Origin of the sequence: Leucobacter sp. UCMA 4100, assembly GCF_027853335.1 — a bacterium.
Lineage (GTDB): Bacteria > Actinomycetota > Actinomycetes > Actinomycetales > Microbacteriaceae > Leucobacter_A.
In genome coordinates this window covers 571,957-628,904 of sequence record NZ_JAFEUS010000002.1, presented here as the reverse complement: position 1 = coordinate 628,904, position 56,948 = coordinate 571,957, and the positions used below count along the sequence as shown (strand labels likewise).

Annotated in this window: 51 protein-coding genes and 3 tRNA genes (2 of these 54 only partly in view); 22 read left to right on the top strand and 32 right to left on the bottom strand. The window is 62.2% G+C overall.

The annotated features are described in order from the left end of the window. The 3 genes from JSO19_RS03185 to ypfJ form a co-directional block, all read left to right on the top strand. A protein-coding gene (locus JSO19_RS03185; RefSeq protein WP_270909684.1) for a DEAD/DEAH box helicase crosses the window boundary here: on the top strand, positions 1-1,846 show its 3' portion. It extends 533 nt beyond the left edge of the window; 1,846 of the gene's 2,379 nt are visible here — the last part of the coding sequence; its start codon lies off the left edge, out of view; the stop codon is at positions 1,844-1,846. A gap of 204 nt (positions 1,847-2,050) precedes the next feature. After that, positions 2,051-4,072 (top strand): acyl-CoA dehydrogenase family protein, encoded by a 2,022-nt coding sequence (locus JSO19_RS03180; RefSeq protein WP_270909682.1) that lies wholly within the window; start codon positions 2,051-2,053, stop codon positions 4,070-4,072. A gap of 100 nt (positions 4,073-4,172) precedes the next feature. Then, a complete protein-coding gene (gene ypfJ, locus JSO19_RS03175) occupies positions 4,173-5,054 on the top strand; it encodes a KPN_02809 family neutral zinc metallopeptidase (RefSeq protein ID WP_270909680.1) in 882 nt (293 codons plus the stop codon). 22 nt (positions 5,055-5,076) lie between these two features. Here ypfJ and JSO19_RS03170 read toward each other — a convergent pair whose 3' ends face one another. Genes JSO19_RS03170 through JSO19_RS03160 form a run of 3 tightly spaced genes read right to left on the bottom strand, consistent with a single transcriptional unit; the run spans position 5,077 to position 6,839 of the window. After that, on the bottom strand, positions 5,077-5,727 hold the full coding sequence (locus JSO19_RS03170) for a LysR substrate-binding domain-containing protein (protein WP_270909679.1): 651 nt from the start codon (positions 5,725-5,727) through the stop codon (positions 5,077-5,079). Beyond that, positions 5,724-6,095 carry an MGMT family protein gene (locus tag JSO19_RS03165; protein WP_270909677.1) on the bottom strand — a complete coding sequence of 124 codons (372 nt, stop codon included), beginning with the start codon at positions 6,093-6,095 and terminating at the stop codon, positions 5,724-5,726. Before JSO19_RS03165 ends, JSO19_RS03170 begins: the two co-directional genes overlap by 4 nt. 18 nt (positions 6,096-6,113) lie before the next feature. Beyond that, on the bottom strand, positions 6,114-6,839 hold the full coding sequence (locus JSO19_RS03160) for a VIT1/CCC1 transporter family protein (protein ID WP_270909675.1): 726 nt from the start codon (positions 6,837-6,839) through the stop codon (positions 6,114-6,116). A gap of 189 nt (positions 6,840-7,028) precedes the next feature. Between JSO19_RS03160 and JSO19_RS03155 the strand changes: the two genes are divergently transcribed. Then, complete coding sequence (locus tag JSO19_RS03155; protein WP_270909673.1) at positions 7,029-9,680, top strand: purple acid phosphatase family protein; 2,652 nt, start codon at positions 7,029-7,031, stop codon at positions 9,678-9,680. A 196-nt stretch (positions 9,681-9,876) separates the two neighbouring features. Here the strand turns inward: JSO19_RS03155 and JSO19_RS03150 are convergent, their stop codons facing one another. The 15 genes from JSO19_RS03150 to JSO19_RS03080 all read right to left on the bottom strand — a co-directional run bounded on the left by JSO19_RS03150 (position 9,877) and on the right by JSO19_RS03080 (position 22,479). Continuing rightward, positions 9,877-10,266, bottom strand: a complete 390-nt coding sequence (locus JSO19_RS03150) for an ArsR/SmtB family transcription factor (protein ID WP_217136615.1) — start codon at positions 10,264-10,266, stop codon at positions 9,877-9,879. 101 nt (positions 10,267-10,367) lie between these two features. Continuing rightward, the gene (locus tag JSO19_RS03145; RefSeq protein ID WP_270909672.1) at positions 10,368-11,339 is read right to left on the bottom strand and encodes a cation diffusion facilitator family transporter; all 972 of its coding nucleotides are present in this window, start codon (positions 11,337-11,339) and stop codon (positions 10,368-10,370) included. Positions 11,340-11,722: 383 nt separating this feature from the next. Beyond that, positions 11,723-13,408, bottom strand: a complete 1,686-nt coding sequence (locus JSO19_RS03140; protein ID WP_333734910.1) for an ABC-F family ATP-binding cassette domain-containing protein — start codon at positions 13,406-13,408, stop codon at positions 11,723-11,725. A 506-nt stretch (positions 13,409-13,914) separates the two neighbouring features. Further along, a complete protein-coding gene (locus JSO19_RS03135) occupies positions 13,915-14,487 on the bottom strand; it encodes a dihydrofolate reductase family protein (protein ID WP_270909671.1) in 573 nt (190 codons plus the stop codon). 76 nt (positions 14,488-14,563) lie between these two features. Continuing rightward, the gene (locus JSO19_RS03130) at positions 14,564-15,361 is read right to left on the bottom strand and encodes a FadR/GntR family transcriptional regulator (RefSeq protein WP_270909670.1); all 798 of its coding nucleotides are present in this window, start codon (positions 15,359-15,361) and stop codon (positions 14,564-14,566) included. Positions 15,362-15,429: 68 nt separating this feature from the next. Continuing rightward, complete coding sequence (locus JSO19_RS03125) at positions 15,430-16,677, bottom strand: APC family permease (RefSeq protein ID WP_270909668.1); 1,248 nt, start codon at positions 16,675-16,677, stop codon at positions 15,430-15,432. Beyond that, entirely contained in the window at positions 16,640-16,891 is a 252-nt protein-coding gene (locus JSO19_RS03120; protein WP_270909666.1) for a hypothetical protein, read from the bottom strand. Before JSO19_RS03120 ends, JSO19_RS03125 begins: the two co-directional genes overlap by 38 nt. 83 nt (positions 16,892-16,974) lie before the next feature. Continuing rightward, positions 16,975-17,769 (bottom strand): carbon-nitrogen hydrolase family protein, encoded by a 795-nt coding sequence (locus JSO19_RS03115; protein ID WP_270909665.1) that lies wholly within the window; start codon positions 17,767-17,769, stop codon positions 16,975-16,977. Positions 17,770-17,937: 168 nt separating this feature from the next. Beyond that, a complete protein-coding gene (locus JSO19_RS03110) occupies positions 17,938-18,798 on the bottom strand; it encodes an alpha/beta fold hydrolase (protein WP_270909663.1) in 861 nt (286 codons plus the stop codon). Positions 18,799-18,883: 85 nt separating this feature from the next. After that, on the bottom strand, positions 18,884-19,183 hold the full coding sequence (locus JSO19_RS03105; RefSeq protein ID WP_270909662.1) for a putative quinol monooxygenase: 300 nt from the start codon (positions 19,181-19,183) through the stop codon (positions 18,884-18,886). A gap of 17 nt (positions 19,184-19,200) precedes the next feature. After that, positions 19,201-19,566, bottom strand: coding sequence for a hypothetical protein (locus JSO19_RS03100; protein WP_270909661.1), 366 nt, complete (start codon positions 19,564-19,566; stop codon positions 19,201-19,203). Positions 19,567-19,875: 309 nt separating this feature from the next. Further along, complete coding sequence (locus JSO19_RS03095) at positions 19,876-20,466, bottom strand: GNAT family N-acetyltransferase (RefSeq protein ID WP_270909659.1); 591 nt, start codon at positions 20,464-20,466, stop codon at positions 19,876-19,878. Between the two features lie 72 nt (positions 20,467-20,538). After that, complete coding sequence (locus JSO19_RS03090; RefSeq protein ID WP_270909658.1) at positions 20,539-20,946, bottom strand: SdpI family protein; 408 nt, start codon at positions 20,944-20,946, stop codon at positions 20,539-20,541. Between the two features lie 164 nt (positions 20,947-21,110). After that, the gene (locus tag JSO19_RS03085; RefSeq protein ID WP_270909655.1) at positions 21,111-21,281 is read right to left on the bottom strand and encodes a hypothetical protein; all 171 of its coding nucleotides are present in this window, start codon (positions 21,279-21,281) and stop codon (positions 21,111-21,113) included. 145 nt (positions 21,282-21,426) lie between these two features. Further along, positions 21,427-22,479: an LLM class flavin-dependent oxidoreductase gene (locus tag JSO19_RS03080; RefSeq protein ID WP_270909653.1), complete on the bottom strand. Its 1,053-nt coding sequence runs from the start codon at positions 22,477-22,479 to the stop codon at positions 21,427-21,429. A gap of 204 nt (positions 22,480-22,683) precedes the next feature. On the opposite strand from JSO19_RS03080, the gene JSO19_RS03075 reads away from it, so the two are divergent. The 9 genes from JSO19_RS03075 (at position 22,684) to JSO19_RS03035 (ending at position 30,069) form a co-directional block, all read left to right on the top strand. Continuing rightward, positions 22,684-23,481, top strand: a complete 798-nt coding sequence (locus JSO19_RS03075) for an ABC transporter ATP-binding protein (RefSeq protein WP_270909652.1) — start codon at positions 22,684-22,686, stop codon at positions 23,479-23,481. Then, positions 23,478-24,857 carry an ABC transporter permease gene (locus tag JSO19_RS03070; protein ID WP_270909650.1) on the top strand — a complete coding sequence of 460 codons (1,380 nt, stop codon included), beginning with the start codon at positions 23,478-23,480 and terminating at the stop codon, positions 24,855-24,857. The genes JSO19_RS03075 and JSO19_RS03070 overlap by 4 nt, the downstream gene beginning before the upstream one ends. Positions 24,858-24,920: 63 nt before the next feature. After that, complete coding sequence (locus JSO19_RS03065) at positions 24,921-26,405, top strand: leucyl aminopeptidase (protein ID WP_270909649.1); 1,485 nt, start codon at positions 24,921-24,923, stop codon at positions 26,403-26,405. Between the two features lie 176 nt (positions 26,406-26,581). Then, positions 26,582-27,865 carry a M18 family aminopeptidase gene (locus JSO19_RS03060; protein ID WP_441358083.1) on the top strand — a complete coding sequence of 428 codons (1,284 nt, stop codon included), beginning with the start codon at positions 26,582-26,584 and terminating at the stop codon, positions 27,863-27,865. A 9-nt stretch (positions 27,866-27,874) separates the two neighbouring features. Beyond that, the gene (locus JSO19_RS03055; protein WP_270909646.1) at positions 27,875-28,156 is read left to right on the top strand and encodes a hypothetical protein; all 282 of its coding nucleotides are present in this window, start codon (positions 27,875-27,877) and stop codon (positions 28,154-28,156) included. 169 nt (positions 28,157-28,325) lie between these two features. Continuing rightward, a tRNA-Glu gene (locus JSO19_RS03050) sits at positions 28,326-28,398 on the top strand. Positions 28,399-28,427: 29 nt separating this feature from the next. Further along, positions 28,428-28,504 (top strand) — tRNA-Asp (locus JSO19_RS03045). A gap of 59 nt (positions 28,505-28,563) precedes the next feature. Beyond that, positions 28,564-28,636, top strand: a tRNA-Phe gene (locus tag JSO19_RS03040). A gap of 281 nt (positions 28,637-28,917) precedes the next feature. Then, complete coding sequence (locus JSO19_RS03035) at positions 28,918-30,069, top strand: IS30 family transposase (RefSeq protein WP_442915703.1); 1,152 nt, start codon at positions 28,918-28,920, stop codon at positions 30,067-30,069. 455 nt (positions 30,070-30,524) lie between these two features. Here the strand turns inward: JSO19_RS03035 and JSO19_RS03030 are convergent, their stop codons facing one another. From JSO19_RS03030 to JSO19_RS03015, 4 genes are all read right to left on the bottom strand, one after another. After that, positions 30,525-31,070, bottom strand: coding sequence for a hypothetical protein (locus JSO19_RS03030; protein ID WP_270909644.1), 546 nt, complete (start codon positions 31,068-31,070; stop codon positions 30,525-30,527). 41 nt (positions 31,071-31,111) lie between these two features. After that, a complete protein-coding gene (locus JSO19_RS03025) occupies positions 31,112-32,203 on the bottom strand; it encodes a hypothetical protein (protein WP_270909642.1) in 1,092 nt (363 codons plus the stop codon). Positions 32,204-32,282: 79 nt separating this feature from the next. Continuing rightward, positions 32,283-32,825 (bottom strand): methylated-DNA--[protein]-cysteine S-methyltransferase, encoded by a 543-nt coding sequence (locus JSO19_RS03020; RefSeq protein WP_270909640.1) that lies wholly within the window; start codon positions 32,823-32,825, stop codon positions 32,283-32,285. Next, complete coding sequence (locus JSO19_RS03015; protein ID WP_270909639.1) at positions 32,822-34,315, bottom strand: AlkA N-terminal domain-containing protein; 1,494 nt, start codon at positions 34,313-34,315, stop codon at positions 32,822-32,824. Before JSO19_RS03015 ends, JSO19_RS03020 begins: the two co-directional genes overlap by 4 nt. Positions 34,316-34,548: 233 nt before the next feature. Between JSO19_RS03015 and JSO19_RS03010 the strand changes: the two genes are divergently transcribed. Further along, complete coding sequence (locus JSO19_RS03010) at positions 34,549-36,525, top strand: putative Ig domain-containing protein (RefSeq protein ID WP_270909638.1); 1,977 nt, start codon at positions 34,549-34,551, stop codon at positions 36,523-36,525. A gap of 107 nt (positions 36,526-36,632) precedes the next feature. Continuing rightward, positions 36,633-37,379 (top strand): GTP pyrophosphokinase, encoded by a 747-nt coding sequence (locus JSO19_RS03005; RefSeq protein WP_270909637.1) that lies wholly within the window; start codon positions 36,633-36,635, stop codon positions 37,377-37,379. Between the two features lie 76 nt (positions 37,380-37,455). On the opposite strand, the gene JSO19_RS03000 is transcribed toward JSO19_RS03005, so the two are convergent. From JSO19_RS03000 to JSO19_RS02975, 6 genes are all read right to left on the bottom strand, one after another. Beyond that, positions 37,456-39,156 (bottom strand): ABC transporter family substrate-binding protein, encoded by a 1,701-nt coding sequence (locus JSO19_RS03000; RefSeq protein ID WP_270909636.1) that lies wholly within the window; start codon positions 39,154-39,156, stop codon positions 37,456-37,458. 74 nt (positions 39,157-39,230) lie between these two features. Continuing rightward, a complete protein-coding gene (locus tag JSO19_RS02995) occupies positions 39,231-41,141 on the bottom strand; it encodes an ABC transporter ATP-binding protein (protein WP_270909634.1) in 1,911 nt (636 codons plus the stop codon). Then, positions 41,138-42,034, bottom strand: a complete 897-nt coding sequence (locus JSO19_RS02990; RefSeq protein ID WP_270909633.1) for an ABC transporter permease — start codon at positions 42,032-42,034, stop codon at positions 41,138-41,140. Before JSO19_RS02990 ends, JSO19_RS02995 begins: the two co-directional genes overlap by 4 nt. A gap of 14 nt (positions 42,035-42,048) precedes the next feature. Then, complete coding sequence (locus tag JSO19_RS02985) at positions 42,049-42,606, bottom strand: ABC transporter permease (RefSeq protein ID WP_270909632.1); 558 nt, start codon at positions 42,604-42,606, stop codon at positions 42,049-42,051. Next, the gene (locus JSO19_RS02980; RefSeq protein WP_270909631.1) at positions 42,603-42,980 is read right to left on the bottom strand and encodes a hypothetical protein; all 378 of its coding nucleotides are present in this window, start codon (positions 42,978-42,980) and stop codon (positions 42,603-42,605) included. The genes JSO19_RS02985 and JSO19_RS02980 overlap by 4 nt, the downstream gene beginning before the upstream one ends. A 398-nt stretch (positions 42,981-43,378) precedes the next feature. Then, positions 43,379-44,002, bottom strand: coding sequence for a trimeric intracellular cation channel family protein (locus tag JSO19_RS02975; protein WP_270909630.1), 624 nt, complete (start codon positions 44,000-44,002; stop codon positions 43,379-43,381). A 306-nt stretch (positions 44,003-44,308) separates the two neighbouring features. On the opposite strand from JSO19_RS02975, the gene JSO19_RS02970 reads away from it, so the two are divergent. Next, entirely contained in the window at positions 44,309-44,818 is a 510-nt protein-coding gene (locus JSO19_RS02970) for an FBP domain-containing protein (RefSeq protein ID WP_270909629.1), read from the top strand. A 65-nt stretch (positions 44,819-44,883) separates the two neighbouring features. On the opposite strand, the gene JSO19_RS02965 is transcribed toward JSO19_RS02970, so the two are convergent. The 3 genes from JSO19_RS02965 to JSO19_RS02955 form a co-directional block, all read right to left on the bottom strand. Further along, positions 44,884-45,855 carry an LPXTG cell wall anchor domain-containing protein gene (locus JSO19_RS02965; RefSeq protein ID WP_270909628.1) on the bottom strand — a complete coding sequence of 324 codons (972 nt, stop codon included), beginning with the start codon at positions 45,853-45,855 and terminating at the stop codon, positions 44,884-44,886. Between the two features lie 71 nt (positions 45,856-45,926). Next, positions 45,927-46,997, bottom strand: a complete 1,071-nt coding sequence (locus JSO19_RS02960) for a permease prefix domain 1-containing protein (protein WP_270909627.1) — start codon at positions 46,995-46,997, stop codon at positions 45,927-45,929. After that, positions 46,994-47,326: a PadR family transcriptional regulator gene (locus JSO19_RS02955; RefSeq protein WP_270909626.1), complete on the bottom strand. Its 333-nt coding sequence runs from the start codon at positions 47,324-47,326 to the stop codon at positions 46,994-46,996. The genes JSO19_RS02960 and JSO19_RS02955 overlap by 4 nt, the downstream gene beginning before the upstream one ends. A 152-nt stretch (positions 47,327-47,478) precedes the next feature. Here JSO19_RS02955 and hisD point away from each other — a divergent pair, with 152 nt between their 5' ends. The 6 genes from hisD (at position 47,479) to JSO19_RS02925 (ending at position 55,621) form a co-directional block, all read left to right on the top strand. Next, positions 47,479-48,795: a histidinol dehydrogenase gene (hisD, locus tag JSO19_RS02950; protein ID WP_270909625.1), complete on the top strand. Its 1,317-nt coding sequence runs from the start codon at positions 47,479-47,481 to the stop codon at positions 48,793-48,795. Further along, positions 48,792-49,898, top strand: coding sequence for a histidinol-phosphate transaminase (locus JSO19_RS02945; protein WP_270909623.1), 1,107 nt, complete (start codon positions 48,792-48,794; stop codon positions 49,896-49,898). The genes hisD and JSO19_RS02945 overlap by 4 nt, the downstream gene beginning before the upstream one ends. Further along, entirely contained in the window at positions 49,895-50,686 is a 792-nt protein-coding gene (locus JSO19_RS02940) for a GntR family transcriptional regulator (RefSeq protein ID WP_270909622.1), read from the top strand. Before JSO19_RS02945 ends, JSO19_RS02940 begins: the two co-directional genes overlap by 4 nt. A 157-nt stretch (positions 50,687-50,843) precedes the next feature. Continuing rightward, entirely contained in the window at positions 50,844-52,601 is a 1,758-nt protein-coding gene (locus JSO19_RS02935) for a sigma-70 family RNA polymerase sigma factor (RefSeq protein WP_333734904.1), read from the top strand. 324 nt (positions 52,602-52,925) lie between these two features. Beyond that, entirely contained in the window at positions 52,926-54,467 is a 1,542-nt protein-coding gene (locus tag JSO19_RS02930) for a SpaH/EbpB family LPXTG-anchored major pilin (RefSeq protein ID WP_270909620.1), read from the top strand. Between the two features lie 140 nt (positions 54,468-54,607). Next, positions 54,608-55,621 carry a class C sortase gene (locus JSO19_RS02925; RefSeq protein WP_270909618.1) on the top strand — a complete coding sequence of 338 codons (1,014 nt, stop codon included), beginning with the start codon at positions 54,608-54,610 and terminating at the stop codon, positions 55,619-55,621. A gap of 9 nt (positions 55,622-55,630) precedes the next feature. Here the strand turns inward: JSO19_RS02925 and JSO19_RS02920 are convergent, their stop codons facing one another. Then, on the bottom strand, positions 55,631-56,948 hold the 3' portion of the coding sequence (locus tag JSO19_RS02920; protein ID WP_270909617.1) for a PucR family transcriptional regulator. Its footprint extends 128 nt past the window's final position; the window shows 1,318 of its 1,446 coding nt (coding positions 129-1,446); the start codon falls outside the window, past its right edge — the gene reads right to left on this strand; it ends in the stop codon at positions 55,631-55,633.

The following is a 56,948-nucleotide window of genomic DNA, read 5'->3' as shown; positions in this document are numbered from 1 at the left end:
TGGTCAGCGGGGCGACCAGGGTGGCTTCCGCGATGATCGTGGCCAGCGGAACGATCGTGGTTTCCGTGATGACCGCGGGTTCAAACAAGATCGTGACTTTGGCGGCAAGCGTGACTTTGGCGGCAAGCGCGATTACGCCGATAAGCGCGGCTTCTCAGACGAACGTGGTCAGCGGAGCGATCGTGGTTTCCGCGATGACCGCGGGTTCAAGCAGGATCGTGACTTCGGCGCCAAGCGCGATTTCCGTGAGAAGCGCGATTTCCGTGAGGATCGCGGTGGGTTCCGGGACGACCGTCGCCAGCGTGGCGACCGCGACTTCCGCGGGGAACGCAGCGAACGCGGCGACCGCGGGTTCCGAGAGGAGCGCGGTGGGTTCCGCGGCGAACGCGGCGGCTTCCGTGATGAGCGCGGGGGACAGGGAAGACGCGATGACCGCGACTTCCGTGGCAAGCGTGACGATCGTGGGTTCGGCAGCAAGCGCGACGACCGCGGCTTTGGTGGCAACAAGCGCGATGACCGTGGCTTCCGCGACGACCAGAAGCGTTTTGCGCCCGAAGAGGATGTTGTGCTCGAGCGCATCGAAGCGATGCAGACGAGCGCTGAAGACGTCGCCGAGATGACCTTTGAGGGGCTCGGCCTCGGTGGCAACATCGTCGAGACGCTCGCCAAGCTCGGCGCCGAAAAGCCCTTCCCGATTCAGGGCGCGACGATTCCTGACGTGCTCGCGGGCCACAACGTGCTCGGGCGCGGTCGCACCGGCTCTGGCAAGACCATTGCCTTCGGGGCACCCCTCGTCGAGCGCTTGCTCCAGATGAAGGCCGAGGGGCGCTTTGCTGGCGATCCGCCAAAGGTCGACCCGAACAACAAGCGTTCGAAGCGTGAGCGTTCGCGGGGCCGTAAGCCCAAGGCGCTCATTCTCGCGCCAACTCGTGAGCTCGCGCTGCAGATCGACCGCACGGTGCAGCCCATTGCCCGTTCGGTTGGCCTCTACACGACGCAGGTGTACGGCGGCGTGCCGCAGGCGAAGCAGGTGACTGCGCTCACCATGGGCGTTGACATCGTGATCGGTACCCCCGGTCGCATGGAAGATCTTATTGAGCAGGGCCACCTTGACCTCAGCGAGGTCACCATTGCCGTGCTCGACGAGGCCGATCACATGTGCGATCTCGGCTTCCTCGAGCCGGTGCAGCGCCTGCTGAGGCAGACCGCTCACGACTCGCAGAAGCTGCTCTTCTCGGCAACGCTTGATTCGGGCGTCGCATCGCTCGTGAAGGAGTTCTTGCCGGTTCACGTCGCTCACGAGGTCGCCGGTGAAGACCAGGCCTCTGGCACGATCGATCACCGCGTGTTCGTGGTGCTGCGCGAAGAGAAGCTCGAGATTCTGACGCAGCTCGTGCAGAGCCCCGGCAAGATTCTCGTGTTCACGCGCACCCGCGCCTACGCCGAACAGCTCAGTGAGCTCTTCGAAGACGCGGGCGTGCCAGCGGTCGCCCTGCACGGTGACCTCAACCAGGCCAAGCGCACGCGCAACCTCAAGCAGCTCACCTCGGGCCGTGTGAACGTGCTCGTGGCGACCGATGTTGCCGCGCGCGGAATTCACGTCGATGACGTCGATCTGGTGATCCAGGCCGACGCGCCTGACGACTACAAGACCTACATGCACCGCGCAGGCCGCACGGGGCGTGCGGGCAAGCACGGCACTGTCGTCACGATTATTCCGCGCAACCGCCAGCGTCGCACGACCGAGCTGTTGCAGCGCGCCGAGATTAACGCAACCTTCTTCGGTGACTTCTTCGCCGACGACGAGTTTGTCCTCGCGGCGGGCGACGCGGTCGAGAGTGACTAACCGCTGCCGACCGCACGCGGATCTTTGCTGTAAGAGATAAATAAAACCCTCGTTTATTGTAATTACCCCACAAGAAGGCTCGGGGCACCCCGGGCCTTCTTGTGGGGTGTTCATTGCGAAGTCGTGAAGCCAGGCTCCGGCCTGTACTCTTGGGTCAGTTTTGGGCCAGAGGCCTCCGAAGCAACTTTGAGGAGCTTTCGCGATATGGGTACGCAGAAACCACAACCACGTTTGAACATTGATCTCGTCTCTGACGCCTTACTGGGGCGTTGGAAGCAAGAACGGCTTGAGGGGCGTGAGATCGCAGCCGATCCACGTTTTCACACGCCTCAGGGAACACCGATGAGCGAGCACCGCGAACGGGTGTTTGAGCAGCTCTCGGGTCTCGTTGAGAAGGGCGCCATTCAGCGCGCCTTCCCGGTCGCGCTCGGCGGCGGCCACAACCACGGCGGCAACATTGCTGCCTTTCACGAGCTCGTCTACGCCGACCCGTCACTGCAGATTAAGAGTGGCGTGCAATGGGGGCTCTTCGGCGGTGCGATCTTGCACCTCGGCACGAGCTACCACCATGAGAAGTACTTGCCCGATGTGATCTCGCTGAAGATGCCCGGCGCATTCGCGATGACCGAGATCGGGCACGGCTCTGACGTCGACAAGGTCGCGACCACCGCGACCTACGACGAAGCAACCGAAGAGTTCGTGATTCACACCCCGCACCGCAGTGCGTGGAAGGAATTTCTCGGCAACGCGGCCCTGCACGGTCAGGCCGCGGTAGTGTTCGCGCAGCTCATCACGAAGAACGTGAATCACGGCGTGCACGCCTTCTACGTTCCCATTCGCACCCCCGAGGGCGAACTGCTGCCCGGCGTTGGTAGCGAAGATGACGGCGTCAAGGGGGGCCTCAACGGCATCGACAACGGTCGCCTGCACTTCACCAACGTGCGTATTCCGCGCACGAACCTCCTGAACCGTTACGGTGACGTTGCGGCCGACGGAACGTACTCGTCGCCCATCGAAAGCCCGGGCCGTCGCTTCTTCACGATGATCGGCACCCTCGTGCAGGGCCGCGTCTCGCTTGACGGCTCGGCCGTGAACGCGATGAAGGCAGCGCTCGCCATCGCGATTCCTTATGGCTTCGAGCGCCGCCAGTTCAGCGGGCCCAACGGTGAAGAGACGAAGCTCATGGACTACGGGCTGCACCGTCGCAGGCTCATCCCTCGTCTCGCTGAGACGTATGCGATGGCCTTTGCGAGCGAGCAGCTGCTCACGCTCTTTGACACCGTATTCTCGGGCAAGGGTGACACCCCTGAGACCCGTGAAGACCTCGAGACGCTCGCCGCAGCGCTCAAGCCGCTCTCAACCTGGGCGGCACTCGACACCCTGCAGGAGGCTCGCGAGGCTACCGGCGGGGCAGGGTTTATCGCCAAAAACCGCCTCACGGGCTGGCGTGCCGACCTCGACATTTACGCGACCTTCGAGGGCGACAACAACATTCTGTTGCAGCTCGTCGGCAAGCGCCTGCTCAAGGACTACGCGGCGCAGTTTAAGAACGCCGACGCGGCGACGCTCGCAAAGGCCGCTGTTGGCCAGGTGGGCGAGCGCATGCGTCGCGTCGGCCTGCGTCAGGTCGGGCAGAGCATCGCAGACCTCGGCCAGGTTTCGCGCTCGGTCGACAGCCTGAAAGACGACCAGCACGCCTTGCTTGCGGATCGGGTCGAGACGATGGTCGCCGAGGTCGCGCAGGCCTTGAACGGCGTGCGTAAGGAAAGCCCGACCGTGCAGAACGCCGAGTTCAACCGCCAGCAGGTGCGGCTCATCGAGGCCGCCCGCGCACACGCAGAACTCTTGCAGTGGGAGGCCTTCACCGAGGCTCTCGACCAGATCACCGATCCTGATACGAAGCAGGTGCTCACGTGGGTTCGTGACCTCTTCGGGCTCGGCCTCATCGAGAAGCACCTCGACTGGTACCTCATCACGGGCCGCTTGTCGGGCAAGCGCGCGCAGGCTGTGACCGCCTACGTTGACCGCCTCATCGACCGCGTCACCGATCACTCGCTCGACCTTATCGCGGCGTTCGGGCTCGACAACACGCTGTTGCGCGCCGACATTGCCTCGGGCATTGAGTCGGAGCGTCAGGAAGAAACTCGCGCCTACATCGCCGAGCAGAAGGCCGCGGGCACCTGGCCGGTTCACGAGAAAGAGCTGCGCAAGCGCAGCGGCAAGTAGTCTCACCGAACGAATCGTCTGACGTCACGGCGTGCGCAGGGTCTCACCAAAGCGCACGCCGTGACGTATCGTTGAGGTATCTGGCAAACGAAGGATTGCGATGACCTTTAACGACAACGCGCGCATCAACACGCAGCGCACGCAGAAGCGCTCAGGCGGCAAGACCGCGGCCGTTGGCGGCGGCAGCCTGGTCGTCGTGCTTGGCCTTTGGGCGCTCTCAGCGCTCACCGGGGTGAATCTTATGCCGCTCGCAGGGGTCGCGACCGATGCCACGAGCCAGCTGGGAGGCGGATCGAGCGCGGCCGTCGAGCTCGAAAACTGTGATCTGGGCAGCCAGGCGAATGAGCGGGACGAGTGCCGAATGGCGGCGACCGCCGATGCTGTCGACCAGTTCTGGGCTGGGCAGGTCAGTAACTACCGCCCTGCCACGCTCATCCTGTTCGAGGGAGCGACCTCGTCGCAGTGTGGCACCGCGAGCGCTCAGACGGGGCCGTTCTACTGCCCGCCCGAAGAGAAGATTTACCTCGACGTCGGCTTCTTTCGCACCCTGAGTAGCCAGTATGGCGCTTCGACCGGCTCGCTCGCACAGATGTACGTGCTTGCGCACGAATGGGGCCACCACATCTCGAAGCTCATCGGCACGATTAACGTCGACCGGGCGAGCGGGCAGGCTTCTGGCTCGGTTCGCCTTGAGCTTCAGGCCGATTGCTTCGCAGGGGCATGGATGCAGAACGCCACGAGCGCGAAAGATCAAGATGGCAACACGTTGCTCGCGCCCATCACCGAGGGCCAGCTCAACGATGCGATGAGCGCTGCCGCGGCGGTTGGCGACGACCACATCATGCAGAGCTCCGGCATGCGTGTTGACCCCGAACGCTTCACCCACGGCACTTCAGAGCAGCGGCAGCGCTGGCTCATGACCGGGTTCACCGAGGGGCCTACCTCGTGCAGCACCTTCGAGGTTCCAGCAGAGCAGCTCTAGGCCCCGCGTGCCAAGCGCCGAGCTAGCGTGAGCTTCGCGCCGTGCGGCCGCGCAGGACGCCCATGAGCTCTTGCATTTCGTCGTCGTCCCGCGAGATGTTCCAGGTCGCAAAGACCCGCGTGCCATCGATTTCGCCCGTGACTTCAATGATGCTGTGCTGTTTCTTGGCGATCATGTGGCGTGCGAGGGGGAGTGGCATGAGTATCGCGCCGACGCCCGTTGCAACGAGCTCGAGTGCCGCGCGGTGGTCTGTGGGGCGCCACGCGGGATCGTCCCAGGGCTGAGGGGTCGGCCAATCGGCAGAATGTCCCTCGTAATCGAGCAGGTGCACGAGGTCGAGATCGCCCACGTCGATCGAAGCTTCGCCCGCGAGCTCGTGGTCGGTATCAACGACGAGCGCGACGGCCTCTTCGTACAGTTGCACCGCGTGCCTGGTGCGGGGCTCGGTGCGCGCCCCGGCGGGAAACGCTCCGGGCTGGCACCGCACGAGCGTCATGTCGGTTTCGCCGCTCGTCACATCGCCGACCTGCTCGAGCGGCACGAGGTCGAGGCGCCTGCGAGAGCGCACCTCGTTCCACCGAGTCTGCCACCGTGAGGGAGCGATGCCGCGCACGAAGCCTAGCGTGACGGTGTTCCGTGGCTCTGCCTCGGTGGGCACTGTGCTTTCGGTCATTCGGGGTTCCTCTCGTCGGCGGCGAGGTGTTTGCCGAGGGCCCCCGCGTAGATCTCGTGGTCAAAGGGAAGTCTTGCAAGCGCAAGCTTCAGACGGTACCCGTCGGGTGGCCCGGCCTCGACGAGCGGGATGTTTTCGCGCTCGTAGTGTTCGCGGGCCCGGGCCGCGTGGCCGTGCGGCGGTTTGCCCGAGACCGGCACCACTCGCCACCAGGGCACCGCGTGCCCGTGGTGCGCGAGCACCTGGCCGACCATGCGGGCGGCACGTGAGCCCAGCGCAAAGGCCACGTCACCGTATGTCATGACGTGGCCAGCCGGTATGCGCTCGACGACGTCGAGAACCGAGTCGGTAAAAGCTTCGCGATCCACCTCTTAAGCGTAGCGTGCCTAACCTATCGCAGAGACCCCGAGGAACATGCCGATCGTGTAGGTCGCGGCAACGGCCAAGCCGCCGAAGAGCAGCTGACGCAGTGCGCCTGCAACCCAGTTCTTGCGAGTGAAGATTGCGGCGGTTCCGCCGGCAGCGAGCAGGCCAACGCCACCGAAGAGCAGGCCCATCGGCAGCGATCCGAAGCCAAAGATGAACGGCAGAATGGGCACGATCGCGCCGAGCGAGAAGAACACGAATGACGAGATCGCGGCGACCCACGGCGACGGCCGATCTTCAATGCTGAGGCCGAGCTCGTGCGTGAGGTGTACGCGCAGGGCCCGCTCAGCGTCGGCGTGAATCTCGTTCGCCGCCCTCTCAGCGGTGTCTTCAGACATGCCGAGCTCTTCAAACAGTACTGAAAGCTCGGCCTCTTCACCGCTGGGGTTGCGGTTGAGGGCCTGGCGCTCGGTCTCGACCTCTGAGTCGAGCTGCTCGTTTTGCGTGCGAACCGAGGCGTACTCGCCGAGCGCCATCGAGATCGCTCCGGCGATGAGGCCCGAGATGCCCGTGATCATGACGATCTCGTTCTTGGCACCAGCGGCTGCGATACCGGCGATGAGGCCGATGTTTGATACGAGGCCGTCCATGGCGCCGAACACCGAGGCGCGCAGCCAACCAGAGCCCACCGACTGGTGGGTGTGATCGTAGTCGTGTGGGCTCACGTAGGCATTGTTGTGCGTCATGAATGACAGTTAACCCCATTCGGTGCGCCGAAATACTGGGTCGTTCGGGACCGAAGCGCGACACGACGCACCCGCGGCACCGGGTGTTCACCGACACGACACCGCCGGGTAAACCCCTCGTCACCCTCGCCTGTTTGGGTGGTCAACGGTCGCGCCTTTGCCGACCAACGCTTTTGGAAGGAAACATTCATGCCCTCTCATGATCGTGTAGCGAAACGGCGGAGCCGCGTGCTCGCCGGGGCGGTACTGACGGCACTCGCAGGCGGGTTCTTCACCGTTCCCGCGGTGATGCCCGCTGCCGCTGCTGAGCCCGAGGTGCCAGGCGATCCCGTGATCTCGTCAGATACGGTGTGGCGCTACCTCGACGACGGGGTTGACCCGATCGCCGCTGGTGAGCCCGTGCGCGGGTGGGTCGCGCCCGAATACGATGACTCGACGTGGAAGAGCGCTGAAGGCTCGTTCGGTGCCAAGAAGGGCAAGCTTGCCTCAGTCGGCCCGCACATGCCAAAGACGCTGCTCACGCACTACCAAGAAGACGGTACGACCGCGATTCCCACCTACCTCTTTCGCACCGACTTCACCCTCGAAGAGGGCGTCGCCGAGGAAGTCTCATACCTCAGTTCGAAGGTCACCTACGACGATGCACTCGTGGTGTGGATCAACGGGACGCAGGTCGCCGATTTCGAGGCCGGCCGGGTCACCGGAGAAACGAACATGGAGTACGCGGGTAACAGCAACGGAGACCCGCTGACGAACCTCTTTACGGCCGATGGCTCACTGCTCAAAGACGGCAAGAACACCGTCGCGGTTGCGCTCTATCAGGACCGCGAGAGCAGCTCGGACATTTTCTTTGACATGAGCGAGATGGTGCTTGAAGCCACCGGCGAGGTGCCAGTCGAGGCTGCGCCGAGCCGCGTCGTGCTCACCCCGACCGAGACCCCCGAAACCTCGCAGGCCATCTCGTGGCTCGCGGGCCACGACTCGCACAAGAGCGGGGCGGTCGAGATCGGTCTTGCATCGGGCGGCGACACCCGTCTTGTTGAGGCCACCGACGAGGGTATGGTGAATGCCAACGTGAAGCACCACTTCTCGGCGATCGTGACGGGGCTTGAGCCCGCCACCGCCTACCGCTACCGCGTCGGCACCGACGGCGGCTGGAGCGATTGGCGCGAGTTCTCAACCGCAGACCCGAACGCGAGCGAGTTTCAGTTCATCTACTACGGCGACGCGCAGATTGGCCTCGATACGACCTGGCCGAGCGTTGTGAAGCAGGCCGAAGAACGCGCAACCGCGTCAATCGGTTCGGTTCACGCAGGTGACCTCATCGACAAAGCCAACAACGAGACCCAGTGGGAAAACTGGTTCCTTGGCATGCTCGACAGCGGCGCGACGACGAACGTGATGGCCGCTCCCGGCAACCACGAATACAGCGGCGACAAGCTCATGACGGCGTGGAAGGCGAACTTCGAGTACCCCCGTAACAACCCGAAGCTCGACAATATCGGTGACATGAAGCAGCTTGCCGAGGGCGATAGCGCCGTGGCGAAGCAGTACCGCGCCTACTTCGAGCACTGGAGCAAGTTCGCTGAAGAGACCGTGTACTTCACCGACTACCAGGGCGTGCGCTTCATCACGCTGAACGCGACCCGCGACAGCACCTTCCTGAAGCCAGACGTGGTGCCCACCTGCATCAGCCTCGACTGCCCATCGTTGAAGGTTGACAAGCTCTGGACCGACTTCCAGGCAGCATGGCTCGACAACGTGCTCAAAGAGAGCCCCTCGAAGTGGAACGTGGTCACCTTCCACCAGCCAGTGTTCTCGGCCTCTTCGGGCCGCGACGAGCCGATTCTTCGTGCCGCTTGGCTGCCCGTGTTTGAAGAGAACGACATTGATCTCGTGCTCATGGGCCACGACCACGTGTACGCTCGCGGTTACCTGAACTCGAACGCGACCGACACCGAGGGCCTGCGTAAGGGCCCCGCGTACGTGGTCTCAAACTCGGGCGCGAAGCACTACGACCTCGCACCCGCCGATGACAACGTCTGGACGCAGAATGGTGCAACCCAGGTGAAGCGCGATGCTGGCGTGACGACCTACCAGGTCATCGACGTCGAGGCCGACCGCCTCGTGTACCGCTCGTACCTCGCCGAGACCTCTGACAAGGCGACGACCGAGGTGAATGTTGGCGAGCTGTACGACGAATTCACCGTCACGAAGTACGACGACGGTGAGAAGTGGGTCACCGAGCCCGGCGTTGAAGCACCCGCACAGCAGTTGCCCGCGAGCGTGACGCTCGACGTTGACAGCGTTGAGGCAGGCAAGACGCTTACCCTCACCGGCGCGCACTTTGCCGCTAGCGAGAAGCTCACGGTAACGCTTGGAGACAAGGCGATTGACCTCGCCTCGATCGTCGCTGATGCCGCTGGCGCCGTGTCGACGAGCCTCACGATTCCGGCAGATACCGAGGCTGGCACCTACACCCTCACGGTGAGCCGTGAGCAGGGCGAGCCGCTGACCGTCTCGGTTGAGGTCACCGCCGCTGTCGTTGACCCTGGAACCGAGGGGCCCGGGGGAGAGGACCCTGGAACTGAAGAGCCGGGCGGAGAGAACCCTGGAACCGAGGAGCCCGGTGGCGAGAACCCCGGGACCGAGCAGCCCGGCACTGAGCAGCCTGGCGCCAACAAGCCGGGCGCAGGCGAGAAGACTCCCGCCGACGACCTTGCGAACACCGGCGGCCAGGCAGGCCTTGCGGCAATAGCCGCGGTCGTGCTTCTTGCCCTCGGTGGCACCATCATGATCTTGCGCCGCAGGGTGGGAGAGAACGAGGTGACGACCGAGTAGTGGCGAAGCGGTTGCGGCGGCCTGAGCGCTGCCGCAACCGGGCAGTCAATCGGTTATCGATGAGGCCGCAGTGGTGGTGCGCAATGCAATTGCACCGTCACTGCGGCCTCTTTTTGCGCGTCTTCTGCGCGGCCGCGCGGTGACGGTTTCGCGGTCGGCTTACGGCAGGCTTGCTCGCTGCGGGGCTGCCGGCTCGTTATGAAGCGTTCGGTGCCCGCCCCGGCTCAGCGAGCGCGTGCTTCGAGCAGAGCTTCACCGAGTCTCCCGTAAGGTCGAGAAAGGTCTCGGCCGCGGCAAAGAGGTCGTCGATGGCCTCGGGATGCTGCAGCGAGTAGATCGAGGCGCGCCCCTCAGGCCTCGAGACGACGAGCCCGGTTTCTTTGAGGCTCGCGAGGTGCTTCGAAACGGTGCTCTGTGAGAGTCCGAGGTGCTCGGTGAGGTCGATGACGCGGTGCTCGCCAAGCTGCAAATGCCTCAAAATGACCAGTCGCGACGGATCGCTAAAGCTATGAAACAAGCACGATGCCGCCCTCATGGCCGAGACTTCCTCGGCCCAGGTCGCAGCATCACGGGGTGTTTCCTTCATCGCCATGTGACGATGATACCCCAGAACCGGCTTGTATTTTCTGGACACGCCTGAAGCGAGGTGAGTGGGGTGCGGATCGCGCGATCCGCACCCATCGCCCGCTAGTCGCGCGGCGGTGCGAGCTCGGCCTCGAGGTCGCGGTGCATTGATCCCTCGTGCTCGAGGTGGCCCTGCTCTTCGAGCTGGAAGGTGCAGTGTTCGATGCCGAAGTGCTCGCGCATGCTCTCGGTGAGGGCGTCGAGTAGCTTCGCGTTCAGGCCGTTTTTCTCGGCGTCGTCGACGAGCACGACGTGAGCCGACATGATTGTGACACCGCTCGTGAGGCCCCACACGTGCAGGCTGTGTACGTCGGCCACGCCATCGGCGCTCACGATCTCATCGTGCACCTCTTCGAGGTCGATGCCCGCAGGAACCCCCTGCATGATGAGGTTCACGGCTTGTTTGAGCAGCATGAATGCGCGCGGCAGAATGATGATGCCGATGGCGGCTGCGGCGATGGCGTCACCACGGTTCCACCCGAGGGTCACGTTGAGAATGCCCGAAATGATGATCGCGGCAGCGCCGATCCCGTCGCTCATGACCTCGAGAAACGCGGCCTTCACGTTCAGGCTCTCCTTGGCGCCGCGGCTCAGCAGAATGAGCGAGATCGAGGCGCCAATGAGCCCGACAACCGCGAAGACGATGACCCCGCCGCCCTCGACCTCGGTGGGGTTGAACCAGCGCTCAACCGCCTCGAAGAGAATGAACCCACCAAGCCCGAACAGGAGCAGGCAGTTCAGCAGCACCGCGATGATCTCGGCGCGCATCATGCCGTAGGTGCGCTTCTCGGTGGCCTGCCTCGTCGCGAGGAACGTCGCAACGAGCGCGATCAGAATTCCACTCGCGTCGACCGCCATGTGCATCGCCTCGGCCGTGAGCGCGAGGCTGTTCGTGATGGCCGCGCCGATGAGCTGCGCGACGATGATGGCGAGGTAGATGCCGAGCACCACCATGAGCTTGCGGCGGTGTGCCCCCGTTGCGGTCTGGGGTGCGCCTGCGCTCACGCCGTGGTCGTGATTGTGGCCGATTCCCATCTCGGTACCCTCTTCCTGCCTGTTCGATCTGTGCGTGGCGGGGTTTCGATGCTGTGTTCGTGGGGCGGATCGCTCCCGCGTTCCCCTCGGGAAGCATCGGCATCCCTCTAGCATCGTTACAAAGCGATGCTATCGTATTCGAGCGGTGTTGTCGATAGTGTGCGATGCTGGCGGTTGGTGATCTGTGTGCTCCTGCTGCGGGGCTGGGCGAGATGCCGCCGATTGGGGTGATGCCGCGGTTTGGAGAGGTTTCGGCTTTCGCCTCGGCGATTCCCGGTCTACTTGACGAAAAGCAGGGTGTTCGCGCGAAAACACCCTGCTTTTCGTCAAGTAGATCCAGATTCCGCGCGCAGGGCTCCCGTTTCAGGCCCCGCCACGCTCACTCACTCGCGCACACTGCGGCGCCGCGTGACCGTTCCGTCTGGCTCAAGCCCGATAACCGTCTCGACTCCGACGCGCTCAAGAAACCCCGGATCGTGGCTCACGATGAGCAGCGCCCCGCGGTAGGCATCGAGCGCCTCGGCGAGCTGTTCGACGCTCTCGATATCGAGGTTGTTCGTCGGCTCGTCGAGAATGAGCAACTGCGACGGCGGATCGGCGAACAGCAGTCGCGCGAGCGCCACCCGAAAGCGCTCACCGCCCGAGAGCGTGCTCACGGGGCGGTCGACCGCGGCGCCCCGCAGGAGCAGCCGAGCGAGATGATTGCGGATCGTGCCCGTGGGCACCCCCGTCGCAACCGCACGCACGTTGTCGATCGCGCTCGCCGACCCGTCAAGGGAGTCGAGCCGCTGGGGTAGGAATCCGACGTGCTCGGTGAGTAGCCGGCCGGTCGCCCGCGGCGGGGTGCCCGAGCCAGCCAAAGCGCCGGCGCCCGCGCCCGCTTGCACGCCCGCGCCCGCCCGCGCACCCGTGCCGCGCAGCATGCGCTCGATGAGCGTCGACTTCCCGGAGCCGTTCGGCCCGACGAGGGCGACCCGCTCGGGGCCCTGCACGATGATGCGGTCGTCGCCAGAGATGAACTCCATGATGCGACGGCCCTTCGCGACGCCCGGGTCGGGCAGCTCAAGGTGAATGTGTTCGTCGTCGCGCACCCTGGCGTCGGCGGCATCGACCGCGGCCTGAGCCGCCTGGATCTTGCCGTCGTGCGTCGAGCGCAGCGATCCTGCCGAGACCTCGGCGCGGTTGGCCCGCATGCCGGCAATGATTTTCGGGAGACCGCTCTGCTCGGCCTTCTGCGCCGTTCGGGCACGGCGGGCGAGCTTCGTCTCGGCCTCGACGCGTTGCCGCTTCTCGACCTTCAACGCCTGCTGCGCTGAGCGTGCAGCCTGCTGCGCAGCCGCCTGCTCTTGTTCCTGGTGCGCGCGCCAGGAACTGTACGGGCCCCCGAACGTCGTGAGCGAACCGTGAAAGAGTTCGGCCGTGTGATCCATGCGCTCGAGCAACTCGAGGTCGTGGCTCACGATTACGAGCGTGCCGGGCCAGTCGTCGACGAAGTGTGCGAGCTTCGCGCGGGTCTCGCGGTCGAGGTTGTTCGTTGGCTCGTCGAGCAACGTGATCGGGGTGCGTCTGACCCTGAGCCCCGTGATCGCGATGAGCATCGCCTCGCCACCCGAGACTTCGGTGACCCGACGGTCGAGGTCTGCCGCCGAGAAGCCGATCTGGTGCAGCGCCTGGTCGGCTCGAGCCTCGATGTCCCAGTCGTCGCCGATCGTGTCGAAGAGCGACTGTTCGACGTTGCCGCGCTCGATCTCGCGCATCGCTTCGAGCACGGGGTGAATGCCGAGCAACTCGGCGATTGTTGTGTCGTGGCTGAGCGTGAGGGTTTGCGTGAGGTATCCGACTTCGCCTGCCACGTCGATCCGCCCGCTGGTGGGGGTCAGCTCGCCCGCAATGAGCTTCAAGAGCGTTGATTTGCCTGAGCCGTTGCGGCCGATGAGTCCGGTCTTGCCGGGGGTGAACGATCCGTTAATGCCAGATAGCGCGGGTGAGCCGTCAGGCCACTCGAAACTGACATTTTGCAGGGTGATTGATGAAGCGGCAGATACTGGTGCCGAAGTGTTCATAGACATGGTGCATCACTTCTTTCGTCTCGCGCTGCGGCGAAGCGCTTCGCGAGGGGTGTATGCGGCCCGCCGTGAGACGTCCGGGCAAGGTGAGTGTTTTGGGGCCTGGCTGAGCGAACACCCGGCGGATCGCGCTCAGCGATCACCACCCAACGCTGCATCGCGCGGCGTGCGTGCCGTGCGGGGCTGGTTCTGGGGAGGCGCTTGCGAGGATCCGCGAGAAAGGGCAACGAGTCTGAGCGTCGCCTAAGCAACGCTCAGCGGTGCCTGCTTTGTGCGGCGGGCGGGGCCAGGAAGTGGCGCAGAGAGTGCGCTACCGAAGCAACAGCTCGAGGTGTTGTCGTCGTGCCGACGGTGAGCCAGCCACGACGGGTGCCATTGCAAATGCGATGGCGGCTACTTATCTACTTCAATCATCTCCATGCCTTAAGGCTAACAAAGATGGCGTGATCGTGCGAGAGCGAGCGCAATGTCGTGCCGTGCTCGTCATCGCGACGGCCTGGAGAAGCGCGTTAGGCTGACGGCTTGCCGTTCAGAACGTCATAGGTGACGCGCACGAGGCCGTCGGGGGTGACGTGCGACCCGCGCACGATGAACGAGGCGTTGCTATCGGCGCAGAAGAGCTTTGATCCGCCGCCGACGGTCACCGGAACCCACGAGATCGTGAGCTCGTCGAGCAGGCCCTGGTCGAGGAAGACCTGCACGGTGACGCCGCCGTCAACGTAGACCTCGCGCGCTCCCTCGCGGTTCAGGAGTTCGACGGCTTCGGGAAGCGACCGGACGACGTGCACGCGGGGCAGGTCAAGCGGAAGGGTTGAGCTCAGGACGACGACGCGCGTGTCGCCGTAGGGCCACTCGTCAAATGAGGTGACCGTCTCGTAGGTGACTCGGCCCATGACGATGGTGTCGATGGAAGGGAAGAAGGTCTCCCACTCGAACGCCGGAACCGTCTGCGGGGTTGCCCGGTGCTGGCCCTCGCCGTGGCTCGCCTCGAGGAATGAGAGGTCGCCGCCAGGGCCAGCGATGTAGCCGTCGAGACTTGAGCCGAGGAAGGCGCGGCCGTGCCAGGTGCGTGAGAGAGACATAGTGATTCTTTCAGTGAACGACGGGCGCGAGGTGGTGCGAAAAACTCTACAAATGCTACTGGAACGTGCTGAAGAGTCACTGTGGCCGAGAGGGGCGTGCCACCGTGTGAGAGGACAGTCCGGGCTGGTGGGCATCGCCAATAAACATTGAATCGTGCAGGTCTTGCACGTGGGCAACAGTCAGCGTTGCTGCTAGGGCCGAGTCGCCATCGCGCAGTGCGTTGATAATGCCCTGGTGCTCTTCGTTGCTCTCGTAGAGGTACTCGATCTTGTAGGGCAGAAAGTACGGGTCGAGCGCTTCGTGAATGTATTGCAAGAGTGGAATCGCGCGAGAAACCGAAGCGATGCGCGCAATGCTCATGTGAAACTCGCGGTCGAGGTTGCGAAACTGTGCCCAGTCAGTGGTGTCTCTCATACGCTGCACGAGCGACTCAAGCTGTGCGAGATGACCTTTCGTGAGGTGCTGCACCGCAAGGGCCACAAAGCCTGCCTCAAGAACCGCCCGCTCGTCAATGAGGCTGCGCACGAGATTGGTATCTTCGACAAAGCGATCGACCGCATGATCAAGATCGATGTTCGGCTCAGCACATACGAAGCTGCCACCATAACGGCCAGCTTTGCGCTCGATGATCTCACTCTCCTGAAGCGTTGCGAGACCTCGAATGACCGATGACCGGCTCACCGTGAACGCCTCAGCCATGTCATCGACGTGCGGGAGTTTTTCGCCAGGCTGGAGCAGCCCGAGCTTGATCGCCATGATGATTCGTGCACGAACCGTGTCGATTGCGCTCAGCCGCGAAATCGCCGAGAGCGTCGGGTCGTAGAGCTCGTGATCTTGCCCAGCCGTTGCCGGGAGAAGCCCTGAGATACCCATACCCGTACTGTAATAGAAATTCTCACCCGTGGTGGGCTTTGAAAGCCTGCCCACCACGGGCTTTCTTGCTACTCGTGCTCTGTGGCGTCGACGACCGATACGGCCCTGGTGGCCTCATGCTCTTCGGTTTTGAGCCGCTGCTTTTTGACAAGGGTTCCGATGACGAAACCGACCGCTGGGAGGAGGGCGAGCCCCGCACTCACCGCGGCGCTGCCACCCGTGACCATCGTGAAGTTTGAGACGACCAGCCAAGCCGCAACCCCGAGAGCGACGAGCGCGATGCAAGGAATCACGATTGAGGTGACGATGGACTTGCGCTTATCGGGACGCTTCGAGAAATACCTGATGACCGCGGCGGTGGTCAAGAACATGAGAATAACCATGCCGATTGCGGCTACCCCTGCCATGTATCCGAAGACTTCGACGAGCGGATCGAGCCCGACCAAGACAAAGACTCCGATGAGCACGATTGCCGTGATGCTCTGCACGAAAGACGACGTTGCGGGGCTGTGATGCTTGGGGTGTACCCGTGCGAGTGCCGGAGGCATGACCCCGATCTTCGCGAGTGCCAGCTGATAGCGGGCGAGAATATTGTGGAAGCTGAGCACGCAGGCGAAGAGGCTCGTGATGAGCAGAATCTGCATGGCGTCTCTGGTGAACGCACCGGCAAACAGTGCGGTGGTATCGAGCAGCATATTCTTGTCGCCAAAGAGTGTCTCTTGAGCGACCGCCTGTACCTGTGACGGGCCCGAAGCGACGACAAGCACCCATACCGAGATCGTGTAGAACGTGCCGATGATTCCGACCGCCAGGAACGTGGCCCGGGGAATGGTCTTGTTGGGCTTGCGAGCTTCGTCACGGTAGATCGCGGTTGATTCAAAGCCGACAAAGCCGGTGAACGCGAAGAGCACCGCGACGCCGAGGCCGCCCGTGAGGAAGACTTGCGGGTCGAACGGCTCGAGCGAACGGCCCTCGGGGCCGCCGTCGATAATGACCGCAACGTTGACGATCATCATGACGAGAATCTCAAGAATCAGGGCGACGCCAAGCACTTTCGATGAGAGCTCAATGTGTCGATAGCCAAGCAGTCCGACGATCGCGAGGCTGATGAGCGCAAAGATCGACCAGTGGATCTCGGGCCCACCGTAGTAGCGCACGAGATCCATGACGGCCCATCCCATGTAGCCGTAAATGCCCGCCTGAATGGCGGTATACGTCACCAGCGCAACGAAGGCCGAGCCCATGCCGATGCGTGAGCCGAGCCCCTTCGTTACGTAGCTAAAGAAGGCGCCAGCTTCTTTCACGTGTGGTGTCATGGTGACGAACCCGACGGCGAAGAGCACGAGTAATGATCGAAGCGATTGCAAAGCCCACTGGTGCGCCGGCACCGTTGCCTTGCCCGATCGCGAGCGGGGCATTGCCGCCAATCACCGTAAGCGGTGCGGCCGCTGCAATCACCATGAAGGCGATTGCACCTGTGCCAAGGTTGCCTGAGAGCTTTTGGGGTGCCTGGTCATGGGGCTGTGACATAGAACTTCCTTGTTCGTGTGCGGGTTGTGGGGCGTGGCTGTTGAGAGCTTGCCTGAGCGGAATGGCCCCTTGCGGGAGAGGCCTTACTGGACGGGGAGGTCGGTGCGCACCTGCTCGAGGTAGGGGTTTTGTGCTCTCGCAGCGCTCAGCTCAGCGCGATCGATGGTTGCGAAGAGGAACGACTCACCACTCTCGGGAGCTTCAGCGAGGTGCTCCCCGAAGGGGCTTGCGATGACGCTCTGGCCAAGGTACCGATACTCGTCGTCGGTTCCCACCTGATTGGCGTAGGCGACATAGGCCGAGTTTTCCCAAGCTCGTACTCGAATCATGTGCTCGTTGACGAGCCCGAACGGGGGCATTTGCGCGGTAGGTACGGCTATGAGGTCGGCCCCCGCGAGTGCGAGTCGGCGCGTGTTCTCCGGAAACTCGACGTCGAAGCAGATGAGCATGCCGATTGTGAAGCCCTTGAACGTGACAACTGGGCTTGCGCTCTCGCCCTGCACGAAGAATGCTCGGTCGAACTCACCAAAGAGTTGCACTTTGTGGTGGGTTGCGAGCAGTGCCCCGTGCTCGTCAACGAACCAGACGGCGTTCGTTACACCCCGTGTTGTTTGTTCAGGGCCGCCGATGATGATGGCGATGCCCTGTTCGCGAGCGACGGCTGCAACTTCTGCGGCGAGCGGTCTCTGCGCAAGCGTATTGATACTGTCGCCGATGGCGTAGCCGGTCACGAACATTTCTGGGCCGATGAGCAGCTCAGCACCGTGAGCTTTTGCTTCTGCCGCGGCTCGAGCGAGTGCTGCCAGATTAGACTCGACATCTGCCCGAGCACTCTCGGCCTGCCACACGGCGATGTGTAGAAGATCTGCTGAAGACATAGCGACAGTTAAGCAATTAAATCATTTTGAGTCAATTAAAAGTAGTGTGCTGTCTCCTTTTGCGTCGATTCCTGCCGAAACTGCCTGTCTGCTCTGGCTCAGCCGACTGCACCGAGTACTGCAACCTTTGAGGTCGTGTGCTTGGGAGCACTGTTGGGGGGCCTTAGATCAGCCCTCGAGTTTACCGAGGGCGGCATCGAGCACGATCGCTGCGTGACTCCAGAGCAGGGCGCCGCCGGCGTCATCGAAGACGGCGCGCGAAGCGCCCGGGATGCGGCCCGTGAGGGTCGCGCCGTGGTCGGGAGAGTGGGTCTGATCGTTCACCCCGAAGAGCACCTGCACGGGGCACTCGATGGCATCGAGGTCGACGTTCCAGTGTTGCATCGCGATGAGGGTATCGGTCACGTAGCCGGAGCCCTCGTTGGCGAAGCCCTCAGCGAGAGCCGCCCGGTACTGTTCGATAAACGGACTGCGCTGGTACCAGGCAACATCGTCAGGGTGCGAGCCGGCCATGACCATCTGCTCCATGTCGATTGCCGAGAAGCCACGCAACACGGCAGCTGCCTCGTCGGGTGACGAGTTTGCGAGATCAGAGAGCATCGTCGCCTCAGTCGGAAGCATGTCGTGAATGGTAGGAAAGGCGATCTCGTCGGCGGGTGAGGCAAGGACCAGGCGGCTGAGCGCCCCCTGCGCTGCAAGTTCGAGCCCAAACACTGAGCCCTGCGAGTTCGCCACCGCGGCGAAGGTCTCGTTGCTGCCGGTAACGGCGGCAACGAATGAGCGGTAGTCGTTCGCGGTCGTCGCCGCCGTGCGGCCTTTGTCGGCCGTGGAATCGCCGATACCAGGACGATCCATTGTGATGAGTCTCAATCCACGATCGGCAAGGTATTCATCGCCGAAGGTCATGCGCTTGCCGGTTGCCGCGCCTGCGATAAACAGCAAAGGGAGGCCACTGGCGGGACCCGCCGTCGTGCCGGTCAGAGTTCGGCCATCGCCCGTTGGTACTGAGTGCTGTTGTACATCGTTCATGGTGACAGTGTAAAAGGGACCACTGACATTCGTTCGAGAGCGGGAAAGGTGATGGGTGATCGGCTGCGATCCGCGGCGAGGGGGTCTAGCCCCTCGTGATGTGGTACTCCCTCGTAATGCCCGCCGTCACGAGGCCCCACTCGCTCGCGGCGACGCGGCGCTGGTGGGCTGCGAAAGCCTCTTCGCTCGAGAATTGCTCGGCAACGTGCCAAACGAGTGGATCATCGGTGGCGGTCACCTCGAACGAAACGCAGCCCGGTTCGGCGCGGCTCAAGGCCTCGTGCGCTGGGAGGTGAGTGCGCACGGTCTCGGCTTCTTTCGGGGTGCGGCAGATGAGCCTGCCGCGGAGGGCGATGTGACCTTTCATGAGTGTTTCACCTGTCATGGGCTCAGCCTCGCGCGCTAGCGCTGAACCTCTGCGAGGGGAACGAGCGTGCTCGACATTGGCCACGGCAGACGGTGCGAGGGCAGGGGAACCCCGCCGATCGCGTCACCGTAATCGTCCTCTTGCACGGTGATGCCGTCGGGCGAAACCTCGACGATCTTCACGCGCGCCCACTGATCAGGAGCGGTGAAGAACGCGTAACGGTCAGCGAGGTAGCCGATGCCGAGGTCTTCGAGGTATTCCTTGGCGGTGAGCCAGTCGACGGGCTCACCGCGGCGGCCGAGCAGGTCGATGGTCGCGAAATCTTCGCCCTCGGGCACGATCCACCCGATGAGTTCGTTGTCGCCGCGGCGGTGCTCGATCCAGTCACTGTGAACGGTCATGGTGACATCGTAGCGCGGTGGTCGGCCGCCGCCGCTGCCGTCAGCCGCTCAAATTGTTTGCACTTTTGGGTGATTTTCGGCCTCAAACGGGCAAAAAGTGCAAACAATTTCGCGGCAGCCTCGGTTTTCGCGGCAGCTACGGTTGCCCCTGAGAGCCCCACCAAAACGGGCTGGCGGGATCCGCGAACCATTCTGGGCTGGGGATGGGTGGGGAAGGCTGGGGCAACGCGTTGCAGAACCACCTCTCGGGTTCGCGGCTGAATGACCGGACCCGAAACAGCGCCTTCATCGCCCAGCACTCAGAGCCGCTCAACCTAGAGCTGCGCGAAGCTCATCGTCTGACAACTCGCGGTCTGCGTAGACCAGCCGAATTGCTTCCGGATCGGGATTGCCCGCGTCTGGAGCGCGATGCTGCAAAGTCAGCCCACATTTCTCGGCAACTCGGGCGCTCGCATGGTTGTGCTCCAAGAGATACGCGACCACCGGTAGCTCCGGAGCGACAAGCTGCGCTCGCTTGACCGCCACCTTCGAAACACGGCTGGCAATGCCACGGCCCTGTGCGTTCGCAGCCAGACGGTAGCCCAAGTTCCAGAACGTTTCGTTTCTGACGGAGCAACCTACGTGCCCGAGGAACTCTCGGCTCATCATATGGCGAACAATCCAGGCTGCGAGTCCGTCGCGCTCCCACGCATCGATCCACGATGTGACCATCGCAGTGGTCGTTGCAAGTTCAGTGTGCCGGCCAGAGGGAAGATGCGTCCAAACTCGCAGATCTCGGTAGATCTCATGCAGCGGCTCAATATCGGCCGTGGTAGGCGGGTCAAGACGAATGTCACTAAGCACTGACTCGTACCCGCGCTCGTTACCCATGTTGTGATTATGCCAGTCGGTGATGGGCAAAAGCGTTACATCGTATCGCTTTGAACTGGCTCTCGGTCTTCGACTTCCACCACAGCGCCGGTGCCGATACCCCTACACGTGCTCGCTCGAGCGAGAGAGCTGCTTCGCGGCTCTATTGGCTTTGATCCCAGCGAGCAACACCCAAACAAGCGACCAGAGCGCTGATGCAACGATGAGTGAAGCGATGATCGAGTTGGTGACGTTCTCAGATACCCCCAAGAAGAAAAGGGGCGCACTGAGCACAGCGAGGGCCGAACCGATCAACGATCCAAGCCCTGCGATCCTGAGATTTCGGCCCCCGGCTGCATGGCCAACGGCCCAAGCTTCATCTGAGGCGAGGGTGTGCCGAGTGCGAAGCCCAAATGCCCTATTGCGCGCAATGTCGCCGTTCTCGCAGGCTTTACCTACGGTGAATAGCCCGACTCCGAACAGGAGCAAGAAGCCGGCCATCACCATCCCCATCACCACAGTTTCGGCCATGTATCTGACCCTAGCAGCGTTTGGAAGTGGTGCAGTAGAACGCCTACCGCGCAAACGACCCTTCGCGTTTTCGCTCACGCCTTGGAGTAGGCGCTCCACACTTCAAACGCGGCTCGGGCACGTGCAATTGATCATTGGGGCCAAGTTGGTTGAGGCTGCGCCGTTTAGTCGGTGTGACGTGGCCTAGAAATAGCGTAGATCTCGAGGCAAATCCCGAGAAGGATGAGCGTAAAACCGAGAATGCCGAACTCTGTGAAAGTGATAACCAGCGCACCTGCCAGAATCATCACCACAGAAAGTACCACGCCGATCAGTGCTGCTTTGCCCAACTTCATAACCCCACCATACATGGCCCTTCAAAGCCCCTTGCTTCATGAAAAACCGGGGTGAAGCAGGGCACCTTGTTGCATTCCCGAAACTCCTGCATCACCTTTCAAAGTGATGCAGGAGTAAAGGTACGCTGCCGCAAGAAATTCACCCCTAGATCGCGTACCCCGTAACCGCCCCCTCGGTATTCGGCTTCCACCCCAGCGCCGGCGCCACGTGCTTCGCGAATGACTCGAGCACGTGCAGGTTGTACTCGGGGCCGAGCTGGTTCGGAATCGTCAGCATGAGGGTGTCGGCCGCCATCACGGCCTCGTCGTTTTTCAGTTGCTCGATGAGCACTTCGGGGCTGTCGGCGTAGGTCTTGCCGAAGGTCGAGCGCAGCCCGTCGATGACACCGATCTGGTCCTGGTTTTCGCGTGAACGCAGCCCGAAGTACATTTCGTCGCGCTGGTTCATGATCGGGAACACGCTGCGGCTCACGCTCACGCGCGGGGTGCCGGTGTGGCCGGCGGCGCGGTAGGCCTCGCGAAACTGCTCGATCTGCTGGCGTTGCAGCACGTCGAAGGGTTCGCCGGTGGCTTCGGTGAGCAGGGTTGACGACATGAGGTTTAGGCCCATGCGGCCGACGTCTTCGGCCGAGGCGCGCGAGCCGGCTCCCCACCAGATGTGGTCGCGTAGTGTGGGCGAGTGCGGCTCGATGGGCAGGTGCACGCCGGGGCCCGTCATCTGCGGGTCGCCCTCGGTGATGCCGCCGCCGTCGATCGCGTCGAGAAAGAGGTCGAACTTGTCGCGGGCGAGGTCGGCGCCGCGGGGGTCGCTCGAGCCGGTGTAGCCGAATGCCTCGTAGCCGCGCAGTGCCGGTTCTGGTGATCCTCGGCTGATGCCGAGCGCGAGTCTGCCGTCGGCGATGTAGTCGAGGGCGGCCGCTTCTTCGGCGAGGTAGAGGGGGTTTTCGTATCGCATGTCGATGACGCCGGTTCCGACCTCGATGTGCTTCGTGCGTGCCGCCATCGCGGTGAGTAGCGGCATGGGTGAGGCGGCCTGGCGCGCGAAGTGGTGCACGCGCACGTAGGCGCCGTTCACGCCGATCTCGTCGGCACCCTCGGCGATTTCGATGGTCTGCTTGAGCATGTCGCCGGCGGTGCGGGTGATTGACCCGGGCACGTCGCCGTAGTGGCCGAATGAGAGGAATCCAAATGCTTTCATGTCGGGTGTAACCGGGCGCCCGGTAAAAGTATTCCCGAGCATTATCTTGCGCGCGAGATAAATCATGAGACGGGGCAAAGCGGCGGATCCGCGACGAGCCAACGCCCGGTCACCCTGAAGACCCACGCAAGATCGTACCGGGGTACGCCCCGCTGGTACCCGGGGCCGACGCGGCTGGTGGGTGGCCGGTCGTAGCGTTTGGGTATGAACGATATTTCGCAGCAGATTCCCCTCGTGAGAAGCACCCCCGAACCCCCGAGCGACCTCGTGGTTTCGGCCCACCACGTCGTCAAACAGTACGGCGATGCGGCGAACCCGGTCACGGCGCTCGGCGGGGTCAGCCTCGGCCTTAAGCGCGGCGCTTTCACCGCGATCATGGGCCCGTCGGGCTCGGGCAAGTCGACGCTCATGCACGTCATGGCCGGCCTCGACACCGTCAGTTCCGGCGAGATTCTGCTCGCGGGGCAGCGCATCACCGGCATGAATGACACCGAGCTCACGAAGCTCCGCCGTCGCCAGATTGGCTTCATCTTTCAGGCTTTCAACCTCGTGCCAACGCTCGACGTGCTCGGCAACGTCATGCTTCCCTTCGAACTCGACGGGCGCACGCCGACCGCGGCCGAGCAGGGGCGCATCGACACGATTCTGGCAACGCTTGGCCTCGCGAACCGCCTCACGCACCGCCCGCACGAGCTTTCGGGCGGCCAGCAGCAGCGCGTCGCCATCGCGAGGGCGCTCGCGACGAGCCCAGACATCGTCTTCGCCGACGAGCCAACGGGTGCCCTCGACTCGCGCACGAGCCGCGAGGTGCTCGGGCTGCTGCGCGAGGCCGTGAACAGCTCGGGCCAGTCGATCGCGATGGTCACCCACGACCCGGTTGCCGCGAGCTACGCCGACCGCATCCTGTTTCTCGCTGACGGGCAGATCGTGCTCGACTCGGCAGCCATGAGCCCAGAGCAGATCTCGCGCACGATGCTCAACCTCGAGCAGGTGAGCGCATGAGAGACAGGCTTCAGGGGCATGGCGCGACGATCGTCGTCTCGGCACTGTCGACAGTGCTCGCCGTCACGCTCATTCTCACGACCGGTGTGCTTGCGGCAGCGCTCGATCCGAACCTCATGGAGGGTTCTGCAACCTTTCGAATGATGTTTCTCGCGGTCTCGTTCGTGTTCATCGGCATCGCGCTCTACGTCGCCGCGATCGTCACCGCGAACACCTTCTCGACGATCATCGCGGGGCGCACCCGCACGATCGCGCTGTACCGACTCATCGGCTCGACCTCGAACCGCATGCGCGCCTCGGTCGCCCGCGAGGGTCTCGTCATGGGCGCCCTCGGCGCGCTCGCCGGCTTCGTCGTCGCGACGGGGCTCGTGGCGGGCGGCGTGGCCATCGCGGTGCAGCAGGGAGGCTTGCCAGCTGGGCGTGGGTACCCGCTCTTCGATCCGCTGACGCTCGTCGCGGTGGCCCTCGTCATCGCGACCACGTGGATCGCTGCCTGGGTCGGCACCAAGCGAGTCGGCCAGGTTTCGCCGATCGCGGCGACCGGTGCGGCCGTTGAGCCCTCGCCAGAGGTGGCCGGTGGTCGCGTGGGGCGCACGGTTACGGCGATCATCTTCGTGATCATCGGTGTCGCGCTGATGGGGCTCGGCATCGCGCTCAGCCCCATGGGTATCGTCGTCGCGTTTTTCGGCGGAATGTTCTCGTTCACCGGCATCATGCTCGCTGCGCACCGCATCATGCCTCCCATGCTCGCGCTGAGCGGCAAGCTGCTCGGCAAGAGCCCCGTCGCGCGCCTCGCGAGTGCGAACGCGACGCGGCATCCCGAGCGAGCCACTCGCGCGACGATCGGCCTCGTGATCGGGGTGACCCTCGTGACCATGTTTGCGGTGGCCCTCTCGAGCTTCGAGTCGATGATGCTCACGGCCTTCGGCGACGACCCTGCCTCGCAAGCGGTGCTCGGTTCGACCATCGCGACCGTCACGGTGGTGCTCACCGCGCTCGTCGGGTTCTCGGCCGTCATCGCAGCCGTTGGCCTCGTGAACACGCTCTCGCTCGGCGTTATTCAGCGCACCCGCGAGCTCGGCCTCTTGCGCACGCTCGGCTTCACGGGCGCGCAGGTGCGTGGCCTCGTGATCGTTGAGGCCGCGCAGATGACGCTCACCGCGCTCGTCTTCGGCGTCGTGCTCGGCGGTTTTTACGGGTGGATCGCCGCCACCTCTCTGCTTGCTTCAGAGGTCGGCATTCAGCGGCCGGGCATCCCCCTGCTCGTCATCGCGGGCATCGCGGTGTTTGGCATTGCCCTCGCGGCGCTCGCGTCGTTCGCGCCCTCGAAACGCGCCGTTCGCGTCGCGCCCGTTGAGGCGCTCGCCGCGGCGTGACTCGGGTGGGAGCCTCCGAAATTCCTCGGTGGGCTCCCACACCCGGGGAGTATGGTGGTGGGCATGACTGTTGTGATTGATGCTTCATTTAACCCGATTCCTTCTCTCGACCAGCAGCCTCAGGTTGTTGCGGCTGCACAGGCGCAGGCTGCAGCACAGGCAGTGTTCGTGAGCACCGAGGGCGAACTTCCCTCGGGTGTGACCGTGTCACGCGAGGCGCTCGCCGCCGTTGGCTTCACCGCGAAGCCGGGGCAGACCTACCCGATTGCGGGCGAGACCCTTACGGTGCTCGTTGGCGTTGGCGAGAAGCTTGAGACCCAGGCCCAGGTGCGCGACGCCGCGGCCGCCTTCACCCGTGCCGCGAGCGAGATCGCTGACCTCGCCGTTGACGTGCGCGGCCTCGCGGTCTCGGTCGACGAAGCGGCTCAGGCCGTCGTCGAGGGCTCGCTGCTCGCACGCTACCGCTGGGACGAGCTCACGACCGACCCGAAGACCGTGACGCTCGAGAAGCTCACCGTCGTCACCGACGACGAGAAGCAGGCGACCGAGGGCATCGAGCGTGGCCTCGTGCTCGCTCGCATCGCTGGCCTCGCGCGTGACCTCGCGAACACCCCGCCGCGCCACCTGAGCGCCGAGAAGTTCGGCGAGATCGCGCAGAAGCTCGCCCCCGAGTTTGGCCTCGAGGTTGAGGTCTACGACCGCGCGCAGATCATGGAGCTCGGCCTCGGCGGCCTGCTCGGTGTGAACGCCGGCTCGACCGAAGAGCCCCGCATGATCAAGGTCATGTACCGTCCCGAGAACGCGAAGGGCCACCTCGCGCTCGTGGGCAAGGGCATCATGTACGACTCGGGCGGCATCAGCCTCAAGCCCTCGAACGCGATGCACGCGGCCATGAAGTTCGACATGATGGGCGCCGCTGCGGTCTTCTCGTCGATGACCTCGCTGCGTGAGCTCGGTGTTGAGCACCAGGTCACCGGCTGGCTCATGTGCACTGACAACATGCCCTCGGGCAGCGCGACGAAGCTCGGCGACGTGCTCACGATTCGCGGCGGCACGACCGTCGAGGTTAAGAACACCGACGCCGAGGGTCGCCTCGTGCTCGCCGACGGCCTCGTGCTCGCGACCGAAGAAGAGCAGCGCCCCGACGCGATCATCGACATCGCGACCCTCACGGGTGCCGCGCAGATGGCACTCGGTGAGCGCACCGCAGCGATGCTCGCGAACAACGACGAGGTCGCCGCTCAGCTCGAGGCAGCAGCCCTCGTGAGCGACGAGAACATCTGGCGCATGCCCCTCGATCACCGCTACCGCGAGCAGCTCAAGTCGAACACGGCTGACCTCTCGAACATCGGCGGATCATCAGCGGGTCTCATCCTCGCCGGTCTCTTCCTGAACGAGTTCGTCGACGGGATCGCCTGGGGCCACCTCGATATCGCAGGCACCATGATGAGCGACAAGAACGACCTCTGGCGTTCAACCGGCTCAACCGGCTTCGGTGCACGCCTGCTCGCCGAGTTTGCCGCGGCCTTCGAGGCACCGCGCCAGTAGTTCACGACTGCTTCACACTTTCGAGTGACCAACACCGGGGTCTCGGCCGCGATCGTTTGATCGTGACGGGGCCCCGGTGTTGTGTATCGCCACCGTTTTACACCGTGCGGTCACGGGAAAGCACTGTTTCCCGTGACCGCCTACCGCGCCCCTGAGGGGTGCAAGGAGCTACCACGATGACCCATATGCCAGACCTCAACACGTACATTCAGCAGATCTCAGACTTTGTGAGCGCATCGCCCTCGTCGTACCACGCGGCACGAGAGACCGAGCGCCAGCTCATCGAGGCGGGCTACGAGGCCCTCGACGAGACCGCAGCATGGCCCGAACTCACGCCGGGTGCGAAGCACGTCGTCGTGCGTGACGGTGCCGTGATCGCCTGGGCTGTGGGCCCCGACATCACCCCTTCGGCGCGGCTCAACATCTTTGGTGCCCACACCGATTCGCCCGGATTCAAGCTCAAGCCAAGCCCAGCCTTTGACGCAGAGGGATGGGCCCAGGCCGGCGTCGAAATTTACGGCGGCCCGCTGCTCAACTCGTGGCTCGACCGCGACCTCGCCTTTGCGGGCCGACTCATCACCCGTGACGGGCAGGAGCTCACCGCAAAGACTGGGGCCGTCGCGCGCATTCCGCAACTCGCGATTCACCTCGATCGCCAGGTTAACGAGGGGCTCAAACTGCAGAAGCAGATGAACACGCAGCCCGTGCTGGGTGTGAGCCTCGGGTACGGCGAGGGCGATCCGCTGCGATTGCTCGCTGTCGACGCTGGTATTGATGCCGCCGATATTGCCGGTTGCGACGTCGTCGTCGCCGACACGCAGGCCCCGGCGCGCATCGGGATTGGCGGCGAACTGCTCGCCTCAGGGCGACTCGACAACCTCTCGTCGACCTACGCCGGCCTCGCCGCCATGAAAGGCGCTCAGCCCGCCGAAAACAGCATCGCCGTGTTCGTGTCCTTCGACCACGAAGAAATCGGCTCAGAGACCCGCTCAGGCGCTTCAGGGCCGTTCCTGGCCGAGATCGTCGACCGCCTCTACGCTTTGCTCGGCGCCGGCGTCGAAGAGCGTGCGCGCGGGCTCGCCTCATCATGGTGCCTCTCGGCCGACGCAGGGCACTCGGTGCACCCGAACTACCGCGAGCGCCACGACCCCAACGTGCGCCCGCTCGCGGGGCAGGGGCCTATGCTCAAGGTCAACGCGCAGCAGCGCTACGCCTCAGACGCGCACGGGGCGGCCCTCTGGAGCAGCGTGTGCGAGCGTGCAGGGGTCAAGCATCAGACCTTCGTGTCGAACAACGACATGCCCTGCGGAACGACCATTGGGCCGCTCACCGCAACCCGCCTCGGCATTCGCACCGTCGACATCGGGGTGCCGCTGCTTTCGATGCACTCGGCACGCGAACTCGCACACGTCGATGACCTGTATGCGCTTGCCCTCGTCGCTCAGACGTTCTTCGCCTAGAATGCACGTATGAGCGAGATTTCAAGGGCAGACGAGACGACACAACTTCCCACCGAACGAATGATGCCGCGGGTGCAGCGAATGGGCAACCGCGACATCGAGGTGACCTTCTTGGGGCTCAACTCGAGCGGCAAACCTTCGTGGATTTTATGGAACCCCAACGAGCCACACCTCATCGGGCTGCTCACGCAGGGCAGCCTCGGCTACAACTTTGAGCAGCGAACGAGTGTTGGCGTGTTCATGCACGAAAACATTTCGCTCAACCGGCTCAACAAAGCCCTCATGGCCTGACGACGGGCCAAACTCGTCGCTTTTCGAGGCCCAATTTCTGGGCGTGTCACGCCGTCTTGCTCGGGCGTGACACGCCAGGGATTAGAGAAAAATGGCCTCGATTTGCACAAGCCCCCGCATTCGCATATGCTTATTTCTCGGTGGTCAACGTGCGAAAGTGCGAGACTGCGGCCCCATCGTCTAGCGGCCTAGGACTCCGCCCTTTCACGGCGGCAACACGGGTTCGAATCCCGTTGGGGTCACGATCACCAGATACAATTAAATAGCACCAGGCCCTGTAGCGCAGTTGGTTAGCGCGCCGCCCTGTCACGGCGGAGGTCGCGGGTTCAAGTCCCGTCAGGGTCGCCAAGAAAAAGAGCCCTTCTTCGGAAGGGTTTCTTTTTCTCAGAAGGCGATCAAAAGCCTTCGGCTCTGTAGCTCAGTTGGTAGAGCGTTCGACTGAAAATCGAAAGGTCACCGGATCGATGCCGGTCGGAGCCACGTGGCGGAGATTACACCGCCGCTGAGCCCTCAAGAGGCTTCTACTCTTGGGGGTTCTTTTATTTGCGCATGTGGGCGCTCTACTTGGCTTTCGACTCTTTGCTCCTAGCGATGCGAGCAGGAACGGGCCCCGGTGCTCAGCGAGCGCTTTCTTCCAGCGTGTGGTCACTTTCCGCAACCGTGTGGTCAAAAAGTGTCGATTTGTCTGCGCGGGTTCTAACGGTGGTTGCAACACCCGAGACAATACAAGGGGGGACACTGACATGAAGTTCTCAAGGAACATGCTTGCTGAGCATGTGAACACGATCTGGGATATGCGAGCTGCTGGCTTCACCGCACGAGAGATTGGTGAACGGGTAGACAAGAGCGAAGCCGCGATCTTGTCACATATTCATTCGCAGGGCGGGGTGAGACCCCGAAGAGTAGCCCGGGTGTCGTCGTTATCGTTCGAGGAGCGTATCGAGATTCAGGCGTTATGGACGGCAAAGGCTGGGATTCGTGAGATCGCGAGGAAGTTGGGGCGTGCCCCGTCAACAGTGAGTCGTGAGATTCGGCGGAACGCGTTCTTTTCTTCTGAACGGGCTCGTAGGCCGAGGTATCGGGCAACACAGGCACAATCGCAAACGTTTCAGCGCGCCCGCAGACCGAAACCGTCGAAGCTGGTAACGAATCCGCGGTTACGGCGTTTTGTGGAGGCTGAACTATCGTTGAAGCGGTCACCGGAACAGGTTGTGGGCAGGCTACAGCGCGAGTTTCCGGATCAGCCGGAGATGCGAGTGTCACACGAAACGATCTATCAAGCGATCTATCTCCTTGCCAGGGGTGGGCTCAAACGCGAGCTTGAGGTTCGGGTTCGTACGGGGAGGAAGATCCGACACAGTCACCGTTCTGGCCAGTCTAGGCAGGGCCGAATTGCTGGGATGGTGAACATTGTTGACCGTCCCGCAGAAGCACTTGATCGGGCTGTTCCTGGGCATTGGGAAGGTGACTTAATTATCGGGAAAGATGGCAAGAGCGCTATCGGGACGGTCGTTGAACGCCACTCGAACTATCTATTCCTTGTTTGGTTAGACCCCTCGTTACCGCGGGTAGAAGCAGTCACTGAGGGGCTTATCGCGAAGATGAAAGAGTTACCTGATGTGCTTCGTCGGACTCTCACCTGGGACCAGGGCAAAGAGATGAGTAAGCATCAAGAAGTCGCTATGGGAGCTGATATTGATGTGTTCTTTTGCGACCCGCACTCGCCCTGGCAGCGGCCGACGAATGAGAACACGAATGGGTTACTGCGGGAGTATTTCCCCAAGGGCACTGATCTGAGTGTGTTCAGTCAGGCAGATCTCGATTATGTTGAGTGGGAGATGAACGACCGGCCCCGGAAACGGTTAGCGTTCGCGAAGCCGGCCGAGGTCATCGAAGAGATACTGTTGCGCTGACCGCTAGAAACCGCCTGGGGAATTCGACACTTTTTGACCACACGGCGACGTGGCACACCTGCACAGTAGACCTGCTAACAAAACATCACGCATTTACGATGATTTCAGTGCTCCCGTTTCCTCAAGAACCTTAAGCGTCGCCAAAACAGGGCTGTCTCGATACAGTTTGTTTCGGGCAACTTCCCTCACCGTGGTGACGACTTCTGGCGCGCCGAACACCTGCAGAGCATGTCCACCGATGTGCTGGGTTGCTGCCCAATCCCTGATACGTTCCTCATGACCACCGCCAGCGAACTTGCCGACGGAGAGCCGCATCTCAAGCTGGTCCGGTTGATATCCGAAGTGCTCGCAGGCACCGTGAAGAATTCCTTCGCGGATATCTGTTGGTCACGGAGCGAATTGGACTTGTGAGGCAGACCCTCATAGTTGCATCTGCCAGTGGTATCGACTTCGCTTCAGCGGCGGCGCTGAAGCTTTCTGCCGGCCGCAGCGTTCAAGGGAACCCCACCGACGGTGATGGGAACGAAGGACAAGAAGCCGAAGACGAAATAGAGCGCTCCGCCAACGACCATGCCGGCGACCGCGACAAACCGCCACACATCTTCTGAGAACGGGATTGGCCCCAGGGAGCGGCCGTCGTAGATCAGGCGAAATGAGTCGTTCGAGATGAGAAAGACGATCAGGACCCAGCCCGAGCCGAAGAGCAGCCCTGCGATCCACCCCCAACGACTGAGCGCTAAACCACCAAAAATCGCGCCGGCAAAGACCGGTAGGCCGAACGCGGTGACGAGAATGAGCACTCCCCAGAGTTCTGCGGTGTGCGACCCAGACAGGTCGCCCAGCCAGAGAACGAGGAGCGAGACCGCGAGCAACACGAACATCATCACGACGAGCGTAATCGTGATGGTCGATATGGCTCGGTTGCTGAGGCGGTACGCCTCGCGGCTTGGTGACGCAGGGGTGGTGCGTGGGGTGGTCTTTGGCTGGGAGCTTCGAGACATGGCCTCAGCCCATGACCGGGCGTTAGCCCTGTATAGGGAGGTTATTGAGTGCGTGAGTAGAAGACGCCGGCGTCGTCGTCGCCGAGCATGAGGCGTTCGGCGCCCGTTTCGTAGGAAGCGCCCGAGAGCGGATCTTCGAAGGTGGGAGCGATCGCGGGGCAGTAGACGGCATAGCCCGTGGGAGCGTGTTTCTCATCGTGCAGGCCGATATCGAAGCAGCCGAGGAAGAGCCCGTTTTTACCCGAGACCTTCATGGTGAAGGTGGTGCCCTCGTGGGTGAGCGTGGGGTAGCCGATCGTGAGGCAGTCGGCCTCGCCGCTGCACCAGCGGCCAGACGAGTCTTCGATCGCGGGGTCGGCGGAATCGGCGGGGGCTTCGTCGCCCCACGGCATGACGACGCTGATCACGCCGCACTCCTTGCTGATGCGGCTCGCGGTCTCGCTCCAGGTGAGCGCGAGGCCTTGTTCGGTCGGGGTCCACGCGGCGACCCATTCGTCGAAGTCTGGCTCGAGCTCGGCGCAGGCCTGCCAGTTATCGGCGGCTTGCAACTCGTGAAGCACCTTCTTGTGCGGCACTCTGTCGCGGAGGTTCACGATGTCTGCGAGCTCGGGGGTTTTCTCGCTCCCGTCGGTTGCGACGACAACCGAGAACACCTCGTGAGACGGCAACGATTCAACGATCTCTGCGCTGAAGTGCATGGTGGCGCCCGCATACGTTTCGTAGGTGCCGTGGTCAGGAGTCGTGATGCTGACGGGAAGGGCGCAGGCGGTCGAATCTTCACAGTTCAACTCTTCAACGCTGTAGGTGCTTGCCCAGGTTCTGAGGTCGGCAAAGTAGTCTTCGAGCACGTCATCGACCTGCTCCTTCAACGCGTCAGAGATAGCGTCTGTCGTTCCGGTAACCTCGGGGCGCTCAAGAGTCACCTCGAGTGTGAAGCGCTCGCCGTCGCGGTCGCGCCCCTCGTACTGCACCCACTGCTGCCTGACCTCGACGACCGGGTCGCCCAGCACCGGCCCGTGGGCCTGCTCTGGTTCAGGCTCAGCAACGGGGGTAGCATCGTTCGCTTGGCAGCCGGTGAGCAAGAGGGTCGCGGCGGCGATGAAGCCGAAAGCGGTGACGAATGGGCGGCGCATCCCTGTCCTTTCTGCGTTCAGTGCAGAAAGGACTTCTGCACGGTTTGTTCATGACGACTGTAACCGAAATAGTGACTTCTTACAGAGTGAAGAGAGCAGAGCTATTGAGGCCGCGCTCGCCTCCGCCCTCGCGGTCGAGCAGAGCCTGCTTGACGTGCGTGCCCCAGGCGAAGCCACCGAGTGAGCCGTCGGTGCGCAGCACTCGGTGGCAGGGCACAAAGAGCCCGGCAGCGTTGCGCGCGCAGATCGCTGCGGCAGCTCGCACCGCGCTCGGGCGCTTGAGCAGTTCGGCAAACTCGGCGTAGCTGACGGGCTGACCTGGCTCGAGCTCGCGCAGCGTGCTCCACCCGAGGTTCTGCAGTTCGGTGCCGTGCTGCAAGACCTCGACCGACGCGAGCCGTGAGGGCTCACCGTCGTAGTAGGCAACGACGGCTTCGGCCGCGGGGGTCGCGCCGGTGCCGAGAGAATCGGGGCGGATCTGCCGATTGATTCTCTCAGCAAGCCCAGCCGCGTCGCTCGTCCATCCCGAGGCGAGCACCTGGGCGTTCTCGGTTGCGATGATCGTGAAGGGGCCGTCGGGCGTTGCAACGGTGTGGGCGATGGCTTTCGTGGGTGTGGTCATGAGCCTTCTTTCGGGGTAGGGGAGACGCTGGGGGTGAGCGCTGCACGCCAGAGGTGTGCGCTCAGGTAGCTGCGCCAGGGGGCGAGGCGCGTTGCCCATTCGGCGAGTGATTTGGCCTCGCTTGCGAGCCCCGCACGTTTTGCCCCGGCCCGGAGTGCGCTGTCGCCAGGCAGGAAGACATCTGGGTCGCCGATCGTGCGCATGCGCACGTAGTCGGCTGTCCACGGGCCGATCCCGGGGCGTTCGAGCAGGGTGCGTCGTTGTTCGGTCGCATCGTCGGCCGAGGTGAGGGCGAGAGAGCCGTCGGCGAGAGCCGCGGCGGTAGCCGTGATGGCTTGAATGCGAGCCTTCGGGCCACGGAGCACCTCGTGCCCGTGCTCGGCGATCGTTGCCATGCTGGGAAAGAGGAGGCGTTGCTGGCTCGTTGTACCCTCGACCGGCTGCCCGAGAGCGGTCACGAGCGAGATCAGCATCGTTCGGGCCGAGACAACCGTGATTTGCTGGCCGACCATTGCCCTGATGAGCATCTCGTGCGCGTCGGCGGCACCGGGAACTCGAATACCCGGAGTGCGCGCCACGAGCGGTGCGAGCGCTTCGTGGCGCGAGAGCATGGTGTCGATCGCGTTGGGGTCGGCATCGAGGTCGAAGAGACGGCGCACCCGCGCCACGAGGAGGCCGAGGTCAGAAAGCTCGGTGACCTGCGCGCGCAGGCGCACCCTGTCGCCCCGTTTCGGGTCTTCACGAAGCTCGAACCAGGCCGGGCCTCCGGGGAGCGCGAGGGTGCGGGAGAACGAGGTTTCGTCTGCTGCCTCCATGCCCGGAACAGCGCGGGCTGCCATCCAGTCAAAGATGCCACGAAGGTCAAAAGGTTCGCGTGCGGGGAGCACGAGGTCGATGGCACCCGCGACGGTGGCTGGGCCGCGGCGATGGTGCCGAAGTTCGGTCGGGGTCATGCCAAAGACCTCTTGAATGGTGTCGTTGCACTGTCGAATGCTGCCAAACCCCGACGAAAAGGCGACCTCTGCGACGGTGAGCTGAGTGCCTGTGAGGAGCAGCCTCGCGGTGTGCGCCCGGTGCGACCGGGCGCGAGCCAAGGGGCCTGCACCGAGTTCTGCGGTGAGGAGTCGGTTGAGGTGCCGGGAGGAATACCCGAGCTGCGCTGCGAGCGCCTGCACGCCCTCACGTTCGACGACACCATCGGTAATGAGCCTCATTGCGCGCCTCGCAACATCGCTGCGAAGGTTCCACTCGGGCGAACCGGGTGCGGCCTCTGGCAGGCAGCGCTTACACGCACGGTAACCGGCCTCGTGGGCAGCGGCACTGGTGAGGTAGAACGTGACGTTTGACGGTTTCGGTGTGCGAGCTGGGCACGAGGGGCGGCAGTATATTCCGGTTGAGCGCACCGCCGTAATGAACTGGCCGTCGAAGCGAGGGTCGCGCGAGGCGACGGCGTTATAGCGCTCATCGAAGGTCGTCGGTGCCTGGGTCATGGGCTTAGCTTGCCACGACGAGATGTGTGCTTCTCGCGGGAATCGGACATCGCGGTGGAGGCCGTGTCAGGGGTAAATCGGGCTGGTCGGCTGAATTGGCTTGGGCGCAGTCGTTTCAGCGGCCTTTCCTCAAAGGCGCTACAAAGGTAGACTTGCGGCTGGGGAAGCGCCTATGGCGCGTATTGAAAGTCATAAGCGTACTCGTATGCATGGGGACGTGAAGGGGAAATAACGTGAAAAAACTCTCAGGACACCGTGGTTCTGGTGGTCGTTCGATCAACCGGGTAGGGGTTGCTGTCTTGTTGACGGGGCTATTGTTCGGTAGTTCGGCCTTTTCTGCCCAGGCGGTCGGCAGCGAAGCTGATTACAGCCGGCATCGTGATGCACAGATGTCTGAGACGCTGGTCGATCTTGCGGGGGTTGCTGACAGTGAAGAAAACGTCAGTGATGAGCTGGCGGTTCGCATCCCGTTACTCAAGGAGCCGGGAAATCCCGATAGTCCCGAGGAAGATGATGACATCGCACATGAGATTCAGGTGAGCGCAGACGGAAAATTTGCGTACGGGCGTACCTCTCGGCTTCGAGATCATGGCATCATCATCTTTGATCTTGAGAAGCGCTTGCACATTGAAACGCGATTGTCTCCGTACAAGGGCTACCTCCGTTTTTCGCTCAGCGCGGCGAAGAATGCAAACGTTCTCGCGTACGTAGAGTGTGCCAATTGTGCCGTCGGCGCTGAAGGAGATCGCATGGTCATCTTGCTCGACACGACAACCAACACAGAGATCGCACGGTACGGGCTGCCTCATCGCGCGGATAGCCTCATAGAAATCTCTGACGACGGTAAAACTGTTTTCATTCTGGCTGAGGACGGGCGTGGAACCCAACTCTTGAAACTGGATACACAGACTGGGGAGATTACTGAGGGCCCTAAGTTTTCGAACCTTTTGTATGGAAGCACCTTGGCTTTGAATCCGGATGGGTTGAGCCTTGCTGTGTCTCTTGGGGTGACGGTTGATTTTGATCCGGGAATCCTGATGGTCGTCAACGCTGAAACGTTGGAGGTGAGCGCCGGCCCCTTCATTAATGAGCATGTCATGTACTTGAATGATTTGACCTATGACAGTTCTGGAGCCTTTGTAATTGGTGTAGAAACAACGGGTTTGGTGGTTAGCGCTTCGCCCCAAGACGGAACCACGCTGAGGCGCATTACGCATGGGTTGCCCTTCAACGGCATCGTGCCCGTTCCTCATCAAGATCGAGCTTGGCTTGTCTCGGAAAACGAAACGCAGGTGTTCGTCGCTGACTTTGAAACTGGGGCGCTCTTGCCAAGTCACCGTGAACTTCCCGGGGCTGGGAATAGCTTCACACAGACTACTAACGGTGATCTTGTGGTCTCGAACGGTGGGTGGTGGGAAGTCGACTGCAGTATTTCTGTGTTGCTTGCTCCTGAAGTGACTTCGCAGCCGGTTGATGCTGAGATCTCGACTCTCGGTGAGAGCGTGCAATTTGAAGCGAGCCTGAACGGTGTGAAAGCCGATCTCGATAGCGGTGTGACATGGCAGTCATCGGCTGACGGTGAGACGTGGAACGACCTTGAGGAGCACACGACGACGCTGCAGCTGACTGCTGATGCCGAGGCGGTGGCTTTGCAGTATCGCATGAGCTATACCGATGAGTTCTGGGGTCAGACGGGCGCTACTGATGCAGTGCGTATCGTTGGTGTGCAGCCGGTGATTACGTCTGCCCCGTTTGCGGTGAAGACGAAGGTGGGTGAGTCGCTTGACCCGGTGACGGTGACGGCTACTGCGCAGCCAGGCTACACCTGGTCGGTCGAGGGGTTGCCCGCAGGGCTTTCGTTTGATGCTGAGACCGGGGTGTTGAGTGGAACCGCGACCGAGGCGGGCACCTTCACGGTGACGGTAACGGTGACTGATGTGTTTGGTACGGCATCGCAAGAAAGCACGATCACGGTTGTCTCAAATGAGGGCGGCGGTGACGACGACGGTGACGACGGCGACAACGACGGTGATGACGCCGATAGCGACGACGGCACGAACGGTACCATCGATGACGGGAAAGATCCGCTGCCGAATACCGGCTCTGAGGCTATGGTGATGGTCGCGATCGCCGCGGTTATCGCACTCGGTGCTGGCGTGGCCGTCGTGATTGCACGACGCCGAAGCCTGACCGATAACGCAGACGCCTAAGAGCGACATCAGCGGTGCAGATGAGGGGCGGGCGCTTCGGCGCTCGTCCCTTTTCTGTCAGCGGGGCAGCACAGCAGATTCATAAGCTGCGGGGTTACTCTCGCACTATGAGCACACCAGCACCGGCCTCGCGCCGACCACTGTCGCTTGATGATGAGGTCACGATTACCCCGAACGAGCTTCGCCTCGTAGGCGATGAGCTGCAACGATTCATGCTCGAATACCGCTTCGCGATGCAAGAGATTGAGACAAAACTTGCGATTTTGCGAGAAGAGTTCGTGCACATGCACGAGTACAACCCGATCGAGCATGTTTCAAGCCGCTTGAAGACCCCGGAAAGCCTCATCTCGAAGGTCGAGCGGCGAGGCGTGGCGCCGACCCGCGAAGCGATCCGCCAAGAAATTCAAGATATTGCCGGGGTACGGGTCACATGCTCGTTCATTCGCGATGTCTATCGGCTCTATGACTTGCTCACGAAACAAGACGACATCACCGTGGTCGAGGTCGAAGACTACATCGCTGAGCCGAAAGAGAACGGCTACAAGAGCCTGCATGCGATTCTGTCAGTGCCGGTTTACCTCTCGAGCGGGCGAGTCGATGTTCCCGTTGAAGTGCAGTTTCGCACGATCGCGATGGATTTTTGGGCGAGTCTTGAGCACAAAATTTATTACAAATATCAGCGACAAGTGCCCGGCCAGCTACTCGCCGAGCTGAAAAACGCTGCTGAGATTGCTGCCGAGCTCGACACCCGTATGCAGAGTCTGCACGTACAAATGCACGGCGAACCGCCCGCAACCTCACCCATCAACCTCGAAGAGATTCGCGAGGTGCGTGACCGCATACGCCGGGCGTAACTCACCCCAGACATGCGTGTGCCCGAAACGGTAGGAGAAGAACCGTTTCGGGCACACTGCAGGGGTGAGAGAGAGCTTACTTCTCCCAGCCCACGTTCTCGACGGGGGTTACCCCGAAGAGGTCGAGGCCCGTGTAAGGCTCAGGCGTGAGGTTCGCGAGACCTTCTTTCACGACCGCGATTTCGGGGCCGTTGTAGAGCGGGATGATGCCCCAGGTCTCTTTCATGATCTCTGACTCGAGATCCATGGCTGCAGCGGTCTGCTGCTCTGCATCGGTGATCGAAGCGACCTCCTTGGCGATGCGCTCGTCGATCTCGGGGGTGCCCGTGCTCGAGAGGTTCAGGCCCGAGTCAGAGCAGTAGACCTGGCAGAACCAAGCTGCGCCGAAGGGGTCGCCCGAGGTGAACCGCAGTGACGATACATCCCAGTTCTTCGAGGTGAGGTCATCACCGAATGCCTGCGACGGGCGAACATCGACCTTGAGGTCGAAGCCGACCTCTTTGAGTGAGGCCTGCATGGCCTGCGCGAGGCTTGCCTGCGTGCTTGAGTCTGACCAGATCGGGTAGACCGCTTCGAGACGCACACCATCTTTTTCGCGAATGCCGTCAGAACCCGGCTCCCAGCCCGCCTCGTCGAGCAGCTTCTTCGAAGCCTCAGGGTCGTACGAGTAGCCTGCCTCAGCGAGCGCGTCTTTGTACCCGGGCTGGAAACTGTAGAGGGTGAACGAGCCGGCGTCGGGCTCAGAGTAGCCGAGGCCTTGCCATGCGATTTCCTTCTGCTGGTCGCGGTCGACCGCCTTGAAGAAAGCCTCGCGCACCTTGACGTCTTCGAACTGGGGGCGCTCGGCGTTGAGCTGCAACAGGCTGTTTGCCGTTTGCTGGGCTCGGTACGTGACGGTACCCTCGACGTTTTCAACCTGTGAGAGCTCGTTCTGAGCGTTCGCGGCTACCTGATCGATCTCACCGTTCTTAAACGCGTTGATTGCGGCGCTTGACTCGAGCTGGCGAAAGGTCACCTTGTCGAGTAACGGCTTATCGCCCCACCACTCTTCGTTGGGTACGAACTCAACGAGGCCCGACTTCGTGTCGAACGTCTCGACTTTGTAAGGGCCCGCGCCGAGTTCGGGGCGGGGGTCGTTGATGAAGCTTTCATTGAAGTCATCGGGCGTCGACACCTTCGGGTGAATGATCGACATGAACGGCATCTCTGGCCAAGCGAACTCGCCGTCGTAGGTGACGATCGCGGTCTTCGGGGTGTCACCCTGCTCGACCGACTTGATGCCCTGGTAGCCGTCAATCGCGTTCGGGTTGAAGCCCTCGTCGTACGAGCGCTGTGTCTTCCACGTCGCTTCGATGGCCGTCCAATCCATGTCGGTGCCATCGTTCCAGTGTGCTTCGTCGGTGAAGGTGAACGTGATTTGTGTGTTGCCGTCGACGACCTCGTGCTCCCAGACGTCAAGGTAGGCGTCGTTCTTGTAGGGCGTGCCGTCTGGCTCCATGAGAATCACCTGCGGGCGAAACCATGATGCGAGGCGAGCTGTGTATGCGTTCGCATCGCTGTTGGCGTCGTTCATCTGCGTGGGCAACGTCGTGAGTGGGAAGCGAACCTCGCCGCCCTCTTGCAGGTTCTCACGCGGTTGGGGGTTGTAGTCGGCCTCTTTCACCTCGGCTGCCGGCTTGTCGCCGGGCTTCTCGTCTCCCGACGCACACGCCGAGAGCGCAAGCGCCGCTGCAGCGGTGAGCGCGAGGGCGCCGATGAGTGGTTGTTTCTTTCTCATGATGCTCCTTGTAGGTTGGTGACGCTTCGAGCAGGGCGCTCTGTTTCGTCGGTGGAACTCTGTTTCGCTTCCAGTTACGGTGCGAGGGTCGTGGTGGCTGCCGCTCTTGCGATGCGCCGCTCCCGTTCGACCTTGGGATCGGGAATGGGAATCGCTGCGAGCAGTGACTTGGTGTACGGGTGCTGGGGCCGGTCGAATACATCGTCGACCTCGCCCTGTTCGACGAACTCGCCGTGGTACATGACCGCGACCCTGTCGGCGATGTGGCGCACGACTGAAAGGTCGTGCGCGACGAAGAGGTACGAGAGCCCGAGTTTCGCTTTGAGTTCATTGAGGAGGTTCAGTACGCCGGCCTGAATCGACACGTCGAGGGCCGAGACGGGTTCGTCAAGCACAATGATGCGGGGCTCGGTTGACAGCGCACGGGCGATGCCGATGCGCTGGCGCTGCCCGCCCGAGAAAGCGGCGGGAAAACGGTCGATGTGCGCGGGGTTGAGCCCGACGAGCTCCATGAGCTCGCTGACTCGAACGTGCGCATCGTCTTTGCTCATCCCGTTGGCGACCAAGGGCTCGGCAATGACGTCGGCGATGGTCATGCGCGGATCGAGCGAGCCCATCGGGTCCTGGAAGACGATCTGAATATCTCGCCTGAGTTTGCGCTCTGCGGCACGGCTTCGCACGTCGGCGACGTTGGTGCCCGCGATGATGACCTCGCCTGGCTCCTGCGGCGCGAAATCCATCACCTCGAGAAGCGTCGTTGTTTTGCCCGAGCCTGACTCGCCGACGATCGCGACGGTCTCGCCCTCGTGCACGTCGAAGCTCACGTTCTTGACCGCGTGCACTTCGCCGACCTTGCGCTTGACGAGTGCGCCCTTGAGCATCGGGAAGGTTTTGCAGAGCCCGCGTACCTCGAGGGTCTTGGGGCGTTGGTCGCGGGGCAGCGCTTCGACGGGATTTTCTAGAGGCTCTGGAATGGGGTAGACGGGTGAGCCATCGATCGTTCCCGTGCCGCTGATCTCGTCAGAGCGCAGGCACGCGGCGAGGTGCGTTTCGCCCGCGACCGGAACGAGCGGTGGCTCTTCGACGCGGCACGCAGCCTGAGCAATGGGGCAACGGTCGGCGAAGGGGCAGCCGGGCGGCAGGTTGATGAGAATCGGCGGGTTGCCCTTGATCGGCACGAGCGGCTGGTCAGACGACTGGTCGACCCGGGGAATCGCGCCGAGAAGGCCGATCGTGTACGGCATCTTGGGCCGTGAGAATAGCTCATCGACCGGTGCGTGCTCGACCGGCCGGCCCGCGTACATGACGAGCACGTCGTCGGCGGTTCTCGCGACCACGCCCATGTCGTGCGTGATCATGATGAGGGCCGCGCCGGTCGTCTCCTGCGCCGTTTGCATGAGATCGAGAATTTGCGCCTGAATGGTCACGTCGAGGGCGGTCGTCGGCTCGTCAGCGATGATGAGCTTTGGGTTATTGGCCATGGCGATCGCGATGACGACGCGTTGGCGCATGCCGCCAGAAAACTCGTGCGGAAACGCTTTCATGCGACTCTGCGGGTCGGTGATGCCCACGAGCCGCAGCAGCTCTTCTGCTCGGCGTACGGCTTCGCGCTTACCGAGACGCTGGTGCGTGGTGAGGGCCTCGATGAGCTGGTCGCCGATCGTGTAGACCGGTGTGAGCGAGGTGAGCGGGTCTTGAAAGACCATCGAGATGCCGTTGCCGCGTACTACCGAGAGCTGTTTGTCGCTCAGCGAGAGGAGCTCGCGACCCTCGAACATGACCGAGCCACTCACGCTTGCGTTCTCATCGAGCAGCCCCATGATTGCGAGCGCGGTGACTGACTTGCCCGAGCCTGACTCGCCAACGATGCTGAGGGTTTTTCCGGCCTCGAGGTCGAAGCTCACGCCGCGCACGGCGTCGACCCGACCTGCTTCAGAGGGGAACGAAACCGTGAGGTTCTTGACTGAGAGGGTTGGGGTGGTCATGCGCGGCCTCCTGCGGCAGAGGTGGGGTCAAACGCGTCGCGAAGCCCGTCGGCGATGAGGGCCATTGACACGGTGAGAAGGGTGAGGGCGAGGGCGGGGAAGGCAAAGAGCCAGGGAGCATTCGTGATGCTGCCTGCACCGTCGCCAATGAGCGAGCCGAGCGAGACATCGGGAAGCTTCACGCCGAAGCCGATGAACGAGAGCCCGGTCTCGGTCATGACGGCGCTGACGACGCCGAGGGTGAAGTTCACGACGAGCAGCGAGCCGATGTTCGGCAAAAGGTGACGCACGACAACGCGAATTCCGCCAACGCCCATGTACCTGGCTGCACGAACATACTCGCGTTCGCGAAGCGACAGCGACATGGTCCAGATGATGCGCGCTGGGAGGTACCAGCCCACGAGAATCATGATGAGCGAGATGACTCGCCAGTCGCCGCCTGAAGCGTTCGAGAGAATCGAGAGCAACAGGAAGGTGGGAATCACCATGAGGAAGTGGATCACGAGCAGCGTGGTTCGTTCGATGACCCCACCGAAGTAGGCTGCGATCGTGCCGACGAATGCCGAGAGCACGGTGGTGCCGATCGAGACCGAGAGCGCGATCATGAGCGAACGCTGGAGCCCCGTCGCGACCTGAGCGAAGGTGTCGTGCCCGCCGACACTCGTGCCGAACCAGTGCTCGGCGCTCGGCGGTGAGGTGAGCGCGAGGAAATCCATGTCGGTGTGGCTGTAAGGGCTGATGAGTGGGCCAGCGATCGCGAAGAGAGCGATGAGAATAAAGACGCCGAGGCCCGCGATGGCTGGCTTGTTGCGCGCGAAACGGCGCGTGTAGAGGCGCAGGTTCGAGGTACGGCCCCTCGGCGCATGCGGCGATGCAACGTTGGCTTTGGTCATTGGAGTCATCATGGTTAGCTCACCCGCACTCTCGGATCAAGGATGACGACGGCGATGTCGGCGAGCAGAGCGCCAATCGCGGTGAGCACTGCGCCGAAGGCGGCGATTGCAACCGTGCCGTGAATGTCGTTGTTAGCGATGGTGTCGAGAAAGTAGCTGCCCATGCCGTTCCAGCCGAAGATCTTCTCGCTAATCACGGCGCCCGTGAACACCGTGGGAATCGTGAAGGCCACCTGCGTCGCGACCGGAATGAGCGAGGTGCGAAGCGCGTGGCGGCGAATAGCCTGGGGCTTCGTGAGCCCCTTTGCCCGGGCGGTACGCACGTAGTCGGCGCTGATGTTGTCGAGCAGCAGCGAGCGCTGTAAGAAGTGGATCGAGGCGTACTGCACGAGCACGAGCGCGATCGTTGGTAGCGCGAGGTGTTGCAGGGTGTCTATGAGGACCGGGAAGAAGCCCGTCACCCCCGTACTTGACGACCCCGTCACGAAGAAGATGCGGGTTCCGGCCGCGTCGTTGATGGCGATGCCGAGCATCACGACGGCGAAGGCCGCGACGACGATGGGCACGTTCATTGCGATGATTGAAACCGCCTGCCCAGACGGTCGGCGAATTTGTACTGGCGCGAGGCGGTGAACACGCCAAGACCGATACCGATGAGGGTCGCGAGGATCGTGGCGCCAAGCACGAGTTCGGCGCTCACCCAGATGCGGTACGAGACCTCTTCATTGACCGACTGGCCGACGGGGCTCAGACCCCAGTCCCACCTCGTGACGATTCCTCCGAGCCAGTTCCACCAGCGCTCCCACAGCGGCACGGTGTCGCTCAGGTTGCGTGGCAACAGCTGGTTGACGATTTGCTCTTCGGTCGCTGGAGGGCGGCGCCCGATGAAGTTATTGCGTGGGTCAAGGAAGCCCCAGGCAAGAAAATAGGTGAGGTTGGTTGCCACAAAAATGAGGGCGAGCCATCCGAAAAATCTACGGAGGAGATACCTGGTCAATCTGTTCCTCTTGGGTCAGCGTCGTTGCATGATCGCTCGCCGGTGGGTGCTGGCGAGTGTGCACAAAAGAGACGCAACGGGGTGTGTCGCGATCTGCAAAAGTGCTCGTAAATTCACCCAAACACACATCTTCGTGCGAGTGTTCTTCGTTACCCTGTTGTTGCGAAAGGGTAAGGTATCTCACAAATGAACAGCGTGTTCAAATAGTAGATTTTGGTGAAACAAGCGAAATTCCAGACGAAGGATTACATTACGTCTTGCGGCATCTTTCATATTGCTCGCGAGTAGCTTCCGCAGAAGCGAACGCGAATTTGTCCAGAAAAGCGGTTGGGCTTTTTTGCCCGTCGCTACTTCATTTTGGGCTTTGGCAGGTGCCAGCCCATCTTGTACGAAGTAAGGCGTAGTCCCGTTGCCAAGATTCCTCCGACCACCGAAGCGGTCACGAGGTACCCGGTAAACCACGTGATGGTCATCGCGACCGTGGCGCCGAGAATCGCCGATACGGCGTAGAGCTCGCGCGTGAGAACCCCAGGAATATCGTTGACGAGCACATCGCGAATAACACCACCGCCGATTGCGGCGACGGTGCCGATAAAGACGCTGGTGAGCGGATCGAAGCCTTCCGTGACCCCAACCGCAGCACCGTAGGCCGCGAAGACGCCGAGGCCGAATGCGTCAGAGATGATCTCTGCGCGGCGAATGCGCGCGAGCCCAGGGTGAAAGAAGAACACGAACAGTGACCCCGCAATCGCGGTGCCCCAGTAAGGCCAGTGCACGAAGGCGACGGGTGGCTGCACACCAATGATGAGGTCGCGAATGATGCCGCCACCAATACCGGTCGCGGTACCCACCACGAGAATGCCGAGCAGGTCGAGGTTTCGGCGCACGCCAACGAGGCCGCCAGAAATGGCGAAGGCAAGAATGCCAAAGATCCACAGGGCTTCAAAGACGATTTCACTGGTCGCTGTCACATGAATATTCTACGAGGTCGTCTGCGGGGGTTCTCTCTTCTGTGACAGACATTGGCACAGGTTCGTAAAAGCGTGCGAGCGATCAGGAACGAGTGTTATGTTGGTCGCGTGAACTATCGAGAGCTGTACGCACAGCGTCAGGAGGTCGTCGGCGAAGCATTAGCCGACGGCGATTAGCACGACCACGAGGCCACATCGAGCGAGCTGCTCGACTGTGGCCACCGAATCGAACCCTCACGCACTATTCCCGGGGGCTTGTTTGGCGTGCGTTTCGCAACGAACATTCGGGGCCCCAGAAAGCTTCTCATGCAACCACTCACAGAAACGCTCATTCGTGCATCATTCGTGAATGCCTCGCGCAAAGAGGTTAAAGACCTCTCGCTTGCTCCCTCCTTCGAGACGCTCAGCGACACCGATTGGCAAAAGCTCGACTACCTTGGCTGGCGTGACCCAAAGTTTGCCCGCAGGGCATACGTGGTCGTGCCGAGGATTGATGCGAGCGAGCCGCCGATCGGCGTCATGCTCAAACAAGCCGAGGCTTCACCTCGGTCACGCGCCATGTGCAACTGGTGCCAGGACGTTCGGCTGCCCAACGAGGTGGTGTTCTGGGCCGCGAAGCGCGTTGGCGACGCCGGGCGTAGGGGCAACACCGTCGGAACCCTCATCTGCCGTGATTTTCAGTGCTCGAAAAACGTGCGCAATGATCCGCCTCCCGCATATGAGGGGTATGACGTTGCCGCGGCTCGCGAACTGCGTATTGAAAACATGCGCCTACGGGCCGATGGCTTCGCCGAGATGCTCGTGACCGGCCGATAACACAGTGGAGGTCTCGCATCGTGCCATACGGTGCGAGACCTCCACTGATCGTGAGAGTGCCGAGCTTAGCGGTGGGCTGCCTTGCGGCGAACGCCGTAGAGCGTGACCCCTGCTCCGGTTGCCAGGAGCGCGCCAGCGGCGGCGATCAGGGCGGTGGCATCTGCGCCGCCTGTCTGAGCGAGCTGCTCCTTGGGCGCGGGCTTTGGTGCAGGCTCGGGTTTTGGCGCTGGCTCCGGCTTGGGCGCGGGCTCTGGGTCTGGCTTGGGCTCAGGGTCCGGCTTTGGCTCCGGGTCGGGCTTGGGCTCAGGCTCTGGATCCGGGATGGCCGGCAGCGTGACTGAACAGCCTGCGACAGTGTCCGTGAGCTCGGCATCGGCCTCCCAGGTTTCGGAGTTGACCGAGAACTTGCCGCTTGTGTACGTCGAGCTGAAGCTCTCGAAGAGGGCGACTTCGCCCTCGGCGGTATCAGGAAGCGTGACGGTGAACTGCAGCACGCCCACTGAGTCGTCACCGCTGAACATCGGCAAAAGGTAGTCATCGGGCTTGACCTGCACACCTGAGGCGTCTGAACGCGCGTCGAGATCTTGCAGCCACACGATGTTACCCGTGTTCTCGTCGATCTTTGCGCTCTCCCAAGGCGCCGACTCCTTCTTGAGGTACTCTGTGATGACGACTGAAACGCCGTCATCGTCGGGTTCTGTCGCGACCGACTGTGAGATCGAAAGGTCAGAAACACTGAGCGCCGGGTTGAGCGTCACGGTGTTGGTGGCGAGTCGCAAGTTCTCGGGCTCAAGTGGCAGCGGTACGAAGTAGTTGCCCTTATTGCTCGGTGAAGCAAACGACTTGAAGTCACTCACCGTCACCTCGTAGCTGCGCTCACTGGCCTGGGTGACGAGCACGTTGTACACGTCGCCGTTTCCCCAGTAATGACAAACCGTATCCCCTACCTCAGCGTGAGCCGCAGTACTGCCGAGCAGTACCGATCCGCCAAAAAAGGCGGTTGCGACGACGGAGGCCCCAATCCTCATTTTTTTCATAGTAAGGCAATGCTAGACCGAGGTAGATGATACCGCTAGTGGCAAGCGGTTGTTTTCGCGACCAATGATGTTCAGCGGCGGGATTTGCGGTAGCCGTCAATCGCACCGGTGCCCGCGGCGATAGCCCCAAAAAGCACAGCACCGATGGGCCAAATGACCCATGCAATATGCCAAGCGCTGCCGATGAAACCCCAAGCGAGGAAAATCGCGGTGAGCAGCGGCCAGTAGAAAGCGGCAACGACACCGGTGATGCCGCGCTCGGCCTCTTCAGGCTCGGTCGCTCGGGCAAATTCAGTACCCCGACTCAGTGTCTCTGCGACTGAGTGTGCCCATGCTGAGGGAATCAGTACGGCGAGGCCGGCGGCGACGAAACACAACAGGGCTGCCACGGCAAGAACAACCCAGAAACTCTTCTGTGGTGACTCCTCGATGAGTAGCGCAGCAGCAATGACTGGAACGGGCGAAAGGATCCACAGCGTGATGGCGATCTGGAGTGCTCTGATGCGACCACCCTCGTGCTGTTTCGCGAGGCTCTGTGACCAGACAGCGACCTCGTGGCTCGGTGAGAAGTGATGCTCGCGAATGCGTCGGTACGGTTCGGTCTCCCGTGAAGTCGTGACGATCATCACGACTCCGATCGCGACGAATGCGAGAAGCGTCAGGATGCCCGCGAATGTTGCTGCACTCGGCGAAAGGCTCGCAAAGACGTTTGCCTCGGCTGCTGCGGGGAGCGTGATGATGGCGATGGGCGAGAGTACGAAGAGTGCGACGGCAGTGCTGACCCGAAAGCGAATGGCGTTTTGGGCCTGCGCGTACCCTTTCGCCTCTTCAAGCGTGACTGGAGTGTTTCGAGGGCCCTGCCAGGCTGCGGGCTGGGGTTGGGGCTGTGGGTGGGGCTCGGGGCTGGGGCTCGCGGGTGACCCGATGTCGGTTGAGATGCCAAGCACTGGCGCAATTTCTTCGAGGTTGCCAAAATCGCGAATGACCTGGCCAACGGCCTCGTTTTCAGAGTGCCCTTCGGCGATGAGCCCTGCGTAGGCATCTTCCATCATGGCGCGGAGTTCGAGCTTGGCCTCGAGTAGCCGCGGAGTTTGTGGGTAGGTGCTGAACATAGTCTCGAGGTAGGCAATGATGACGTTCACTGTGGGGCTCCTTCAATGAATTTGTCGACAACGATTTTGGTGCTCTGCCACTCGGCGACCTTGAGCGCGTAGTGCGCGAGGCCCGATTCGGTGAGCTGGTAGTAGGTGCGAGGTTTGCCGCTCGGCGAGACGCCGGCTGAGGAGCTGACAAAGCCTGATGCTTCGAGCCGCTTCACTGCCGAATAGAGCGTGGTTTGTTTGATCGTGTACATCTCGCCGCTCACTGCAGTGATGCGTTGGGCGAGTTCGTATGCATACGAGGGACCCGAGCGGAGGAGGGAGAGGACCATGAGGTCGACGTAGCCGCGAATGGCATCGGCGCTGATCATGTGACTCCTTTCAATTGCATGCTACTGCAAACATACTACGTCACGAGTAGTATGACAAACGTAGCGTCAAGGGTTAATGTTTGAATTGTCTATACTTTTCAGGCAATGAGTGTTACTGTCTCATTGGCAGATACCGCGCTATGGGAGACACGATGAACGCTTTGCACTATGACGACATACGACGCATCGACTACCGAGGGGTCCCTCAGCCAGATTTTTCAACGCTCCCACGAGCTGAACTGAGCGTTGAAGACGCAGCCGAGACCGTGCGCCCGGTATGCGACGATGTGCGTGATCGTGGCGGCGTTGCGGTTCGTGAGATCACCAAGCGTTTCGACGGTGTCGATGTGCCCCGCACAAGGGTGCCAGCGGCGGCGCTCGCCGAGGCGCTCGAGGCGCTTGATCCCGCCGTGCGTGAAGCGCTGACCGAGTCAGTACGCCGTGCCAGGATTGTGCACGAGGCGCAACGGCCCAACGACGTGACGGTGCAGGTTGCCGACGGGGCGACCGTGACCGAGCGGTGGGTCGCGGTAGACCGAGTTGGGCTATACGTGCCGGGCGGTTTGACCGCCTACCCGAGCAGCGTCGTGATGAACGTCATACCCGCACAGGTTGCCGGGGTGCGCTCGCTCACCGTCGCCTCTCCGCCGCAACGTGACACTGGCTTGCCGCACCCGGTCGTGCTCGCCGCGTGTGAGCTTCTCGGTGTCGATGAGGTGCACGCCGTTGGTGGTGCCCAAGCGATTGCCGCCTTCGCGTACGGAACCGACGAGATCGACCCGGTTGATCTCGTGACCGGCCCCGGCAACGTTTTTGTTGCTGCGGCTAAGCGTCTTCTGAAGGGTGTCATCGGCATCGACTCTGAGGCTGGGCCGACCGAGATCGCCGTGTTGGCTGACGACTCAGCCAACGCTCAGCACGTCGCTGCAGACCTGCTCTCGCAGGCTGAGCATGATCCGCGAGCTGCTGCGCTGCTCGTCACTGACTCTGAAGCGCTCGCCGAAGCCGTCGCGCACGAGATGGTTCGCCAGGCGCAAACCGCCGAAAATCGTGAGCGCATTGTTGTGGCGCTTCGCGACCAGTCAGCGCTCGTGCTTGTCGATTCGATTGACGTAGGGCTCGCTGCGGTGAACCACTGGGCACCAGAACACCTCGAGGTCATCACTCGTGATGCAGAGCGCGATGCGGCGCGCGTGCGCAACGCTGGAGCCGTGTTCATCGGGCCGTACTCGCCAGTGAGCCTCGGTGACTACCTCGCCGGTTCGAATCACGTCTTGCCCACTGGTGGCACGGCCCGGCACAGTTCGGGGCTTTCGGTGCAGAGCTTTGTGAAGGGCATTCACGTGGTGAACTACGACCAGCGGGCGCTCACCGAGGTTGCCGATCATATTGCGGCGATCGGCGGCGCCGAGAAGCTGCATGCGCACGTCGCTGCGGTACAGGTGCGTGTCGCAGGAGGCGCGGCATGAGCCAGATCTTGCCACCCCTTCAGGAACGTTTGCAAGGCAAGGAGCCCTACGGCGCCCCGCAAATTGATGTTCCAGTGAGGCTCAATACGAACGAGAGCCCCTTTGCGCTGAGCGATGCGCTCGTCGCCGATATTGCGACAGCCGTTGCCGCAGCCGCACGCGGTGCGAACCGGTATCCAGACCGCGACGCCACACTCTTGCGGGAGCACCTCGCAGGATACCTTGCAGAGACGACGGGGGTGACGCTGCCCGTATCGAGCCTCTGGGCGGCCAACGGCTCGAACGAAGTGCTGCAACAGCTCCTCATGGCTTTTGCGGGGCCTGGCCGCACCGTGCTCGGGTTTGAGCCGAGCTATTCGATGCACCGAACCCTCGTCGAGGCAACCGGCGCCACCTATGAAGCCATTGACCGCGGTCCTGATTTTGGCATTTCGCTGGACGATGCGCTCGCGGCGATCGAGCGGGTAGAACCCTCGGTGATCTTCTTGTGCACCCCCAATAACCCCACCGGGGGCTCGCTGGATCCCGAGACGGTTCTTGCCATTCACGACGCGACCGATGCGCTCATCGTGCTCGATGAAGCTTACGTCGAGTTTTCGCACACGCCATCGCTCCTGCCACTCATCGAGTCTCGACCCCGCCTCGTCGTATCGCGAACCATGTCAAAGGCATTTGGGCTCGCGGGGGCCAGGGTCGGCTATCTCGCGGCCGACCGCAGGGTCATCGAGGCCGTGCTGCTCACGAGGCTGCCGTACCATCTCTCATCCATTACGCAGGCGGTTGCCCTCGCCGCACTTGAGCACCGGGCTTCGTTGCTCGCGGGTGTTGAAGCCGTGAAAGTGCAGCGCGATCGCATTGTTGCAACCCTGCGCGACCGGGGCGTGAACGTCGCCGATAGCGACGCAAACTTCGTACTCTTTCGAACCCCGGGTAGTGACGGTCACGAGGTGTGGCAGCGCTTGCTCGACCGTGGTGTGCTCATTCGCGATGTGGGGCTCGGCGGTCACCTTAGGGTCACGGCAGGGACCGAACAAGAGACCACCCGCTTTCTCGATGCGCTCGAAGAGGTCATGGGTGACACCCTGGGAGGAACGGGGCAATGAACCAGGCAGCAACGGGGCTGAAGCGCACCCCGCTTCACGAGCACCTATATGCACAGCTCAGTGAGCAGATCACGAGCGGGCGCTTCGCCGAGGGCGAGCAGTTGCCCCCGGAGCTCGAACTTGCGAGTCAGTATGGTGTGAGCCGGGGAACCGTGCGCCAGGCGATCGCGCGGCTCGCGGCCGAGGGGCTCGTTGACCGAACCGCTGGCAGGGGAACCTTCGTTTCTTCGCGCCGGCTGGTGTATGCCGCCCGAGAACTCCTCGGCTTCTCGGCGCAAATTCGTGCCAGCGGCAGGGTGCCGAGTTCACAAGTCATCGGCGTCGAGGTCGTTGACGCGAGTGCTCAAGAGCACGGCACTGTTTTTGGTGACCTGGTGCAGCAGTTGCTTTCAATCACCCGAGTGCGGCAGGCAGACGGCGAACCGATTGCGCTCGAACACCTCCTCCTTCCGTTTCCAAGATTCGCTGGTTTGCGCGACCTCAATCTCGAAGACCGTTCGATCTATGACACTCTCGAAGCGGTGTTTGGAGTGCAGCTCACGCTGGGCCAATTCTCGCTTGACATCGCCGATCTCGACGATTCGCAAGCAGCCCTGCTGGGAGAGAAGAAAGGCAGCGCGGCCTTCGCCATGAGCGGGTGCGTGCGCGACCAGCTTGGGCTCGCAGTTGTCTCGGTGCGCTCACTCTATCGGCGGGATCACTTCTCGTTTACCTTTTCAACGCCGCGTGACACCCACCAGTCGCTGCAGTATGCACAGCCGAGGTTAGTGATCGCTCCGGTCGAGTAAAATCTCGCACGACACGGCCGGTTCAGCTGCGCTACGACCGTCGCTCAATCTGGTAAATCGCTGTGAGTGTATGACTCTCAGGTAGCCGCAATCTGGCTTGAACAGCGCGTTATGGGCGTGCCTTTTGGGCAAAAGGAATCAAAAAACCGCTGCTAGTATGTGCGTTGTGATGGGACACCAAGGGGAATTGGAAGAGCAGCCTATCTCAGACCAAGAGCTCTGCGACACTATTCGTCGTGGAGAAGCGTGGCCCCTGGCCACCCTCTGGCAGAGATACCACGGCATGGCTCTCTCCTGGGCGCGCCGCAAAGATCCGGTGCACGCTGAAGACGCGGTGGCCGATGCCTTTGACGCGGTCTATCAGAGCCTGTTGCAGGGCAATGGCCCCACCGACTCGTTCGGCGGGTACCTTTACAAGACGATCAACACACAGCTCGGGCGTTACTGGGAAACCGGTAAGCGCGAGGGCACCGCTCACGATGAGGATCGCTTCGATCCGCTCATCGTTGCGGGCGACGAGCAACTTTCAGAAGCCGAGCAGCGCACCGCAGCGCTCGCGGCGCTCGAAGATTTGCCGCTGCGCTGGAAACGGGTGATTCTCGAGGTCGATGTCGCCGGAAGACCGGTGCAAGACGTTGCCCTCGAACTCGATATGTCGCCAAACTCGACCTCGGTACTCCTGAAACGTGCCAGGGAGGGCCTCAAGAAGTCCTGGCTCACGAAGATGCACCCGCCACGAGGCCTTGACGCAGATTGCGCGGCGTGCGTTGCTGACTTTAACGAGATTCGGTGGGGCCGCAAGAAGAGCAAGCGACGTGCCGAAGCCGAGATGCACCTGCACAGTTGCGCCCAGTGCAGCACGCGCTGGAAGAGCTTCGCTGAGCAGGCAAGCATTATCGGCATGGTGAGCGCGGGCGTGCTGACCCTGGACAAGGCCGGAAGGCGCAAGGCGGCAATTGCTTCGGCGGTTGCGGTGACCGTGACGGTCGCGGGTGCTGTCGCTGTTGTCGCCGGCGTGATGGGCCCGCTCGGTGGCGACACCGTGATCGAGCCGAAGAAACCGGTTTCGGTGACCGAAACTCCAGACAAGCCCTCCGTCGGTGAAGCTGAGCAGGGTACATCTGACCTTCGCGCCGATGACGGTGAGCAGCCACCCGCAGACGGCGAAAGTCGCGGCGACGGTGCGGCCGATGCCCCGCAACCCCAGAACGGCGAGTCAACAACTCCTGGCGAAAGAAGCGAGCGAAACCCGGGCGGGGGCGGATCGATGGGCCAAGACCAGGTCTTGGAAACTCCCTTTGGCTACACCGAGTTCGCGAACGAGGCCGAGGTCAACGTGAATGATCTTGACCTTGACGGCGACGGCACCCCGGGCGCTAAGACGAACGAGGTGCGAACCCGTTGGGGCTCGGCGAGCTTTATCAAGGTTGATGCAGAGCATCCCGGCAAGGGTCTTGAAGGAGCGGTGTTTCGGGTGCTCTCGAGTGAGAAGACTGCCGAGTGCAGGCTCGACGATGACCTCACCATCGTGACTGCCGATGATGGATCGGAGTATCACGTTCACTCGGGCGAGAACGGGCTCGTTGAGGTGCCAGGCCTGTGGGTCGGCGATGATGAGCTGAACGGTGGCACATACACGAATGGTCTTTCGCAGCGCTGCTATGTGCTCGAAGAGATCGTCGCGCCGAAGGGGTACGAGCTGCCAGAGGGAACCGCAGCGCGAACCGAAATGATCATCGGGCAGACCTCGGCCGAGACCGGCGGGGCACCAAAAACCATCACGAACAAGGCCAAGCCCGGGTTGCTTTCGATGACCGGAAGCACGGGGCTGTGGATCACGCTCGCTTGCGGCTTGCTGCTCGTTGCCGCGGGTGGCGTTTTCGTGACGAAGCGACAGCGAAAGAGCACCACCTGACGCCCCACGCGGTCTCGCCCGGTGTGTTCGTGACGCGGTTCGAAAAATATTTTCTCGAACCGCGTCACATTTGTTTCACCACGCTCTCTTAATCTTCGAAGGGCTTTGCTCAAGAAGCTCTGAGATGGAAAAGGGGAGAGCAGTGGGGGCTGTTTTGGCTGCTGGGAATACCAGGGAATACGCCGGGCATCTCACGTTCTTTTCTCGCCCGTTGGGCACGTCGAAAACCTCGACTCGTGCTTTCAGCTTGAGCAAACTGGGGGGATTTCTTGCCCCGAAAACCAAGGTCACCGAGGTGTTGGTGGTTGAGAAAGGAATGGATTGATGTCAGGTATGAGTGTTGGGCGCGGGTTGCGTCGTGGTTTGGCGGTGACTGCGGTTGCTGCGGTTGGTGTGGCTGGGTTGTTTGCGGGGGCTTCGGCTGCGCAGGCGGTTGAGATTGATCCTGGTGCGCAGGGTTCGTTGACGGTGCATAAGTATGAGAATCCGGGTCAGGGTGGCATGCATCCTGATGGTTCGGGTGTGAAGCCTTCGTCGAAGCCGATTGACGGGGTGGTGTTTGAGTATTGCCCGATCGAGGATGTTGATCTGCTGGATGGGTCGAACACTGGCTGGGATGCGTTGACGGTTCTGGGCAAGGATGCTGCAGCGTTGAAGGGTGCCCGTTCGGGGCAGTCGCTGGGTTCGTATTCGTTGGGTGCGTGTCATGAGCTTCCCGCGACGGTTGATGGTGTCGCGTCAAGTGGGCTGCTTGATTTGGGTGCGTATTTGGTGCGTGAGACGAAGGTTCCTGAAAAGGTGACAAAGAAGTCAGAGCCTTTCATTGTGACGATCCCGACGCCCGCGACGGGTGAGAAGGGTGATGGTGCGTCGTGGGTGTATGACGTGAATGTGTACCCGAAGAATGATGTGGGTGATAAGCCTTCGAAGACGATTCAGAACCAGCCCGAGAACGGGTTCGTGGTGGGTGCTGATGTTGATTACCGGGTGTCGCAGGTACTTCCCGCGGTGACTGATGATCATTACACGAAGCTTGTGGTGAGTGACACGCTTGATGCCCGCCTGAAGGGTGAGGGTACGCCTGTGGTTCAGGTGAATGGTGTGACGGTTACGTCGGGGTATACGGCTGCGTGGACGGTGAACGGTGAGGGCCGGTCAGTGTTGACGGTCTCGTTTGACGAGGCGGGTCTTGCCGGGCTGAAGACGGGTGACACGGTGACGGTTGATTTTGTTGCGGTGGTTCAGTCGTTGGGTGATGGTGAGATCGCGAACCAGGCGTTTGTGAATGTGAATGATCTTGATCTTGATGGTGACGGGAAGCCGGGTACCCCGACTGATGAGGTGTGGACTCGTTGGGGTGGTCTGATGGTGCAGAAGATTGATGCTGGTCAGGCTGGTAAGGGTCTTGAGGGGGCTGAGTTTAAGCTTCTGATTAGTGATGTTGCTTCGGGTTGTGTTGCTGATAAGACCCTGCCTGCGGTGACGGGTGCTGATGGGAAGGAACTGAAGCTGGTTTCTGGGAAAGATGGTGTGATCACGGTTCCTGGGTTGTGGATTGGTGATGATGAGCTTCAGGGTGGCACGATGACGAATGGGTTGAAGGAGCGTTGCTACGTGCTGGTTGAGACGAAGGCTCCTACTGGGTTTGTGTTGCCTGATGAGGATGAGGCGCGTACTGAGGTGGTTGTGAAGCCTGGTGAGGTGTCGGTGTTCTCGAAGCAGGTGAAGAACGTGCAGCAGGAGGTTCCTGAGTTGCCGATGACTGGTGGTGCTGGTCAGGTGTTGTTGGTTGTTGGTGGTCTTGCGTTGGTGGCGGTTGCTGCTGGTTCGGTGATGGTCACACGCCGCAAAAACACCACCGCGTAGTCACCGCAACTCGCAGAGTGTGAAGGGTGCCCACCGCGGTACGCTTCTTGTAAACCGCCGGCCTGGCGAAGTATCCCCCGTGCCTCGCCAGGCCGGCAAAACCCTTAGAAATGTCACGATCTTGTGGCCGAGGAGACAACATGAGCCGCCACGCTACCGCAGCGACCGCCCCGGGAGGGCAGAACGCTGAGCAGGGCGAATCCCAGACTGTTGAGCAGCAGGCGCCGCAGGGGCGGGCTGCGAAACGGCGTGCCGAGCGTCGCCGCAAGCCTCCGTTTGGTGCGTGGGTAACTTTCGTGTGCTGGCTGCTCGGGGTAGGGGTGCTGTTGTATCCCACTGCCTCGGCATGGCTGTCGCAGGTGAACCAGTCTTCGCTCGTTGGCCTCTACGACGAAGAGCTCGCGAACGTGAAGCCTGACATGGCCTCCCAAATTCATGAGGCACAGCGGTACAACGAAGAGCTTTCGTCGGGGGCCTTGCTCGAAGCTGGCGCGAACGTTGCGGTTGGCTCCGGTGAACTGCGTGACAACGAGCTGCGCTACAGCGACCAGCTTGCGACCCCGAGCGGGGTCATGGCGAGGCTGCGAATTCCCTCGATTAAGGTCGACTTGCCGATCTACCACGGCACCGATGAAGAGACGCTTCTCAAAGGGCTGGGGCACCTTGAGGGCACCTCGCTTCCCGTTGGCGGCGACAGCACCAGGTCTGTGATCACCGGTCACCGCGGGCTCGCGAGCGCTCGAATGTTCACCGACCTTGACAAGGTCGAAGAGGGCGACACCTTTACCCTCGAGACGTTTGGTGAGGTGTTGACCTACCGGGTGCGGGACGTGGCCGTTGTTGAGCCAGACCAGACCGAAACGCTTCACCAGGAGCCTGGTGAAGATCTCGTCACGCTCATCACGTGCACGCCGCTTGGCGTGAACACGCATCGAATTCTCGTGACCGGAGAGCGGGTTTCGCCGACGCCTGAGGCTGATCTTGATGCCGCGGGCGAGCCGAGCGGGTTGCCGGGCTTTGCCTGGTGGGCCGTGGGGTATGGCGGGGCTGTTTTGCTCGGTGTCGCGTACCTCGTGTGGTCGTCGAAAGGGCCGAAAAAGGCGGCGGATCCTGCCGCATCGAAGCTTCCCGAGACCGGTAGCGCCGAAGGCTGACCGCGAACGCTAGCGTGTCTGCTGCAGGCTTCGTAGCGCGAGCCAGATGGTCGCGCGGTCGTCGGCCGACTGGAGTGAGAGCCCAAGGAGTTGCTCAACGAGGTCGATTCGTTTTGCGAGGGTTTGCCGGTGCACCCCGAGCTGACGTGACGCATCACTCCAGGAGCCGTGGTGCTGCACAAAGACGGTGAGGGTCTCGAGCAGCGTTTCGGCTTGCGGGCCCGCGTGGAGTACGGGGTCGAGTACCGAGGTGAGCATCGCCTGCTGTGATGCCGTGAAGTGCATGAGCGCGTGACGCATCGAGCTCAGCTCGCGAAAGTGCAGCACATGCTGGCCCTCAACGCTCGTTGCTGAGAGGGCCTGGCGAGCCTGCTGCAGGCTGGCTTCAAGCTCGGTTCGTGGCAGCAGTGAACCGGTTCCGAGGTGGAGCCTCTCGTCGCGATACGCCCTGAACTCCCGGGTTTTCTCCTCGAGTGACGAGAGTACGGCTTTGGTCGCAAACCCGAAGACTTCTGAACCCGTTCCGTAAAAGAGGTGCGGAAAACCGCTCTGCGTGAGCCACCGAGCCACCATATTCTCGACGTCGGTGTATTTCGTTTTTGACGAAAAGACAAAGGCTGCGAGGTGCGAATCGGTGATGGTCCAGTCTGAGAGCAGGGCGCTCGCATCGTCGCCGCCGCGCACGAGCGTGTCTACGATGGCTTTGCGGCCGAGGCGCTCGGTCTCTGACGGGTCGGTGGTGCGCAACATGAGCGCGATGATGTTCGCAGCGAGTGCCGCGATCGACCTGGCCCGGTACGAACTCGATCCGCGAGCCGCGATGACGAGGCGTGCGCTCGTGCGCCCGCCCGATTCAATGACGTGTACCTGTAGTCCCGGGTAGCGCACCTTCACCGGGCGGTTCAGCACCACCGAGATTGCGTCGTCAATGTGAAGACGGCCGGCCGCAACGCTTGTGAGCACCTGGCCGTGCGCGTCGAGGAGCACGGCCCAGCCGTCAATGAGCGATGAAAGTTGGTTGAGCACGCCCTCGACGCCGCCCACACTCGCGACCTTGGTGAGCACTCGTGCCGCGGTCGTGAGCATGCGGTCGTCGGCCGCGAGGTAGTTCGTGAGCACTGTTTCGAGCGAGCTGAAGAGGTCGGCCGGGGGCACCTTCGCGCCGAGCATGGCGGCGAATCCGGCCTCGGCCACTGCGTGCTCGAGCTCGGGGCTGTGCTCAGACGAAGCGAGAATGCATCGGCGCAGGAGGTCGCACTGTTCACTCTCGGGGGTTTCGAGCAGTGTCTCGATCTGTTTGGCTGAGCAGGTGACGAGCGTGTGGTGC

Excerpts from the sequence above, each read along its gene's own strand:
- JSO19_RS03180 (WP_270909682.1), top strand. The coding sequence starts at position 2,051 with ATGGGTACGCAGAAACCACAACCACGTTTGAACATTGATCTCGTCTCT.
- ypfJ (WP_270909680.1), top strand. The coding sequence starts at position 4,173 with ATGACCTTTAACGACAACGCGCGCATCAACACGCAGCGCACGCAGAAG.
- JSO19_RS03170 (WP_270909679.1), bottom strand. The coding sequence starts at position 5,727 with ATGACCGAAAGCACAGTGCCCACCGAGGCAGAGCCACGGAACACCGTC.
- JSO19_RS03160 (WP_270909675.1), bottom strand. The coding sequence starts at position 6,839 with ATGACGCACAACAATGCCTACGTGAGCCCACACGACTACGATCACACC.
- JSO19_RS03155 (WP_270909673.1), top strand. The coding sequence starts at position 7,029 with ATGCCCTCTCATGATCGTGTAGCGAAACGGCGGAGCCGCGTGCTCGCC.
- JSO19_RS03150 (WP_217136615.1), bottom strand. The coding sequence starts at position 10,266 with ATGAAGGAAACACCCCGTGATGCTGCGACCTGGGCCGAGGAAGTCTCG.
- JSO19_RS03145 (WP_270909672.1), bottom strand. The coding sequence starts at position 11,339 with ATGGGAATCGGCCACAATCACGACCACGGCGTGAGCGCAGGCGCACCC.
- JSO19_RS03140 (WP_333734910.1), bottom strand. The coding sequence starts at position 13,408 with ATGTCTATGAACACTTCGGCACCAGTATCTGCCGCTTCATCAATCACC.
- JSO19_RS03135 (WP_270909671.1), bottom strand. The coding sequence starts at position 14,487 with ATGTCTCTCTCACGCACCTGGCACGGCCGCGCCTTCCTCGGCTCAAGT.
- JSO19_RS03130 (WP_270909670.1), bottom strand. The coding sequence starts at position 15,361 with ATGGGTATCTCAGGGCTTCTCCCGGCAACGGCTGGGCAAGATCACGAG.
- JSO19_RS03125 (WP_270909668.1), bottom strand. The coding sequence starts at position 16,677 with ATGACACCACACGTGAAAGAAGCTGGCGCCTTCTTTAGCTACGTAACG.
- JSO19_RS03120 (WP_270909666.1), bottom strand. The coding sequence starts at position 16,891 with ATGTCACAGCCCCATGACCAGGCACCCCAAAAGCTCTCAGGCAACCTT.
- JSO19_RS03115 (WP_270909665.1), bottom strand. The coding sequence starts at position 17,769 with ATGTCTTCAGCAGATCTTCTACACATCGCCGTGTGGCAGGCCGAGAGT.
- JSO19_RS03110 (WP_270909663.1), bottom strand. The coding sequence starts at position 18,798 with ATGAACGATGTACAACAGCACTCAGTACCAACGGGCGATGGCCGAACT.
- JSO19_RS03105 (WP_270909662.1), bottom strand. The coding sequence starts at position 19,183 with ATGACAGGTGAAACACTCATGAAAGGTCACATCGCCCTCCGCGGCAGG.
- JSO19_RS03100 (WP_270909661.1), bottom strand. The coding sequence starts at position 19,566 with ATGACCGTTCACAGTGACTGGATCGAGCACCGCCGCGGCGACAACGAA.
- JSO19_RS03090 (WP_270909658.1), bottom strand. The coding sequence starts at position 20,946 with ATGGCCGAAACTGTGGTGATGGGGATGGTGATGGCCGGCTTCTTGCTC.
- JSO19_RS03085 (WP_270909655.1), bottom strand. The coding sequence starts at position 21,281 with ATGAAGTTGGGCAAAGCAGCACTGATCGGCGTGGTACTTTCTGTGGTG.
- JSO19_RS03080 (WP_270909653.1), bottom strand. The coding sequence starts at position 22,479 with ATGAAAGCATTTGGATTCCTCTCATTCGGCCACTACGGCGACGTGCCC.
- JSO19_RS03075 (WP_270909652.1), top strand. The coding sequence starts at position 22,684 with ATGAACGATATTTCGCAGCAGATTCCCCTCGTGAGAAGCACCCCCGAA.
- JSO19_RS03070 (WP_270909650.1), top strand. The coding sequence starts at position 23,478 with ATGAGAGACAGGCTTCAGGGGCATGGCGCGACGATCGTCGTCTCGGCA.
- JSO19_RS03065 (WP_270909649.1), top strand. The coding sequence starts at position 24,921 with ATGACTGTTGTGATTGATGCTTCATTTAACCCGATTCCTTCTCTCGAC.
- JSO19_RS03060 (WP_441358083.1), top strand. The coding sequence starts at position 26,582 with ATGACCCATATGCCAGACCTCAACACGTACATTCAGCAGATCTCAGAC.
- JSO19_RS03055 (WP_270909646.1), top strand. The coding sequence starts at position 27,875 with ATGAGCGAGATTTCAAGGGCAGACGAGACGACACAACTTCCCACCGAA.
- JSO19_RS03035 (WP_442915703.1), top strand. The coding sequence starts at position 28,918 with ATGCTTGCTGAGCATGTGAACACGATCTGGGATATGCGAGCTGCTGGC.
- JSO19_RS03030 (WP_270909644.1), bottom strand. The coding sequence starts at position 31,070 with ATGTCTCGAAGCTCCCAGCCAAAGACCACCCCACGCACCACCCCTGCG.
- JSO19_RS03025 (WP_270909642.1), bottom strand. The coding sequence starts at position 32,203 with ATGCGCCGCCCATTCGTCACCGCTTTCGGCTTCATCGCCGCCGCGACC.
- JSO19_RS03020 (WP_270909640.1), bottom strand. The coding sequence starts at position 32,825 with ATGACCACACCCACGAAAGCCATCGCCCACACCGTTGCAACGCCCGAC.
- JSO19_RS03015 (WP_270909639.1), bottom strand. The coding sequence starts at position 34,315 with ATGACCCAGGCACCGACGACCTTCGATGAGCGCTATAACGCCGTCGCC.
- JSO19_RS03005 (WP_270909637.1), top strand. The coding sequence starts at position 36,633 with ATGAGCACACCAGCACCGGCCTCGCGCCGACCACTGTCGCTTGATGAT.
- JSO19_RS03000 (WP_270909636.1), bottom strand. The coding sequence starts at position 39,156 with ATGAGAAAGAAACAACCACTCATCGGCGCCCTCGCGCTCACCGCTGCA.
- JSO19_RS02995 (WP_270909634.1), bottom strand. The coding sequence starts at position 41,141 with ATGACCACCCCAACCCTCTCAGTCAAGAACCTCACGGTTTCGTTCCCC.
- JSO19_RS02990 (WP_270909633.1), bottom strand. The coding sequence starts at position 42,034 with ATGACCAAAGCCAACGTTGCATCGCCGCATGCGCCGAGGGGCCGTACC.
- JSO19_RS02985 (WP_270909632.1), bottom strand. The coding sequence starts at position 42,606 with ATGAACGTGCCCATCGTCGTCGCGGCCTTCGCCGTCGTGATGCTCGGC.
- JSO19_RS02970 (WP_270909629.1), top strand. The coding sequence starts at position 44,309 with ATGCAACCACTCACAGAAACGCTCATTCGTGCATCATTCGTGAATGCC.
- JSO19_RS02965 (WP_270909628.1), bottom strand. The coding sequence starts at position 45,855 with ATGAAAAAAATGAGGATTGGGGCCTCCGTCGTCGCAACCGCCTTTTTT.
- JSO19_RS02955 (WP_270909626.1), bottom strand. The coding sequence starts at position 47,326 with ATGATCAGCGCCGATGCCATTCGCGGCTACGTCGACCTCATGGTCCTC.
- hisD (WP_270909625.1), top strand. The coding sequence starts at position 47,479 with ATGAACGCTTTGCACTATGACGACATACGACGCATCGACTACCGAGGG.
- JSO19_RS02945 (WP_270909623.1), top strand. The coding sequence starts at position 48,792 with ATGAGCCAGATCTTGCCACCCCTTCAGGAACGTTTGCAAGGCAAGGAG.
- JSO19_RS02940 (WP_270909622.1), top strand. The coding sequence starts at position 49,895 with ATGAACCAGGCAGCAACGGGGCTGAAGCGCACCCCGCTTCACGAGCAC.
- JSO19_RS02935 (WP_333734904.1), top strand. The coding sequence starts at position 50,844 with ATGTGCGTTGTGATGGGACACCAAGGGGAATTGGAAGAGCAGCCTATC.
- JSO19_RS02930 (WP_270909620.1), top strand. The coding sequence starts at position 52,926 with ATGTCAGGTATGAGTGTTGGGCGCGGGTTGCGTCGTGGTTTGGCGGTG.
- JSO19_RS02925 (WP_270909618.1), top strand. The coding sequence starts at position 54,608 with ATGAGCCGCCACGCTACCGCAGCGACCGCCCCGGGAGGGCAGAACGCT.